Genomic DNA, 57,671 nt, shown 5'->3' with positions numbered 1-57,671 from the left:
AATGAATACACGTATTCAGGTAGAGCACCCAGTAACTGAAATGGTTACAGGTGTTGACCTAATCAAAGAGCAGCTGAAAATTGCTGCGGGTCAACCTTTATCAATCACACAAGATGATGTTGTGATCAAAGGTCACGCTATCGAGTGTCGTATCAACGCTGAAGACCCAGAGTCGTTCATCCCGTCTCCAGGTAAGATCACGCGTTTCCACCCTGCTGGTGGTTTAGGTATTCGTTGGGACAGCCACATTTACGCTGACTACACAGTACCACCACACTACGATTCAATGATCGGTAAATTAATCACTTATGGTGAGAACCGTGACGTTGCAATCGCACGTGCTCGCAATGCGTTAAACGAACTTGTGATTGACGGTATCAAAACAAATACACCGCTACACAAAAAGATCTTAGCAGACGAAAACTTCCAAAATGGTGGAACAAACATCCACTATCTAGAGAAGAAACTCGGTCTGTAATTGACGTATTAGTAAAAAAGCCGGTATTTACCGGCTTTTTTGTTTTCTTTGACCCGACCTAACCATGACTTTTTGCGTTTTTATTAATCAATTGAACAAGATAAGTTATATTTTTCAGTTTTTCCTAGTGACAAGCGACGAAAAAGTTCATATACTGCCAGCGCTTCATAAGATTGTTTACACACAATCACAAAAAATGGCCCTATAGCTCAGTTGGTTAGAGCACCCGACTCATAATCGGTAGGTCCCTGGTTCGAGTCCAGGTGGGGCCACCATTTTTTCCAAGCTGTTCATTTACTATCGCTTCTATGGTTTTCTCAATATCAAGAGCATATAACTCCCTTTAAAATCGCACTTATTAAAAATTTTTTGCCAAGATTGTCTAAGTTTCTTCGTAATATCAACTCCAGATATTCGAACTACCGTGTTGACGATTGAAATATGTTTTGCAAAACTGCTTCCAAAACATGCTTGTTTAATGGCTTGGATATATATTCGTCCATACCAGCTGCTATGCACTTTTCTCGGTCGCCTTGCATCGCATTTGCTGTCATCGCGATGATAGGTATAGAAGAGAGATGATCATCAGCTTTTATCAGCTGACTCGCTTCGTAACCGTCCATTATCGGCATCATGCAATCCATAAACACAATATCAAAATGGGTTCCTGCGCTGTTTAATGCGTCTAGTGCTTCTTGACCATTACCCACAATAACAGTTTCAACGCCCAAACCGTCTAGCACCTTTTTTGCGATCATTTGGTTGACTGGATTATCCTCTACAATCAAGCCCGTTATTCCATCAAACAATGTGATTTTTTGCGTTGCTGTCGCAGGCTCATTTGATCTTTGATTTTGGCTCATCTCTGTCGCTAAGGTACATGTAAAGGTAGTTCCAACCCCCACCTCACTCTCAACTGTAATATTACCATTCATTAACTCAGCTAGTTTACGACTGATCGTTAGCCCCAACCCTGTTCCACCAAACTCTCTCGATGTAGAGCTGTCAGCTTGTTCAAATGCATCAAATAAGTTACTTAACAAGTGCTTATCAACCCCAATGCCAGTATCCGATACCTTTATCTCAAGTTTTGCATCCCGCCCGGTTAGATCAATTAAATTTGTAATCAGGTTAATTTTTCCACTTTTCGTAAACTTGAGCGCATTATTCATCAAATTATTTATAATTTGCAGGATCCGTACTTCATCTCCGATTATTTCAACTTTTTGCTGCAGATTTGATTGAAACTCAAATGCGAGACCTTTTTCGTGAGCAAGCAGTTGATAGGTTTGCTGTACCCCTTTTACTTTTTCGTAGATACAAAAAGACCGAGATTCTATCTCAAGCCTACCAGCCTCAACTTTAGACAAGTCCAAAATGTCGTTAATAATCGTCAGCAACGAATTAGCACTGGAGTGTGCAAGTTCAATATACTCATGTTGTTCAGATGTAAGCTCAGTATCTGAAACCAATTGTAGTAGCCCCATTACACCACTCAGGGGCGTTCTAATTTCGTGGCTCATATTGGCTAAGAATTTTGATTTTAGCCTGGTAGCTTCTTCAGCTTTATCTCTTGCATCTTCAATTGCCCATGAGTCAAACTCTATTTTTTGTGCATACTCTTCCATTTGATTGCGGTCATTGATCTGCTGAGTCATATCTTCGATAGAGATAAATATCCCCTCAACATTGGTGCTATCATCAACTTTTGGCGTAAAGGAGATCCGTAACCAATATTGTTTCCCTGTTATGAAAAACTCTTCGATAATCTCAGCCGCTTTACCATTAAGTGCTCTATCTAGATCAGGTTTTATTAACGAGTACTGTTTTTCATTCATCATTTGAGCGACATTTACGTTTGTAAATTCACTAATATTTTTATTAAAAAGCGACAAGTACTTTTGGTTTACAAAGTGGTATTTTTCTTGTTTATCTATATAGGCCAACAATACAGGCACAGCATTAGTTAGTGACTCGATAAAGTAGCGGCTTTGCTCCAGCTCTTTTGTTCTCTTTTTCACTTCATCTTCAACAGACTGTGCATAATTAACCGTTCTATAATAGCTATTGAGAAAAACAAACAAGATAACAAAGCCAATAATGGCAGAAACCATAGGTGTGAATGTTTTATTCTCATCAATATACTGCTGTGATGGAGATGCTTCAACCACCCAACTTCTTCCCGCAATATTAAGTGGTGGAAACTTTATTTTGTGATCAGATGGGGTAAAATTAGCGGGTGCATAACTTGTAATTAGCGTTGGATTGGCAGTATCGGTTTGATCAAATATTTTGACAGAAGAATGATTTTTGGCAGCATCAGAGAGCGATTTTCTCAATATATCAGTCGATTGATATACCCCCAGTACAAAACCTTTCACATTGGCTAAAGTATGCTTTGCGCCTTTTTTCGCATATACCGGTAAAAAGACTAAAAACCCTTTGTCTTCAGATTCAACTTGTACCAACTTTATACCGGCAGTCGCTAACATTTGGTTTTTACGCGCTGACTTTTCAAGGGTGACTCTTCTAGCTGGACTAGACGATAAATCAAACCCAATAGCAGCTTCGTTTCCCACTACAGGCTCCACTACGCCAACCGGGAAATACCTTTCTTTTTCTTCTACCCTTTCAAACTCGCCGCTTGCGTTGCGCTGTTTGATATGAAACCCCGTATAGATAGTACTCTGTTGCAGTTCGTATTCTGCGCGCTCTGAGTGCAAAATATTGGGGATCCATTCTAGCGCTTGAATAGTCGGATATGTTGCCAATGCAAAGTGAGTCACATTAGAAAATGAACCGGGAGATATTTCTCCAAACTCTGAATAAATTTGCTGTAACTGTCTGAGCACCTCAAAGTTTAACGCAGCTTCTTTTTTTAGCGCTGAAACCACATGTACTGACTCAAAATAATAATCTTTCTCGATACTTTGCTCCTGATTAAAATTCAAGAGCAAAAATACAGTGACATTAAATAGAGTACCAAACAAAGCTAAGAAGATTATTTTTGATTTATTGTTCACAATCATCCTTTATGGGTAACTTTGCTTAAATTAAAAGTAGACTAGCAGTACCATAAAGGCTATTTAGAATCATGATTTTGATAAATTAAATATATGTATATCGCCTCTTAAACCATGACTCATAAATTAAATTGGCGCAATAAAGATAAAAACACCTCTGTTTTACCAGAGGCGCTTTAGTCTCTACTTTAAATACTCCATGGGTTCGCCAGTTTGCAGCGACCTATCAGATAGGGTTTTATCAGGCTGGCGTAGATCAGGTTTGAGTTTATGACCATACTTATCGACACTGTTTAGGTACCCGTCTTTGCTGTGTGTTTCATCCGGCGCATTTGACTCAGCTTTTAACTCACCCGGTTTGTGAGTTTCTTTAAAGCTGCTGTTTGCAGGGGTGAGGCTGCTTTCAGTATTCAAAATAAGGGGCAAGCCATCTTTGCCGCTACCAATGACCACCACCTTGGCATTGTTAGATTTTGCCAGTTCAATGGTGGCCTCTATACCACGCCACTTAAGATATGCCTCAGAGATCCCATCGCTGACCATCTCTTGGAATAGGGCAATACCCTTGGCTTCTTCCTCTTTGCGCAGCGCTTCTTTTTTGGCAACTTCGACGCGCATTTTGTACTCTTCCAAAATGTAGTTTTGATTAACCTTAGAGATAATCGCACCATGAACTTTATCAGGTAAATCAACTCGCTTTATCAGCACATCATCTAGGTTTACAAGATGGTGGCCCGCCATCATTTGTGCCTCTTGGCGCAACATGGATTTCTCTTTAAGCTCTAGCTCATTGAGTACTTGTCCTAGTAACTCTTCTTGTACCTCTTTACGTTGATTGCCATATACCTGCTCTGCATTGTATTGAGACACTATCATACGTACCCCTGAACTGACTTCAGGAAGAATGATTTCATCCACATAATCTGGGCCAACTAACTTGTGTAGATAGGGAATAAAGTCTACCTCTGGGCGGTAACGTACCGTAATGTCCAATGTAATGCGTAACCCTTCATTGGTGATGGCGTATACATTGGTATGTGCGGTTTGATAACGACTGGAATAGATTGTCAGCGTATCCCAAGGGAAGACTAATACCGTTCCTTCATGTAGCGGTGCATCTAAATAAGTACCGCCCGCAAAACGTTTCCATAGCACCCCAACTTCACCCGAGTCGACCTTAATAAAAATAACCGGGATCAATGCAATCACAATAAAAATTGTGACTAACAAAGTTAAGCCAGCGCGAAAGCGCCACGATAAAATCCGTCGTCTGAGTTTAGGTTGGTAGCGCTTCAGTATGCGCATTAAGATGTTAGATAGGATTATCGCCACTATGGCACTGATGATTATCGTCAGTGTTATATCAGAAGGGAGAATGATGTTCATGATGTTACTCCTTTACCCTCAACTTCATGGTGTTCCATTAACTGTCCTTCAACCATTTTTAGGTGTACATCTGCCAGGTGGAAATAGGCATCATCATGGGTTATGGCGATGACCGTATTGCCTCTGGCTTTGAGCTTAGGCAGTACTTGCTCATAGAATTTCCGCCTAAATATGGGATCTTGATCCGCCGCCCATTCATCGAAAATATAAATTGGGCGATTCTCTAAAATAGTACTTAATAACGCTAGCCGCTTTCTCTGCCCCGATGACAGATCAATACTGCTGAACGCTCCGTCTACCACTTTAACCTTGGTGTTCATCTCTAAAAATGCCAACCAATCGTCGATTTCCTCTTGGCTGGTATGATGAATACCGTACAGCTGTTTGAATAAATGGAAATCGGCAAATACTGCGGTAAATAAGCTGCGATACGCCTCTTTAAGATTATCTGTGATTGGTTGTCCATCAACGAGGATCTGCCCGCCTTGCAACTCATACAGTCCCGTAAGCATACGGATAAAAGTCGTTTTACCACTGCCATTACCGCCAGTAATAAAAGTGACTTGGCCACGTTTTAAGGTCAAATCAACCGGCCCAACAAAAAACGGTCTGTCGCCGCCTTTTTGGCCGTGTTGGTAATATGTCCCTTCGAGTTTGAGTTCCTCAAAGTCATGAACATGAGAAAAATGGTCTGTATCGAGATGACGATTGTCCACTTTGGCACGTTTTAAGTCTTCCTCTAGCGTCAGGACATTTTGCGCAGCTTCGGTGGCGGTGGTGTAAATAGGGATCCCACCAACAATACTGGTAATTGGACCAATTAAGAACAGCGATGCAGTGGTTACTTTTATCACCACATCGGTATACACATGAGACAAGCTCGGAACAATAAATACCATGGCCCCAGTTGCAGCAAAAAAAGTTATTTGCGATAACACAAAGTCGGTCGCAAATAACGTTTGTGTGGTCGTTTTGGCTTTTTTGGCCCGCGCTGAGTCCATCACAAATTCATGCTCTAAATCATCAGCGCGGGGAACACTGAGCTTTACTTCTTTAAACCCGTCAAGCAAGTCAGACAAGCGCTGGATCAGCATGTTTTCACTTTCAAAAGACAGCTGCATATTGCGTTGAATTTCATTGGCGCGCAATCGGTGAATACTGGCTCCCATTAAAATTAGGATGGAGATCACCAAAAACGCCACAAAGGAATGCCAGGCAATATAAAGGGAGGTAAAAAACACTAAGCTAATTGACTGCCCGATGATCACAAACAGTTGCGCAGACTGCGAAATGGTTTGTAACTCTTTGCTCAGCGTATTAAAAATACGCTCTTTGCCAATGGTTTCTAGTGTCGACAGTTCGGTATGACGCACGCATTCAAATAACTCAACACGCAGCCGATCAATGGCTTTTTCAACCATTTTAGCGGCTTTAGTCATCAGCCTTTGCTGGGTCAGACCGTAAATTGAAATTGTCAGGATAAACAACACCAAATAATAGAGAATATGATTCTCTTTATGGATATCTGAAATGTTTTCAGACACATTGTTTATCAAGGCAAGGACTAACGCATTAGCAAGGCCAGAGATACAGCCCAACATCACGAAAGTCCTTTTCTTTATTTTTATATTCCGACTGATTAAATCGTATAATACCATTTTGATTTTCTTATCATTGTTGTTATCGGCTCGATGGCCTAAAAGCGAGTTTTATCGCCAAGCGCACATAATTTGGTTTAAAACTAGTCGTCTTCAGCATCCTGCTCTGGCTTGCGGCCCTGTGTCAGCAGCAACATCAATAAACTAACTATTGGCGTCAAAAACAATGAGATAAGAAAAAAGCCCACAGGCCCGGCAAATGTATTGCGTCCCCAATAACCTGATAAAATACATAACACCAAATACAATGCCACTATCATAATGTACTCCTCAAAAGCCCAATGTTGATAAATAAACCAACAGTTAGCCTGTTGGTTTATTATGGTTCAGCCACTGTGATTACACAGTGGCATTGCTCGGTTGTGTGCTGGCATTACCCTTATCTTTACGATATTTTGCAGCAATATCTGCAATATCGCCCTTAATGCTCGCAAGATTAAGGTCAATCAAAGTGCCACCATTTTCAAAATGACGAATGAAAGTGCTGCCTACTGCGTGCGTAGATGCGGCAGACACTACAGGCATAAATGCGATTGCACTCAGCGTGCCAATTACCGGTACCGCTTTTAAGAAGCTGCTTAACCCAGCTCCACCAAGCGTTTGCGGAAATGACCCACCGATCACAGCACTGACCGTGCCACGCAATTTATTGTCACTGTATGACTGACCATACACATTGGCAATTTCGCCAATCATCTTCATTTGAATGCCCGTCAAAGCCACTAAATCAACCGCTGGAATTGGGATTAACCCAGAACCAAACGACCACTTAGAGTACTTGTCGACAATGATCTGCGCCACGGCTGCTCGGTCTTCTGCCTGAACTACAGTGCTTTGCGGCTCCGTAGCAGAAGCATTTGCTTCATTTGCCTTGTCGTCCTTTGCTGTTTTTGTCGCTGTCATAATTCATCCTCTATGATGTAGATTTAAACAGTTGTGAACCCACCAAGTTCATGCGAAGTGTTTAAACATCATTAAACTTTGCATTTACTTGCCCTTATCACTGCAATTTCATGTGAAAAAGCAGAAATTCGCTTCTTTAAGGCCGACAAAAGCACAGAGACACACTACACCCAACACTCTACCGCAGGCAGCCTTATTCTTATTTTGTTACTTCATTTAATTTATCGTGCCATCCAATACACCTTGGCACTGTTCAGTACGATGTCGATCGTTATAAAAAATAATGTTGCGAAGCTCTTCTGCAATACAATCAGACTCATAGCCAGTTTTGTTGTAATTACTAAAGGCCATCACAGTTTGGTCACGCTCTAACAATCGTGAAAAGCTCGTCACCCATGAATATGGGTAGCTTCCAGAGTACTGTAAAAACTTTTCATATTTGTTCAAATTGGTACTAGTTGGGTCATCTGGGCAATCTGGCACTTTGCCGTACTGATTCGGATCGATATACGTCACAAACCAACCGTAGCCAAAGTATTCACATTCGTCTTCGCTTTGGGTATTTTGATAAGGCGCAAACGCCATTTCTTTTTGTGCTTCATTTAAAATCGTATCCCCATACAAGCCTTGGTCCCACTTAGACATATCTTTCACTGTAGAGTACATATCGCCCGCCGAATAGAGCACCAATGGATTGCTGTAAGGGTTTTTAAAGATATTTTCATACGGTGCTGGACCACCTGTTTCTGGTGGACGTCCAGTGGTAAGCGGCAAATACTGGTTTTGGTCAAATACATACCCAGTAGTCATATTCTCGACTATACCAATGGCATTGAACGTGCCACTGTCTTGCATATTGAGCGGGTCTAATATTTGCTCTTTCACGATATTTCTAAAATAAAAGTTTGAGTCGATCTGACCTTGCTTGCCCGCAGCTAATTGCTCGAGAATATTACCGATTATGTAATAGTTACAATTGCTATAGTCAAATTTAGAACCTGGCTCAAAGCTCGGTTTATTATCTTGCTCTTTACATGTACAAAAGCGATTGCTAAACCCCTCAGGTCCATTTAAATTTGTTACGTCATTGTATAAATAGGGCCGCCAACCCCAATTTAAAAACACCTCCGGGTTCGCGCTATAATCATTGATCCCCGACGACATGCTCAATAAATTGTGCAGCGAAACATCCGCGCACTGATTGTCTGGATACCAAGGTAAGTAGTCGCGGATCGTTTTGCTGTGTAGATCCTCACCTGCCAGCGTGCGCAGTAAAATAGCAGCTGCAAACTCCTTAGTATTGGAGCCAATGCGGAATTTAGAATCAGAAGTATTGGCGACATCATATTGAATGTTTTGTGGACCACAATTGGTCTCATACACCACATCTTCGCCTGAGGTTATGTAAATACTGCCAAAAAAGACCATTTTATCGCAGTAGTCACTCACTGTGACTTTAAACTTTTCAATCTGCTCAGCCGTGATTGTATTGTCTTGTGCCACACTATTTTTAAAACAAGAGGTTAGTAGTAAACTCATACAGCATAGGCATACTACCTTGAGTTGTTGCTGATAAAGCCCGTTCATTGTGTGTTTCCCTAGCTTTGTTTAATTACTTTGCCAACTTCTTTACTACTAACAAACCCGTTCTCGACACGAAAATCGTACATATAGCCTGTTACCTAGCCATATGCCGCTTTTGCCATGCCTACCAGCACCTTTCTGGTGCCTGTATACGCTTCTCGACCATGTGTATACAGCATGTTGTCGAGCAGCATAATGTCATTGCGCTGCCACTGATAAGCAAAGGTCAGTGATTGATAGACCTCATTGATAGTTGCTATATCGCTGGCATCAATGTCACTGCCATCACCGAAATAAGCATTACGCGGTAAATTGTCCATTCCGATACTCTCACGCATCGATTCAGGAAGTTGATTATCAATGCTTGAACAATGAAATAAGTGTGCCTGATTGAACCAAACTTTTTCACCCGTTTTTGGATGCGTTGCTACCGCAGGTCTGATTTGCCGTGTCTGCAAATGATTGTCAGATTTCCACTCAAAGATAATGTCGTTTTTCCAACAATATGCTTCAACATCAGCTTTATTTTGCGTTTGAAAGACTTCTTGCCAAGGCAAGTCTATCTCCCCATAATTGCGCACGTACATCACACCGAGCCGTTCAAACTTGTCTCGCAGTGCAACAGGTAGCTGTCGATAGACGGCACGGCTATCTGCAAGGGGCGTATTACCTCCCGTTTTAGCTGGCACCACACAGAAAAACCCCATTCTCATTGGCCAGCAATTAGAGTAAGCATTTTCATTGTGTTGTAATATCACCTGATCAGCATGATATTCTGTGGTGGTATAAATATTGTTTCTCAGTGCTGTTCGCGGTGACGAACGATAAATATATTGGGCCAAAGGCTCTTGAAAAATGGTTTCTAAAATAGTGCTAAATTGATTGGTACTGACGATGTTCAATCCGCGTAGCAATGCCACACCATCCCTGTCTACCCATTCATTGATCTCTTTTATGTGACCTTTAACCCAAGCCAACCCGCTTTGCTTCTGAGCGGACAGATCATGCACAAAACTATTTATTCCTGTCCTTATATCCTCTTTGTCGAGCGCTAGTAACTGATCCATTCTATTCCCATCCTTAACTAGGTAAGATAAAATTACAACATAATATTTACATTTTGCCGTGCAGTATGTAGTGATCTTCTATCTGTTCAACGAGTGCTTTCATATCCGTTGTCTTTTGCAATATCGACAGGTGATCACCTGTGATTTCCAGCGTATCTAAATTCGCCACCACGCGCTGCCAGCCCATGTCCAATTTCACTGCTCGCCCCTCAAATTCAGTGGTGTTTTCGGCTTTGATTACTGTGACTTTTGTATCTATCAGTGGTTTATCAATTGCCACATCTGCCAGTACTTGCGCTTTGTAAACTTGATAAAAATTGCTTAACTGCTGCACTGATATCTGCACATCTTTTTGTGCGAGCCACTCTGACAAAATCGCTAACTTTGCCATTCCAGCCATTTGAATATAGTGCTCAATTTCATTTTGTCGCGGCGAAATACAGAAAAAAGTGCACAAGTCTTGCAACATAAATTTATCAATTTGTTGCGCATCCACAATTGGTTTGGTTTTGCTTGGTCGTGGTGTATCTAAAATAGTCAGGGAATCACAGGTAAAACCGCTACTTTGTGATAATTGAGCCAACTCGTAACCGATAAATGCGCCAAATGAATGTGCAACAATATGCGCACGGGCAAACTCTGTTTGGCTCTGCAGCGCATCTAAATAGTGTTTTGCGGTCAAGTGAATATTGCCAATCAGTTCGGGGTTATCGGCAATAGCGTCAGGTTGCAAACCATACACGGGAATGCGTTTGTCGAGCATATTCACCAATTTGACAAACGACAATAACAAACCGCCAGCACCTGCTATGAGCACTAGCGGCGTGAATCCGATTTCGCCTTGTTGTAAGCACATTAACGTATTCGACATATCGCTTTGCTGCGACTGAGAAGACAACTGTGAGTCTATATAACTCGCCAGTTTTCTCACTGAACTATGCTGCAAAATCGCCGCGATTGGCACATTTAAGTGTAGTTGAGACTGGATTTCAGCAACCAACTGCATGATCAGTAGAGAGTGACCTCCAAGTGCAAAGAAGTCATCATCCAAGCCCACTTTATCCACTTTGAGCAACAAACCAAATTGTGCTGCAATGCGTTTTTCGAGTATGCTTTGTGGTGCTTCTACTGCATCAGTGTGAAGAGACAACGCTTGCGCTCGCACAGTCAAAGCTCGGCGATCTAACTTTCCGCTCGCTGTATGTGGTAATACATCAATAGGCTCGATGATATTAGGCACCATATAACTAGGTAACTTAGTACTAAGCTCCAAAGTAACCTGTGACATGTCCTGGCATGAGGATAGCCCTTCAACAAAAGCAACCAACTGCTCATTATCACTGCCATCTTGACGCACCACGACGGCACAACTTGCGATGCCGTCAATTGTCATAAGTTGGCTTTCAATGTCAGCGAGTTCGATACGATAGCCGCGCACCTTAACTTGACCATCACGACGGCCTAAAAAGACCACTTCGCCTCGCGTATTCACTTTCACCAGATCGCCTGTTTTATAGAGCCTCAGTCCGGATTCTGGGTGACGAATAAACGCTTTAGCAGTCTTTTGTTCATCGCCTAAATACCCTCTCGCGAGTCCGGCCCCACTAATGTAGAGCTCCCCTACCACATAGTCAGGTACCGCTCTGAGCTGAGCATCCAACACATGTAGTTGCAGCCCAGCAACAGGCCGCCCAATCGCGATATCATCGTCTTCCCATTGGGTAACTTCTTGCAACGTGGCAGATATAGTTGCCTCCGTTGGTCCATAGGCGTTTATCAATCGTATGCTTGAACTCTGGTGCTGCTGCCATGCTTTAAGCGCTGCTAGCTGCATTTGCTCACCACCAATGGTGATGAGTCGTAAGCCTGGATTAAATTGTAGTGGGGCTGCACATAATTGATGCCAGTAGGCAGTCGGTAAACTCATTAAACTGATATCAGCCTCATGAGTTAACTGACAAAGCCTTTGGGTGTCGAGTAATTGAGACTGCTCACTCATTACCAAAGTGGCCCCATTGAGCAATGTACAAAAAACCTCTTCGGCAAATACATCAAAGCTAAAGCTGGCAAATTGGAGGTAGTTGTCTTGCGGCGAAATACCGTACTGCGCTGACAATGAGTTGACGTAGTTTAAAATACTACGCTGTTCAACCATTACCCCTTTTGGCACCCCGGTCGTGCCCGAGGTATAAATCACATAGCCCAAGTCTGCGCTTGTCATCTCTCGCTCTACTGGCAGCTCAGAATAACTTGTGAGTAAATTATTTAATTCACCGTACAGGTAAGTTGAGCAAGGTACATTTTCAGCTTGCCAAATCACCTGATCAGCCAAAACCAAAGAGGCATTGCACGACTCGACAATCTGCTGTTTTCGCTGTTGAGGTAGGCCCGAGGTCATCGGCACATAGGCCGCCCCTGCTTTTAATACGCCCAGAATTGCCACTATCAATGAAGGGCTCGGTGCGAGACAAAGGCCTACAATGGGTTGCTCTAGATGATGCCCAAATTGCTCGACAAGCCAATGGGCGAGCTGGTTAGAACGTTTATCCAATTCTTGATAGCTCAGCGTCCTACTCAAGGAATCTTGCTTATCGGCAAAATATGCGATAGCTGTTTCTTCGCCATATGCCGCAGCCGTTTGCGCAAATGCAGCAGGTAGTGTTTGCTCTCGTGCAACTTGATGTAAGGTGTTCGAGTCGGACTCGAATGGACCAGAGTTTAGCTCAAATGTAGCAAAAGCAGTGTTGTCTTGAGGCGTCAGACAATGTGCCAACTCATTCAGCTTGCGCTGCGGGTTTGCACAGACTTGTGTTAGCAAGTGGCTGAGCATCGCAACAAATTGCGCGCCGTGACTCCGTGTAAGTAAGTTACTTTGATAACACAAAGTCAGCGACAACTGCTGCTCACCGCCAACAACTAAGGTCAGCGGGTAGTGTGTTTGATCCCGGTAGTCACTACCAATGATGTCAAAAGGTAGATCCGGCCCTTGCGTCAATGGCGACGTCGGATAATTTTCAAACACATAAAGTACATCAAAAAGGTCTTGGCTATTGTCAATGCGACTCCAGCGGTGCACGTCACTCAAACTGGTATGAGGGTGCTCACTTAAAGCTGTCACGTTCTCTTTAAACTGCTGTAAAAAGGTCGCCACACTCATGTTCATGTCTACCTCTGTGTAGACCACTTGAGTGTTGATGTACGGGCCGACTCTATCAGCCATATTGCTCAATTGAGCTGGACGCCCTGCAATGGTCTGCCCAAACATCACATCCTTTCGACCACAACAAACACTCAGCCAATATGCAAACACTCCTTGGATCATATGATTAGATGTCAGACCCAATTCGGCTGCGCTCTGTCCAATGGCATTACACAGCGACTCATTGAGCACTTCATGCTGTTCGATATACTCTATGGCAGACGTCGCACCAGAATTTAAATGCTCGCTGATTAACATTGGCGTATCAAGCTCCGCTAGATAGCTTTGCCAAAAGCACGTTTCTTTTTGTATGTCGCGCGCCTGTATATAACCAATAAAGTCGGCAAAATTATCCTGCTGAATGGCAGCGCGATACCCAGCGATCCGCGCCCGATAAAAACGTAAAATCTCGCTAAATAAAACCGGTAAAGACCACCCATCCATGATCATATGGTGATAAGTCCAAATAAACCCAACGCGCTGCGCCGACATGGGCACAAGTTGCACCCGCATGCTATGACCACCATCTAAGGCGGGTCCTTGGTCATACGCTTGACGCGCCTTCACCTTCATATACTCAGCCTGTGCGTCTACTGCGACTTCTTCACACGCAACAATTTCAACGGGCAGTTCACTTTCGCGCAATACAACTTGAACTGGCTGACCATCAACCATCGAGAAGCGACTGCGTAAAATACTATGTTGTTTGATAACCTGCCGCCAAGCATACACAAATGCCTCGCAGTCAAACTCACCGGCAAAGGTAAAACAACACTGCTCAAGGTAGGGACTAACAGACTCATCATTAGCTTTGGCCAATTGAGTCTGAAACCACATGCCCTGCTGTAATGGGCTCAATGGATAGATATCTTCCACCGAATCAATTGGGTATTTCGCAATCAACTGATTGAGTTTTCTCTCAGAGCACGCTGGCAATAAACTGAAGTCACTCTGGGTATAATGGCGTACTTGCTGTTGCGTACAGTGTAAAACCACCGTATCAATGGCACGGTGTAGATGCTGAACAAATGCTTCTGCTGCATCTGACGACACTCTTTGTGTATCAAATTCAAATTGAACGGATAAACAAGCATCTTGAATGGCAGAGGTCATTTGCATGGCATAAAAACAGTGATTGTTTGCACTTATCAATGTCCCTGATGACTCTGTGACATCACTGATCACACTGCCTGTTTGGATCACACTGTCAAGCTGACCAAGATAATTGAAAAAGATCAGCCCATTGGTGTCTAGATGCAATGCCTCTCGTACCGCAGGGTCAGGATGAAAATAGCGTAAAGCGCCAAAATCACTGGCCTTATTTTGCGTTGCAGCCAGTGTTTCTTTGACTTGGCATATTATATCGCTGAGTGCATTCGAATTGACATACAAATGCAGCGGATACATAGCTGTCATCCAACCAAGCGTTTGACTACTGTCGATACTGTTTTGCGATATATCACGGCCATGTCCTTCCATCATGACCACATGTGATTGCGCACCGTACAACTGATTAACTGTTAAGTGCAATGCCGACAGCAATAGCACTTGAATATTAGTGCCGTAAGGCTGGTTAGCATGAGTCAACAAGGCTTGAGTCATTGAACTAGACAGCTGCAATTGCCGTTTACCCAAGGCGTATTGTTTTGTTATTGACGTATCTATCTCAAATAACACCTGTGTTCGCGCCGCTTGCACGGTCAACTGCCAATCAGTGCTTTTTGCTGTGTGTTCAGCATGATCTACAAATGCCTTGGCGACCTGTTGAAGGCTAACAGGCGGACACGGCAATGCCGTCGCTTGTCCATTGCTACTCGCTACAATTCCCTGAGATAAATCTTCCAACAAAATACGCCACGACACACCATCGACTAACAAGTGGTGTGCAATGATACACAAGCGGTTTTTGTCGCTGTGAAGCCCACTCTTAACAAATAGAAAGCGAATTAATGGTTCACCATTAAAACATAAGCTCTGCTGATATTGCTCACATAAACGCTGCAATTCACCTTGCCAATGGGAAGCATTACTTAAATCCGACACGTGCAATAAAGAAGTTGCCGATACATGCTCACTAAAATGCATGTTCTGACTACTAGAGTGATTCACAACTAACCTCAAGCTATCATGGCGTGAAATTAAAGCCGTGATAACTGCACTTAATTGGCTTGCTTCAATGCCTTTGTCGAGCCCCAACATCACTGCTTGGTTCCAATGGGTCGGCTCTTCAAACTGCTGCTCAAAAAACCACTGCTGCGCAGGCAGCAAGGTGGCTGTTCCACAACTGGCCACATAGTTTGATTGAACATCATTTAATGTTTGGCTCTGACCAATGTGGGCGCTCAACTGCGCTACACTAGGATAAGTAAATACATCTGAAACAGCCAGCTCAACCCCTTGAACTCGGGCGCGTGTGGCGATCTGAATACTGAGAATAGAATCCCCCCCCATAGCAAAGAAGTCATCTTCCAAACCGAGTGTGGGGCATTTGAGTAGTTCCCGGTAGATACTAAGCAGAATATCGCTATGCGCTGAAGCTGTAGTTTGCATCTGAGAAGCAACTGGCAAAGTGGAAGTGACTACCTTGCCAACTCGGGCGCGCAGTGCACCTTTATCAAGTTTGCCATGGGAAGTCAGTGGCATATTGGCCAGCACTAGGTATTCACTGGGCAGCATGTGTGCTGGCAACACCTGTCTCAACTGAGCGTCTAACTTGGCGGACAGGGCCCGCTCTTGCAATTGGCCTGTTTGCGTCACAAATGCGATAAGTCGAGGTCGAGCACCATCGTCATCACACAGCAGTACCGTCGCCTGCTCTATGCCTGGCAATTTACTGAGCTGCGCCGCGATCTCATCGAGCTCGATACGGTAGCCGCGCAACTTCACTTGGTCATCATTGCGCCCAACATAAGCAACGCGCCCGCAAGCAAGCTGTCGAACTAAATCTCCACTGCGATAAACGCGCAACGTCTCACCACTGGGCGCAGTCCACAGTTCAAACCGCTCATCCGTTAAATCCTGACGATTTAGATAGCCACTCGCTAAACTGGCACCAGCAATATACAGCTCACCAATGGCCCCTGCGGGCTGTTGCTGCCGCTGTTCATTGAGGATCAATAATTGCGTGTTATCAATTGGCAGGCCTATATCCGGTACATCTAAATTAAGGTCAACTATCCCTGATGTCGTTACAACAGCGCTTTCGGTAGGGCCATAATTGTTGACGAGTTTAAAACCATGACGAGTCATATCAACTTGACCCAGCTTATCGCCACCGACCAGCAAATAACGCAAGGTTTTAGGTGAAAACTCGTGATCCGCCATCACCGCTTGTGCCACTGGGGTCGCCAAAAAGCTATGTGTTACGCCATGCTCATCCATCGTTTGAGTCATCAAGCGTGCGTCACTGTAGTGTGCTTTTGCTACGAACAACAAGGTCGCCCCCGATACCAAATAGGGCCACACCTCCCAAGCCGCAGCGTCAAACGCGACACTGGCTGTCTGTGTCGAAACCGATTGTGCGTTCACCAAAAAGGTGCGCTGATGCCACTGACACAGGTTCATCAAACCTCGATGTTTATTCATCACTCCCTTAGGCTGACCTGTTGTGCCCGAGGTGTAAATCACATAGGCAAGTTGCTCTGAATTAGTTGGCAGTGGTCGCGACGCGCATTCTTTAAAGGCGTCTAAATTCAATGTATCTAAATTGATAAGCGCTTGTGTTTCAATGCCAGAGAGCTTCAATAAATCAGAACACTTAGAGTTTGTAAGTACAAACTTACACTGACTATCCTGCGCAATATAACGAAGTCGCTCCAAGGGGTATTCAGGGTCAACAGGCACATAACAACCGTCAGCTCTCATCACCGCCAGCATCGCCTTTACCCATATACTACCTGCTGGCAAGCACACCATAACTCGCTCTTGTGCTTGCAATCCAGCAGACACTAAATACGCTGCCAGCTGCTCTGCAAAACACAGTAATTCACCATAGCTCGTGCTATTGCCTTGCGGGTCAATTAGCGCCACTTTGTCGGCCAATTGAGAGTTTTGATGCGCCCAAAGTGGCGTTAAAATACTGGGGGAATTAATTGCGTGTGTCTCTCCACACAGCATATGCTCACGCCAGCGATTATCCGCCAATAAAGGTATATCAACTATCGGCTGCATAATATCTGTCACAGCCGACTGCACAAAGGTCGTAAAAGCATCTGCTAAGTTTTTTATACTGCAGTAATTGAATAGCTCGGAATCAAATACCCAATTCAATCGGATCCCATCAGACTGTTCGCTACATGTCAGTTCTAATTCAAATTTTGCGTGGGTTTGCGGTTGTTCAAGTGAACAGGCCTCAAGTCCATCCAGCAATAACTGACTGTCTTCTTTGGGATCAAAAGCGAAACTAATTTGAAACAGACTGTGGTGACTTAGATCTTTATGCTGCTCACACAATTCCACAATTTGCTCAAACGGTAACGACTGATGAGTGTGAACTGCCAAAATGTGCGCTTTTTGTTGCAACAGCACATCGTGTAAAGACATTTTCTCAGTAAACTGCGTGCGGATAGGCAGTACATTAATGAAAAAGCCAACAATATGCTTCAACTGTGCATTCTCGCGGCCAGAAAACGGCGAGCCAATGACCACATCTGAAACCTGGCTAATACGTGCTACGCACAAAGAGAATAACGTGTGTAACCACATAAAATGACTGACGCCCAATGACTGACACTGGGCTGTTATCTGTTGGCATAGCGACCTGTCAAAATAACTCTCATACTGAGCCCCCAGCCGCAATGATTGGTTGCTTCTTGCCCCATCGAGTGCCAAGCTATGAACTTTAGGCGCTCCTGCCAAATGCGCTTGCCAAAACTCTCTATGTGACTCACCAGCGAGACCTTGCAAATGCGCTCTTTGCCAAACAGCATAATCCAAATATGTAAGCGCAGCTTCGTTTTCCATGCCGACAATCTGTTTACTCCCTCCTCGTGCCTGTTGATATGCTTGGGCGAGATCTTGAACAAGACGACGTAAAGACTGTGCGTCACAGGCTATGTGGTGCAAATTAATACGCAACTTAAATTGAGTAGGAGCTGTTTTCAATAGCAATACCCTAAGCATCAGATCGTGTTCTAAATCAAAAGCACATTGACCATCATCACGCTGTAATTTAAGCCAAGCCACCTCAATTTGCTGCGGCGATTGACCACTGACATCACGCACAACCAATGGGCTTTTTCTGCATGGCTGAATAACCTGTCTCGGCACACCTGCTTGGTCCACAATCAGTAGGGTTCTTAATATAGGATGTTGCTCTAACACCTGAAGCCAGGCCTGCTCAAAAGCGGGAATATCTAACTCACCTTGCAGTGAGAATGACATAGGCACATGATATAAAGCGTGATTATGTGACCTTCCTTGCAAATTATCTAACGCCCATAAACGTTGCTGTGCAAAAGATAAGGGGCCTGTAGTTTGATGTGTGGGTGATATTAATGTCTCAGTCTCCTGAGACGACAATGGCTTTTCGTTGACCGAATTGGCCAGTGCTTTGACACTCGGATATTGAAAAATATCGCTCAGAGATACATCCAGCGCATACTGAGACTGCAAACAATGGCTCAGCTCAACAGCAAGCAAAGAGTGACCACCTAGGGTGAAAAAGTCATCGTGTAACCCGATGGTTTGCGGGCATTGCAACACTGACTTGAAAGCCGCTGCGACTTGACATTGCACTTTAGTAACTGGCACCTCAAATTCAACTTTGCTGTCTTCCCATTGATGCTGCGCTCGCAATGCTTTTTTATCCACTTTGCCATTGGCTGTCAGTGGAATACGCGGTAACAACGACAAGGTCGTCGGCAGCATAAAATCAGGGAGCGTCTCTTTTAGAAAAGCAGTTAACTGAGACCTCAAATCAGTAAACTCGGCACCTTGATGCTCGGTAATAAATGCCGCGATATAGGCGCCTTGCACAGGATGCTGATTAAGTATTACCACCACCTCATCAACCCATGGGTGCAACCTCAGCTGATTTTCTATTTCCCCCAATTCAATACGATAACCTCTGACTTTTACTTGGTCGTCTATTCGACCAATGTATGTCATTTCGCCATTTGGAGATAAGCGTACCAAATCTCCCGAACGGTAGAGACGCTCACAGTGTCCTGCGGCTAGACTCAACTCTGAAAATCTCGCCTGATTCAGCTCTGGACGTTGCCAATAACCTCGTGCAACCCCTTCCCCACCAACATATAACTCACCCACAGCTCCTTGAGGCAATAGTCGCTGTTTATCATCTAACACATAGCAGGAAGTGGTATAAATAGGTTGGCCGATATTGCTTTGTCCAAGTGTTAGATCATCGTCACTTAATTGTTTAAAAGTCACATGCACAGTGGTTTCGGTGATCCCATACATGTTGATCAACTGGCAACTGGGCAGCAATTTACGCCATGGCCTAATTTTACTTGGCTGTAGTGCTTCACCGCCAAAAATGACGTAGCGCAGTGCAACTGTCTGGCGAGTTTCATCCAGCAATCGCTGCATGCAACTTTGCAATACATAAAACGCACTTGGAGTTTGATTTAAAACACTGACTTGTTCTTTTAACAATAGCTGAGCAAACGCTTGAGTATCTTTAGCCGTTGCCTGATCTACCACCACCAGCTTTGCGCCAAACAGCAGTGCGCCATACATTTCCCACACAGAAAAATCAAAGCAAAAAGAGTGAAACAAGCTCCATACATCTAATTCATTGAAATCAAATAAACTTGGCTCTGTAAACAGCAAGCGAACCACGTGACGGTGCTCTATTTGCACCCCTTTTGGCTTACCTGTGGTGCCAGAGGTATAAATGACATATGCGAGTTGTTCAGGTCTGATCACAGGTGCGTCGTAGCGACAATTTAAATACGCTGATATCGCATCTTCAGCAACCACACATGTCACATCTAAATGAGAAAACTGCACGGCTGTTTGTCTGTCACACAGCAATAACTCGCTGCCTACATCCGCCAAGATATAATCTATTCTCTCTTGAGGGTAACTTGGGTCAATCGGCACATAGGCCCCACCCGCTTTTAGTATGGCAAGTAAAGAGATCACTATCTCATTGCTGCGAATCATACTCACAGGCAGTAGCTGCTGAGACTGAATACCTTGTGCTACCAAAGCACAGGCGAGGGCGTCAACTCGCTGATCAAGTTCACCATAAGTGAGAGCTTGTTTGCCGTCGGTAATTGCAATACGCTCTGAACAACGCCCAACTTGGTAATCAAAAAGTGACACAATACTGTGCTGTTGTGGCCAACTCACCTCATGACATTGCGTCTGAGACAGTAACTGTTGCATGTGTTGAGCGTCTAGCAGTGGCAGCGATCCGACAGCCATAGCTGGATTCTGTACAATGGCCTCTAACATCACAGCAAAACTGTTCGCCCAATTTTGAATCGTCTCAAAGTGGAACAAATCGCTGTCATACTTCCAATTTAAGCTCAACACTTGGCCATCTAACTGGGCATGTAGTTCCAAATCGCACTTCACGGCCACAGGTTGCGCATTGCCGTCTTTGGACTCACTGACTTCAAGACCGTTCAACTCTAGCTGACTGGGTTGAGATTGGGTCAATGAAAACAAAATTTGTACTAGCGGATGGTGGCTCAAATCTCGGCTTTGGCCGAGTTGTTCTACCAATTTGTCAAAGGGCAGAGCCCGATATTCAAGCGACGCCAAGTTTCGCGCTTTTTGCTCGGCAAACCACTGCTCACATGACAGTTTACTGTCAATTTTAGCGTGCATCACCAAAGTATTAACGAACATCCCTATAAGGTGCTCTAGTTCAGGGTGATCTCGACCTAGCACAGGCGTACCAACAACAACGCTTGACTGCTGATTTATACGAGCAACAAATAGCATAAAGCTGCTTATCAACCACATAAACAACGAACTTTGCTGTGCCGCTGACACGGCGATAATTCGCTGACTCAATAACTCGGGCAAATGCTGAATATATCTCGCTCCATGATCAGTTTGTATCGCTTGCCTTGGTTTATCGCTCGGTAAAGATTGTAGCGGCTCTAGTCCTGCTAACTGCGATTTAAAGTAGTTGATATGCGGTATAAAGTAATCGTCATTTAAATGTGATTGTTGCCATGCAGCATAGTCTAAGTATTGCCGCTCAAGGATCGGTAGCTCAGGCGATGTATTGCTAACATTCGCATTGTAGATAGCTGCAATTTCTGCGACTAAATTAGTCATAGAAGCACCATCGGACACAATATGATGCATATTGAAAAAAAGTTTGTGCTGCTGCACATCAGACACAACCAAAACTCGGATCAAACAGTCTTTATCGAGCTTAAAAGGCCGCTTACAAAACGCCTCGATGTGCTGATTTTTGTGGCTCTCTTTGTCTGGGGCAGCGAGGAGGTCCAAATCCACATATTCGAACGGTACACTTTCTGTATCTTGGATAACAATATAAGGTTTGCCACTGGATTCAGGCCCTGCTACAAAGCGACAACGTAAGCTTTCATGTCGCTGTATTACTAACTCAATGGCGTTTTTCATCGCTTCTATATTGATGTTACCAGTTAAACAAAAAGAGGCGGGCATATAATACTGTCGACCGCCTTGCAGCTGCTCAATAAACCACAACCCCTCTTGTGCAAAACTGAGTGGCAAGCGTCCACTGCGGTCTGCCCGCGGGATCAGTTCAGGCGCAGTGGCGGTGTCTCTTTGTGCCTGCTTTTGAAAATATGCGACTAAATTGGCTTTATTGGCAACCACCTTGGCTTTCAACTGTTCGGGAAACCCCTGTTTTTGACGAAACGCTAACTTGCCATCTTTTTCGTACAAGGTAACGCCAGCATCCAACGCTTGTGTGATTAATTCTTCTATCTCTTGTAACTGAGTGTTTATCACAGGAACATCTCCTCTGACGAATCACTTTCGTTATCAGTACGCTGAGTTTGCTCATAAGCAGTATGGATCCTAACCCACTTGGTCAAAGCGGCAATGGTTGGGCGTTCAAATAAGACCTGCATCGGCACAGTAATATTCAATTGCTCTTGCATCAAGCCGACACATTGTGCGGCCAATAGTGAATGACCGCCAAGGGTGAAGAAGTTATCGGTAATGCCAAATGTTTCAACGTCCAACACTTGAGCAAAAATGGTATGTAATGCACTTTCCAGCTCAGTGCTTGGCGCAATAATGCTTTGCGTTTCACGGCATTGCTGCGCCCACGCATACAACCGCGCAACATCAAGCTTGCCGTTGCTTGTCAAAGGTAAATGGGGCACTTGAATATATCGATGGGGCAACATATAAGCAGGTAACTGTAAAGCGAGCTCTTCGCTATAGGCCATGCTGCAAACTTCATCCATTAATTGTGGTTGTTGCGCCATATCATTTGGTGTGTTTTCGAGAACCAAATAGGCTTCTAAGTTATCCCTTTTATCATTAAGTAGTACCCGTGCTTCTCGCACCCCAGTTTGCTGTTTTAAGTGGTGGGCAATCTCGCTCAATTCAATTCGATAACCGCGCAGCTTTACTTGTTCATCTGCGCGTTCACAAAAGACCAGCTGTAAACTCCGAGACGCAGCTTCCCACTGCCACTTCGCCTTGTCTCCTGTGCGATAGAAGCGCTCCTCTCGACTTGACGTCGCGAGCGTTAAGTTGACAAATTTATCTTGATTAAGTTGTGACTGACCCAAATACCCCGTCGTCACCCCTTTCCCTGATACATATAATTCTCCTAACACACCGACGGGCACTGGCTGATGGAATTCATCAAGTATCACGCAGTGACTGTATGGCATGCCTTGTCCAATTGGCACATCATGCAGTAAGGCTGCTCTCAACTGCGCAATAGTTTTACTGTTGCATCGATAAATACTCGTGCCAACGGTCGCCTCTGTTGGACCGTATTCGTTTACCCATTGCACCTCTGGCAGAAAAGTATCTAGCTCGCTCAACAAACTACACGGGAGCACCTCTCCACCCACAATCACGTGGTGCTGGGCATTAAATTGGCGCTTAAGAGACAGCCGGTTGGCCACTTCCAACGCACCTTGAAGATGCGCAGGGGTTACTTTGAACAGACAAGACTCGTGATCAAAAAGGCGCTTAGCCAGTTCAACCAGCATAGTATCATTGTCTTCTAGCAGCTCGACCCCTAACCCAGCTAACAGTCCACCCCACAGAGATGTCACAGTCGCATCAAAAGCAACTGGGGTACTGACGACAGCGCGATTTAATGCGCCATTGGTATACTCACGAATAGCGAAAGATAAATAGTAATGTAGGTTCTGATGACTGATCTGCACACCTTTAGGCTGCCCTGTCGTACCCGAGGTATAAATTACGTAGGCCAATGCATCAACATGAGGAATAGGTAACCGCTCTTGACTGACCGTTTCAGGCCAACTTGCACTGTCACTCACTGAGAACAAAGTTAAAGGAGACTGCGCAACAGAGTCCGATAAATTGGCCAATTCACGCAGTAAACAATCACTGGTGATAAGCCCTGTCGCTCCACTGTCTTGCATAATATATTGCATCCGTGCAGCGGGGAGTTTTGGGTCCACCGGCACATATGCGCAACCAGCTCTAAGCACAGCCAACAGCGTCAATGTCATATCCACATTAGGTGGTAAACAAACAGCTAATTTATCGCCCGCCGTGATGCCACTCTCTAGCAGGTGATGTGCAAAACATCCAGCTCGTTTCCATAGCGCACCATAGTTGAGAGACTGACCATGTGCGTCGGTTACTGCAATGCGGTCTTTGTGCATGTACGCCACATTTTCAAAGCGCTCATGTACACACACGGGCACATCATGCCCACACGCCGCCTCAGGCTTTTTCGTCAGCTTACGTTTTTGTTCTTCCGTTAAAATATCCAAATGACTGACAAGTTGATCTGAGCTCGACAGCGCCGCATTCACCAATACGGTATATGCCTCTGCCATTGACTGAATGGTATGCGCTGTAAATAACGCGCTACTGTAGCGCCACTCAATTTCAATCTCTCCGCTTTGCTCCGTGGCGTTCACCTCCAAGTCAAACTTCATATTAGGCGTATCATCGCACTCTTCTTCAATATGTAGGTCCGGAAGAGCCACATCCACAACATCGTTATTTTGCAGTGCAAATAAAATCTGAAACAGTGGCTGATGGCTTAAACTGCGCTGTGGTTTTAGCGCCTCAACAACTTGTTCAAAAGGCAATGATTGGTGAGCGAAGGCATCAAGGATCACCGTTTTTTGCTGCGCTAGCCATTGATTAAACGTCATCGTGTGATCTGCCTGTGCGCGAATAACAACAGTGTTGACAAAAAAGCCGATTAAATCATTGAGCTGGCGCTGAACGCGGCCAGCCACAGGCGAGCCAATTGCCACATCATTTACGCCGCTGTAGCGCATTATCAAGAGTGCAAAGACACTATGTAACCACATAAACAAGGTCACCGACTCATTTTGACAGTGTGCTTTAATTGCTTGAGTTGTTGCAGCATCAAGTCTCAACGTTAACCGCTTACCAGCCAATTGCTGAACCTTTGGACGAGCAAAATCTAACGGCAACTGATGCAAGGTCGGGCTATCTGTCAATTGAGATTGCCAGTAATTGATTGCTTTTTGCTGTTTTTGTGGTGTGTAAAACCCTCTTTGCCAGTGAGCAAAATCGGCATATTGCACAGCCAGTGGCTGGGTCAGTTTGTGCGGCAATTCAAACTTATTTTCACCACTGTGGTGACGATAAAATGCGATAATCTCATTCACTAATATCGCCATAGACCAACCATCACTGGCAATATGATGCATATTAAAGTGCACCCAATATTCCCTTTGAGCCCGTTTCACCACAACCACACGAATCATAACGTCCTGGCTTAAATCAAAGGGCTTTTGGCATAATGTCGCTTTGATCTGAGCTTCTCGCAGTTGCTGCTCTGAAGGGGTTAGTGCTGAGATATCTTCAACGACCAACGGTACTTCTACATGCTCTCTAACTAGCTGCTCTGGTGACTCTCCACTGGCGCCGGGCAATACAATAGTCCTTAGCACTTCATGGCGCTGAATTACGCGCTTCAGAGCTGTGCCAAACGCCGCTAGGTTTAAATCCCCTGAAAAAGTAAAACTGGCGGGCATCTGATATTGCGTACTGCCATTTTGTAATTGATCGATCAGCCACAATCGCTGCTGAGAAAAAGACAAAGGCAGTGTTATTGAGCGTGAAACAACAGGTATGTCATCGTCCACTGTGAGCCTTTCAAATTTCGGTAATGCCTCTGCAAGTGCTGCTATGCTCGGGGTTTTAAATAATTGAGGTAAGGTAATATCCAGCTGCATTTGTTGTCGAATTTGGCTTATTAATTTGATGGCCAATAACGAGTGGCCGCCAAGTTCAAAAAAGCTATCTTCTATCCCTATTTGGGTCGCTGGTAAAATTTGCTGATAGAGCGTAAATAGCGTTTGCTGTAACGCCGTTAACTGTACATGCTGTCTACTTGATGCCGTATCAACGTTCTTTTTTTGTTGCAACTCAGATTCAAGTGCAGCCATTAATGCCGCTTTATCCACTTTGCCATTTCGCGTTAATGGCATCACGGTAACTACATGAAATACAGCGGGTAACATATACGCAGGGAGGTGCTCCGAAAGCTGATGTCGCAATTGTCGCTCAGACATACTTGGCGCCTGTTGCCACATAATATGTGCCACTAACGTTTGCGTAGTGTCATCTACTGTCAGCACACAATCGGCTACCCCCTCTACATCCAAAATAATATCCGCAATAGCGTCTAAGTCGATGCGGTACCCTCGCAATTTAATTTGTTCATCAGCGCGCCCAAGGTAGCGCAGATAAGCTGGCTCCCCACATTCATCTAATTGCCATTTCACTCGATCTCCAGAGCGGTATACGGGCTGAGAATGGGCCCCTAAAATACCGCGCCTAGAAAACTTGCTTGCTGTTAATTCTGGCTGATTTAAATAGCCTGTGCTCACCATATTGCCGGCGATCAACAATTCTCCTGGCATATTGCGCGCAACAGGTTGATCAAACTCATCAACCACCAGCATAGTCACGCCATCAATTGGTAAACCTATTGGCACATCAGGGGCTTCAGACAATACTTCAGCAGGCATATTTGGCGGGATCTCAAACACACTCACTCCCACGGTAGTTTCTGTCGGTCCATACTCATTCACAATATGAATGTTAGGCAGCTTCCCTTTCAGCTTAACTACCACGTCCGAGCTCAGCGCCTCGCCACCCACTATTAATCGATGGGCCGTTTCACAAATTGCCGCCTCACTCGTCAGTGTTAATACAGCACGTAAATGAGCGGGGGTTAACTTAAATAAGGTGGCCCTAGGTGACCACAGCTTGTCTATTAGCGCCGTGATTAATGTTGCTCCTTGCGACAAAATACTTAATTCGCCCCCGCTGATAAGCGTTGGCACGATGGCTGTGACCGTTGCGTCAAAAGCCATTGGTGTGCTCATAACACATGTAAGCGGCGCCATTATTGCGTAGTTACTTATGGCATGGTGTAGGTAGCCATGCAGATTGCCATGACTAATAGGCACGCCTTTAGGTTGCCCTGTCGATCCTGAGGTATAGATGATGTAACAACATTGCGCCGCAATTGGTTCTGCACACGGAGGCAAATCAGCTTGGTTTGGTGCGCTACTTGGATAGGCTGAGAGCAATGACTCTTGCTCTAGTGCATCGTCCAGCAATAAAAAGTCACTACCTGCTTCAATGAGCCTTTCTGCATCCTCGCTTAGTGCTAAAGTCAACATCACATCAGCATCTGAAAAAATATGCTGCAAGGTTTGGGGGGGTGTTTCATGATGCAATGGCACATAAATATGATTGGCTTTAAGCACCCCTAACATGGCGATGGGCACCAAAGGCCCAGCTGGTAGCGCTAATGCAATACGAGTTTGTGGCTCAAACGCCATCTCCAATAGACAGTGCGCCAACTGATTCGCTATTTGCTCAACTTTGGCGTAACTCCAGTTTTGCTCCGCAAAACTTATAGCTGTTTTATTTGGCTGTTGAGCTGCTATGTTGGAAAACTGAGCTGCCCACGAAGAAACCGTTGGGTCTACCAGTTCGATAGGCGCGGTCGCGCGAATAAACTTTTGTTGCGCATCATCATGCCATAATGCTAATTGCGACAATGCAATACTTGGCTGCTCAATACATTGGCGTAATACGCAAAGATATTGCTGGTGAAAAGCTTCAATACTGGCGCTATCCCACAGCGCAGTGTCATAAAGCCACTCAATACTGCATTGTTGCTGCCCATCTATAATACTCACTTCCAAATCTAGTTTGGCGCTGCGTGGACCTTGTGGCAGCAATTGGACGTCTAGCCCTTGCAGTTGCAAAGCTTCATTCACTTCGTTGTTGACTCGAAAAACGACTTGAGCCAGTGGATGGATCGAAAGACTTCGAGGCACATCTAACGTCTCAACCAATACATCAAAGGGCACCATTTGGTGCGCTTGCGCTTCTAAAAACTGCTCTTTACTCGCCGCCAATGCTGCGTCAAATTGCGTCTCTGGCGTGAATTTATCCCTCAATACCAGAGTATTGATAAAGTTACCTAACAGTGGCTCAAAAGCTTTTAATTCTCTCCCTGATACTGGAGTTGCTAAAATAATATCCCGCTGCTGTTGTGCTCTGCTCATCCACAGGCTAAACGCCGTTTTGAGTACCTGAAACAATGTGCTGTCGGTTTGCTGACAAAATGAGCGTACCTCCTCTCGCATTTGCCGTGGTATCTCAAAGCAAGCGAGCTCGCCCCCTTGAATCACCTGGTTTTGTCTAGCTCTATCGGTTGGCAGTGAATGTAATTGAGGCAGCTCTTTTAGTTCACCGCGCCAGTAGTTTAAACTTTGTTGCCATAGCTCAGTTTGAGATAACCGCTGCTGCCAATCAATATAGTCAATATAGCTGTATTCAGGCAGCCGTTCATTTTGCCCAGCCCCGGTTTGATATGCTTGACTCAGCGCCTCTGCCAGTACCGCTATTGACCATCCGTCGGAGACGATGTGATGCATGGTGATCAGCAACACATGCTCATTACTATTTAATCGCAGCAACGCAGCTCGAAGCATTAAATCACTATCTAACTCAAAACTTTGCTGCGCATCTGCTCGAATAAATTGGTCGATATTCGCTTGTTGTTGTTCTGCCACAGAAGTCGACATGTCCCGATATTGTAGTGAGAATTCGCGCGCTATATTGTCTTTTTGATAGGCAGTTCCCCGTTCATCCTGATGAAACGTAAAACGTAACATCGCATGGGCTTTTATTACTGACCTAAATGCACGCTCAAGGCGCTGGTGGTCTAATTCACCCGAAATTTTATAAGCGCCTTGCAGATTATATTGCTGGCTGTGACCTTGCATTCGGTCAATAAACCAAATCCGCTGCTGTGCAAAAGAAAGCGGGGATTGAGCTTGGTTAGCTACGTGATGTAGTGGTGTGGTATCAATTGAAGATTCTTGAGCTTCAACACACATGGCTAACTCAGCCACACTTGGATTAGCAAAAACCTGCTTCAAACTGAGCGACACAGCACACTGCGCTTTGATCTCATTGAGTAAGCGCATAGCAAGCAGTGAATGGCCGCCAATTGCAAAAAAGCTATGGTCGATACCAATACCAGTGCATCCAGTGAGTGACGCAAAAATACTGATTAGCTTATGGTGTAACGCGCTCTCTGGCTGACGCGTCGGAGCAGCCACCACGAGCTGTCGGTGTTGAAGTTGTTTACGGTCTATTTTGCCACTGCTAAGTTTTGGTAAAGTGGCTTGGCGAATTAAATACGCAGGGATCATATACCCCGGTAAGCATGCCTTGAGCTGCTGACGAATTCGCTGCTCGCACTGAGCCAAATCTGTATCCGAAGCATTCGCTACAAAATATCCTACTAAGGTATTTTGTTGGGCTACTTCACGGTAAATTATGGCAGCCAAATGCACATCATCCAGAGACTGCAACTTGCTTTCAATCTCAGCAATATCTACCCTAAAGCCATTTATTTTAGGCTGCTTGTCGAACCGCCCAATAAACTCAAGCTGGCCGTCAAAGTTGAGCTTAACGCAGTCGCCAGTCCGATAATAACGTCTCTGATGCTCCGCATCACAGGGTAAAGACACGAATGCCTTAGCGGTTTCTTGTGGATCATTGATGTACTCATTTGCAAGACTATCCCCAGCAATGTACAACTCGCCGGGCACGCCTTGCGGCACTGGCTGCTGCTGTGGATCCAAAACAGCAAACTGTACATGTTTAAATGGCCTACCAATCGGGATACATAGTGCTTCACTGTGTTCTAATACCTCATAGGTACAAACACCAATACAAGCTTCCGTCGGCCCATAATGATTGAAAATCTTCGCCTCTTTATTCAGAGATTGTAGCTGTTGTGTCAATGCCTCAGTGAGTGACTCCCCGCCTAACACCCACTGAGATATTGCAGGTTTTGAAGCCTGCAACCAAGGAAGCAGTGCATTAGCCAAAGAGGGGGTTAATTTAACCAAATTCACGTCATGTGCGACACAAGTTTGTACCAGCAGCTCGGGCTCAACGCTATCACACAGCACCACACAGCCCGCACCAGATAAAACGGGGAAGACGCCTGTCAGGCCTAAGTCCGTCGCAAGCCCAGTCACAACTGCCGAACAGGTGCTCTGATCGAAATGAATACGTTCAGATACGCCTGAGACATAGTTAATCAGTGCATGATGCGAAATCACCACCCCCTTAGGGTTACCTGTGCTGCCTGAGGTAAACATCACATAAGCTAGATCCGAACTTAACGGCATAGCTGGTAGGCCCTGAGTGGTACTCAATTTATGCAGGGCAATCGGATCTAAAACATCTATCCCCTTATTTTTAAGAACTTGCATATCTGGCAAGTGCTCACTGGCACACAATAACAACTGACTGTCCGCTTGAGCCATGATCTCCGCAACCCGCGCAGCAGGAGTCGCATCATCAATGGGCAAGTAGGCAACCCTTGCACGCATCGCACCTAACATCCAAACAAAACTTTGAATACTCCTGTTTACCAACAAGGTGATTGGGGTAGAAGTTTGCTGATTTAATCCATGTAACCTCGCTGCGACGTATTCTAACTGCGAGATCAATGCGGCATATGTCATCGAAATAGGCTGATGTTCAAATGCTAGACTAGGCTGGATCAATGCAATGTGTTCACTGTATTCCTGTGCATTTTGATAAAGTGCGTCTAATACTGTGCCTAAGCTTTGCTCTTCACCATCGGCGCTTGGCGCCAAAGCTAAACTTGCTGCGGAGTGCAGAATAGCTTGACTGCTCACTTGCAGTGAGGAGTCATATGCAGCATCGACTAGTGCAAGATAGTCTTCCCTCAACTGTTCAATAAAACGCGGATCAAATAAGTGTTTGGCATAATCAAAACTAAGCTGTACACCTTCTGCACAGTCATTCAAATTTAAAGTGAGATCAAACTTTGCGGTGTGATTATCAAGTGCAAACAGTTCGCTGCTTACGGCGTCGTTACCAACGGTTTGACCAGTAATACCATTGTAGTTAAAGAGAATTTGAAACAATGCCGAATGTGCCGTTGATTTGGTGATATCTAACGCGTCGATGATCTCTTCAACGGCAACACTTTGATACCGCAATCCCTCTTTGACTAATTCGTGGGTCGCGGTTAAAACTTGTTGCAAAGATAAATGCTCTGTCAGGGTTAAACGCAATGGTAACGTATTGATGAAGCATCCTACCACACCCTCAAACTCAGGCTGGGTACGGTTCAAAACAGGGACTCCAAGGGTGATGTCCTTTGCTTGTCCATAGCGGTGTAGCAGTACGTAAAATATTCCCAAAAAACCCGCAAATTGCGTCACGCCCAATTGCTTGCATAGCGCACTAAAGCGCGCAGCTTTTGGTTGTGGTATCAGCGCCTCAGCATGTGCACCGAGATACTCTTTGTGGACCCTTCTGGGCTGACTGGTCGGTAATTCGAATACTTCAAGGCCAGTCAGTTTTTGCTGCCAATAATTGAGCTGTTGCTGGTACTCATCACTTTGCTGATACTTGTTTTCCCAGTGAACAAAATCCAAATACTGCAATGTCATGGGCTCGCTTGCCAAGCCCGCCAATTCGTCAACGAGAGATTGGGTAAAGAGACGAATAGACCAACCATCTGCAACAATGTGATGCATACACACATATAGCCAGTGGCCCTGCCCTTGATCCACCAGTAAGCGTGCCCGAACCAGCAAATCATGTTCCAAGTCAAATTGATATGAAAGCTCATCTTGTATCAAGGATGACGCTGACGCAAAGTCGTCTGCCTCAGGTGCACCCTGTTGCTGAAGTATCAGCTTGGCTTCCGGGTTAACCAGCTGTACAACCTCATCGCCTTGCTGTTTAAATTGGCTTCGCAGTACATCATGGCGCTGCAATACCGCATTTATAGCCTGTTCAATCTGCTCTGCACCGTAGGCTTTTGATAACCGCAAGAGCCCAGCCATATTGTAGGCACATAAATGTGCTTCATATTGCTCGATAAACCAAATCCTTTGTTGAGATCGGGATAGTTTGCCTAGCTTTTGGTGATGCCGTTGCATATAAGTAATAAGTGCTTGCTTGTGCTCCTTTATCAGCGCTAACTTTTGTGCCGGAATGTCATTATGCCGGCTTCTGAGCTTTAAACGCCCATCTTGTACATATAAAAAAATCCCTTGGCCATCCAACTCGGCCAACAAAGTTTTAATCGCTGAATTTTCCATTTTTATAAGTCCATCTCTGTCATGGATTGATCATCAAAAGCCGCGCTAATATCACGCCCACTAACTATGTCACTTATAACTTCCACCTGAGTTGCATCTGGGCCAGTCTGTGCTGAGCTTTGAAGGTCAGTAAGGCGCTGAGCCAGCAATGAGATGCTGCTAAAATCAAATATGTCTGCCACAGTACAGCGTACCGAATAGTTTCGATTTACCCGCGAAACGAGCTGCATAGCCAATACAGAGTTACCACCGCAATCAAAAAAGCTACTATCCACACTCAACTTTTCGACAGGAAGCAATGCCACAAAAAACTCATGAAGAGACTTTTCAAGCGCTGTTTCAGGTGCGCGATAGCGTACTTCTTGTTCAGTCGAAAGTTGCGGTAATAACAGGGCTTGAGTATCTATCTTTCCATTTGGTGTTCGAGGCCATTGACTCAACCAGCTAACATACTCAGGCACCATATAACTGGGTAATTTCATCATCAAATGTTGTCTAATTGCACTGTATTCCCACTGCACATCTTGACGTGTGCCCGATAAACAAAATGCACATAGATGCGCACTGCCTTGCTCTGTGGTTTTTACCAGCACACGTACATCATCTTGACCCAGCAATTTACGCAGCTGATACTCAATTTCTGCCAATTCAATACGATGTCCATGCAGCTTCACCTGGCTATCGAGCCGCCCTTGAAGCTCTATCCGACCGTCTGGTAAACGCCTCGCTCGATCACCCGTTTTGTAACAACGCAACACTTGACCATACACGGAGTGAGAGACAAAACTCTGTGCAGTAAGCGCCTTGCGATTAAGGTAACCCAGTGCTAAACCTGCACCTGTTATCCATAGCTCGCCCCAAACCCCAGTGGGCAACGGCACGCTATCATCACTGCTCTGCTCAGGCATCACCAACAGTCCAGTATTGGCGATCCCGTCACCTATCGTAATGTCATTCTCATCGGTTATACATGCCACACTAGACCAGATGGTAGTTTCGGTAGGACCATACATATTCCAAACGTTTGCGTCCTGAGCTAATAAGCTGCCTGCCAAGCTTTTGTCCAAAGGCTCTCCGCCACAGAGCACCGTCAGATTCGATACACAACTTGGTGCAGCTTTTATAAGCAGTTGCCAAAGTGTCGGTGTCGCTTGCATGTAAGAGATCTGCTCTCGTTCAATCAATTCAGCGATAGCAAGCGGATCACTACATACCGCTTCACTGGCGACAACCACCGAAGCGCCTGAAATTAGCGGTAGAAATAGCTCCAAGGCAGCAATATCAAATGCCGTTGTAGTAATTGCTAGGACGCGATCGTGCTGCGCTATGCCTGGTTTGTTTTGCATTGAAACCAAAAAGTTACTCAATGCACCATGCGTTATTTCCACCCCTTTAGGCCGACCACTTGAACCCGAGGTGTATATGACATATGCGCGCTGTTCAGACTCGACACTGCGACTTGGCGGTGTACTTTGGCATGAATCAATAGACTCAGTTTCAAAATCAATGTCAATACAGTGAGTATGTGCGTCAGTCATGGTCTTTATTTCTGCACACGGTGCGTCACACAGCAACAAATTGGCTTGCGAATCAGCCAAAACTTCTTTCACTCTAGCTTGCGGATAACTCACATCAATGGGTAAGTAAGCAGCGCCTGTCTTTAATACCGCCAACAATGTCACCACCAGCTTCGCACTTCGAGACATCGCCACCGCAACCAAACTACCTTTGCCAATACCCTGTTGAATTAAATAGTTGGCCAACTGATTAGATTGTGTTGCCAAGCCTTGGTAGCTGAGCTGACAGATATCATCCTGTACCGCTACTCGCTGCGGGGTTTGTGAGACTTGCTCGGACAACAGCTCGATGAGCGAGGCATCATCTGAAAACGAGTGTGACTTTGCCAACTGGCGACTGTTCAAAGCATGGTGTACTTCACATTTATGTAATGCCAATACATCACTGCTGAGTGTTTGGTCGATCGTTATCAACTCTGTCATTGCCAGCCAAGTACGGGCATAACTGCTGATCATCTCCTCATCGAATCGATCACTTTGATAATCGAGTTCAAGCCACCACTGCTCACCTATATTTAAGATATTGCATGACAGGTCAAATTGACCAAAGTGCGTCTCGTTGGCGATGGGGGTAAGATCTAGCCCTGCAAACTTGGGCAGGGTTTGCACGCGGTCAAAGTTAAAAACTGTATTGGGTAGCGTCCAAGCTTGCTCACACAATTGTGAATAGGGGTAATGTTGGTGCTCCAATGCGTCCAATAATTGCGCTTGTACTTGCGAGAGCAGCGCACCAAATGTCAAACTCAAGTCAATGTCTATCTGAAGTGGCAGCATGTTTGTGCAATAGCCCACAAGCTGTTCATCCAACACATCAGCATCAAATTCCGGTGACAATAACTGACGATCTGAAACTGGAATATTCACAGCTATACGATTTTGCTGAGACAACCTTTGCAACCAGACCATATAACAAGCTAGCAAGGTTGCAAATAACCCACACCCTTGAGACTTAGCAAGGCCTTGCAGGTTTTGTATAGCGTGCTCTGACAGGGCATATCTCAGCGACTTTGTTTGCAAGTTAGACTGCGCTTTAGCTGCGCGCTTAAGTGGCAACGCGAGCTGCTCACTACCAGCTAACTGCGCATGCCAATACACTTCATCTTTTTGCTGAGTTGCAGAATTTTCATAACTAGCTAACGCCTGTACATATGCACCATAATCAGGCGCATCCGCTGATAGGACGCCTTCCCCATCACTGTAATACTGTGCAACACTTGCCAAGATTATTTGCAAAGAGATGCCGTCACAGACGATATGGTGCGCAATAACACTTAGATAATGCTGCTGATCACCATCGCTGAGCAAACAAACACGACATAAAGCATCACGCTCAATCGCAAAGTGCCGGTAGCGTAATTCTGTCAACTGTCGCTGGGCATTTTGCAAAGTTAACGGATGCTCAGTGCGGCATAATTCCAGTTCGGGCGTTGCGCGTGCAACATGCATCAACTCATTAATATCAACACCAAAACTAAGCTGCGGAAATGCCTGCATCACATGTTGCACGGCACGTTTGAGCCTTTCAATATCAAGTGTTCCCGACAATCCAATACTGGCCTGAAGGTGGTATGCCAGTGCACCATTGTCGCTACGCAGCGCCAAAGCTAATAACTGCTTTTGGCCCTGAGTTAATGCAACCGGATCTGTTGTTCGATTTACTCTGTCTAACTCGTCAGATTCGACAACTACACTGTGTTGCTGGCCGAAGTAACCAGCACCTTTTAACGCCAGAGCGCTGCCTTTTACCGCATCAATAACAAATTCAATATCTTCATCACTGTGCGATGCACTGATAAAGCAATTTCGTCCTTCCCAAATAAACACACCTCGGTTAAGTAGCTCGTAGAAAAAGACATCGAGGTTTTGACTAAACTGAAAACGAAACAGTGAAGAGAATGATGTGATAGAGATAGGAATATCATGTTGTGCAAAAAATACGTTTAAAGTGTCACGCAAGTAGCTGGTTTTGTGCTCAAGCGCAGCTTGAAGCGCAGTACCCTGACGTTTGATCTCTTTGAGTACCGCCACTGCACTGGCCATACTCAGCGGGTGCTTGCAAAAGGTCCCAGCAAAAAATGTGGTATCAGCCTCAGGGAATGAATTATCACCATATTGCCACATTCCCCCATCAATACCATCTAGGTACTCGGCACTTCCTGCCACCACACCAATTGGCAGTCCACCACCAACAATTTTGCCATAGGTTGCTATGTCTGCCTGCACCCCCAACAACCTTTGCACGCCGCCTGGATGTGCTCTAAACCCAGTTATCATCTCATCAAAAATCAATGCAATACCAAGCGACTGTGTAAGCGCCCTAAGTTGCTTCAAAAACTCAAAGGGTTGCAGATCTGGGTGTCGACTTTGCACAGGCTCAACCAGTACTGCCGCAATGTTATGACCATTGGCTTTAATTTGCTCCAGTGCTGACTCATCACCGTATTTGAGCACCAAATTGTCATCAATTGCGCCCTGACGCACACCTGAGCACATGGGCTCCACCCCATCACTTCCAGGGGCTGCAGCAGCCAGAGTGCCGTCAAAATGGCCGTGATACGCGCCTTCAAACTGTACAACAAGGTGGCGCTTGGTTTTGTTTCGGGCCAGCCTCAGTGCCGTCATCACGGCTTCGGTGCCCGAATTACAAAAAGACACACGTTCGAGCCCTGTCAGCTCACTTATTAGTGAAGCAGCTTCACACGCCAACGGACTGGCAAGCCCCAATTGAATGCCACTATTTAACTGCTGTGAAAGTGCCTCAGTAATAAAAGCAGGTTTGTGACCAAACAAGTTCACACCAAAGTCCATGGTGATGTCGATATATTCGTTATCATCAATATCCCAAATACGAGATCCTTCACAGCGCTGCGCATAAATGGGGTACAGCATTTCTTTGCTGGATAATCTAAACCCAGCAGAGGCTCTACAATCCGCAAGCTGTGCACGGTGCTGAGCAATCAACTGCTTAGACGTTGCGGTCTTTTCGCAATATTGTGCGCTCAATGTCTCACTGTGTTGGCGCATCGCTTTGGTGCCTGCGCTATGATGCAATTGTTTACTTTGAAAACCAGGCAGTATTGCCGACGTTGCCTTTACTTTTGAACTGCTCTTTGGTGGCTCACTGTTTAGTTTATCAACTTCAGTGTTGCTAGCTTCAGCTCCCACTTGGAGTCTGGTGTTCTGAGGATGTTGACTGAGCCAAGACAGCTGCTGCGCAGTTACTTCAGATACACTTTGCTGAGCGGTTTCACAACTCACGCTCGCTGCAGCTTGCAATTGAGCTTGGCAAATACTCACGATCACATTACTTTCAACGTGTGTCGTAGTAGTCGCGACACTGTCACTGGGTTGCACAGATACACTCGGCTCGCTCTGTTCATCAACTGAAACTTGGGTTAAATAATCACTGTGCTGTGCAATGTAATTCACTAAGTTAGTGACATTACTTAACTCTTCATAAAACTGCCTGACACTAAACTCTAAGTCGAATTGTTTTTCAAAGATGCGCACCGCCCGCATAATCATTAACGAGTCCACCCCCATTTCTAAGAGTGCTAAGTGAGGATCTATCTGCACGGTCGACATACCTAACTCTTTTGCCAACGTCGACAATACAAACTCTTCAATCGCTTGTGTTCTTTGCAGATCATTGCTCGCTACTTGCGTCTGCACTGGATTGTGTCGCACGACCGTATCAGTCGCCCCAACCCAATGAGTATGTTGATCGAATGGATAAAGCGGAAGAGGTTCTCGGAAAGAGTCATGTTGAGATTGCGAGGGATAAAGCTTCGCCCACTCAACTTCCATTCCAAGCTCATAAAATGTTGCGATACTATTTCCAAGGCGAGCGCGATCACACCCTTTATCATGCAGCACATGTAGATAAGCGCCCTCGGGTTGTGGAAGGTTTTCTTGTGCCAAAGCACTCAAAATTGGTTTAGGGCCAAGCTCCACAACACACATTGACGCCAGCTCACCCAGCTCGCTCAAACACGCATCAAAACACACCGGCTCAACAATTTGCTCGCACCAATATTCAGGTTGAGTCAGCCTTGTACCTTCTGCTTTTCCGGTAACTGACGAAATAAACTTCACAGTAGGTTTATGTAATGTGATGGTGTCCAGCACTTTTGCAAACTCATCCAACATAGGGCGCATTAAAGGCGAATGAAACGCAGCCCCAGTGTTAAGCTCTTTCACGCGTATTTCTAAACGTGCTAACTCTTCTGAAATTTGCGCAATGGCATTATCACTGCCGGAAAACACCACACCTGCTTCACCATGATATCCGGAAATAGCAGCATCTTGGCAATATGCAGCAATCAATGCATGAGCACGCTCTTTAGTACATCTGGCCGCAATCATTTTACCGCCCGCGTCCAACTCATGCATCAGCTGTGCGCGGGTTGCTATTAGCTTAGTTGTATCAGCCAAAGACATCACACCCGCAATACATGCAGCCGCATATTCTCCGACACTGTGACTAATAAGTACGTCTGGCACGGTACCTAAACTGAGTAACGTCTTCGCCATCGCATATTCAACCGCAAAAATAGCGACCTGAGTCCAGCGAATTTGATTTAATAGTTGACCGTGTTGATCTTGATACAAAACCTCTGTTAAACGTTCATCAAAATATGGCGACAACAAAGTTTCACATTCGTCAATGGCTGCTTTAAATACCGCTTGTGACGCGTACAGTGATTTACCCATATCCGGATATTGTGAACCTTGTCCTGTAAACAAAAATACCTTTGTTACCGATTGATACTGAGCTGTATTTCTCTGCTCAATATCTGACTCGGCGCACAACGTGAGTTGCTGCACTAAAGCCTCACGATCAGTGCCATAAAAAGCCTTTTTTACACCTTTTAAAACAGGCGCTGTCGCTGCCTGATAAACTAAGCGATCAAATTGCTCACTCGTTAGGGTTTGCAACCGCTCAGCATATTGATGCGCCCACCGTGATAATGCGTGTGGTGATTTTGCTGATAGCGGCAACACATAAAAGTTGGCTTGCTCTGTTGGGCGGTTCGGCTTCGTCCTTTGTGGCGATGGTGCCAATATGACATGCGCATTCGTCCCCCCAAAACCGAATGAGCTCACAGCTGCTAGCGCCAATTTGTTTTTATAAACAGGCCAATTCGTAGCTTCTTTGGGGACCGTGATGGCACATTTGTCCCAAGCTATATGGCTATTTAATTTCTCACTATAGCGCTGAGCCGGTATTTTTTGATGCGTCATACACAGCATAGTTTTGATTAAACCCGCTAACCCTGCGGCCGACTCCAAATGACCAATATTGGCTTTAACTGAGCCTACAATAAGTTTATTTTGACGCTGTTGACCGTATACTCGTTGCAACGCCGAGACTTCTATGGGGTCCCCAAGTTCAGTACCGGTTCCATGTGCTTCTACATAATGGATGTCTTGCGCCTCTACACCCGCATGCGCTAGCGCCGCCTTTATGACTTGCTGTTGAGCACGTCCATTCGGGGCTGTAATTCCGTTACTGCGACCATCTTGATTAACTGCACTACCCTTGATCACGCCATAGATAGGATCTTTGTCAGCTATGGCCTGCGAGAGTGGTTTGATTAATATTGAACCTACCCCCTCACTGCGTACATAGCCATTGGCGCTATCAGAAAAAGTCTTACATCTGCCGTCGCTAGCCAACATTTGTGCGTTATCACATGCTTGCGATACATCGTCGTTCAAGATTAAATTCACCCCAGCAACCAACGCTTGCTTTATATCTCCCGCACGAATGGCTTGCACTGCGTGATGCAAGGCAACCAGAGAAGAAGAGCAGGCGGTATCAATTGCCAAGCTCGGGCCAGTAAAATTGTAATAGTAAGATAAACGATTGGCCGCAATGCTGAGTGCCGTTCCAGTACCTAGGTACGCGCTGCTTTTTTCTGCTTGTTGAGATTCAGAAAAATAATCACTTTGTGAGATCCCTACGTACACACCGATCCGTTGTTCTGCTAACTCGGACGGCATATAGCCTGCAGATTGAATGGCATGATATGTGTTTTCTAGTAGCAGCCGCTGTTGCGGATCTATGTGCTGCGCCTCACTTGGCGAAATACCAAATACGGCATGATCAAACTCAGAGATACCTTCTACATATCCCCCAAAGCGATTGGCATTGACCTGTGGGCATAGCTGCTGACGGGCATCGCTGGGCGTCGTGATGGCGTCGTGTTCATCCATCAATATTTGCCACAATGAGTCTAGATCACTGGCCTCTGGGTAGCGACAAGCCATACCAATGATCGCAATGTCAGTTTCCTGCTGTGGCGCTTGCTCCACAGCTTGTGTTTGAGAGTCAGTGATTTCTGAATTTGGCTGTAGTTCGGCCTCAAATTTTTGCGCTGGATGCCCTTCACCGCTGCTATCTAGTAGAGATTTTACTTCATCAAATTGGCACAAGTAGCCTGCTAATTGTGCAATATTCGGGTACTCGTACAAGATGGTTGATTCCAATTCAATACCATGCAGCTCCATCAATTCACCAGAAATACGCACCGCTTTCATTGAATCAACACCCAATGACAAAAATGATGCATCGATATCTAACTGGGTACTTTCAATGCCAACTTCCATTGCAATGATATTTTGCAGCAACTTGCAAACTGCAGTAGACAATGCCGCATCTGGGTGGATTGTCACAGGGGCTTCAGATACTTGAGACTGTTGCTCTTTCTCAGGTCTAAAGGCTGCCAATGCTTCAAAGCGAGCTTGCTCATAGTGCGCTTTATTTTCTTGGCGCTGAACCTTGCCGCTCGAAGTTTTACACAGCCGACCTGGCTTAATTAACACAACATCATAGGGAGCAATACCGTGGTTCTCGACAACCGCGCTGATAATTTTCTCTATCACGAGTGCTTTGTTCACTTTACGTATTGCCGTGCGCTTTATTTGCTGCACGATCACCAAGCGCTCTTCGCTCTGTGCATGGATTGAAAAGGCAGCGCCACCATTACTTTCTAACGCGTCATCCGAATCACTCACTGTTAGCTCTATATCTTGCGGATAATAGTTTTTGCCACGGAAAATCAGGACATCTTTACATCTACCCGTGACAAACAGCGATTGCTGATGCAAAAAGCCGAGATCGCCGGTACGCAAGTACGGCCCATCCCCTTCTTCAGCAATCTGTGCATGAAAAACTTCTTTTGTGAGTTCTGGTTTATTCCAATAACCTTTTGCAACACTGGCACCTTTAACCCAGATCTCACCGACTTCTCCATCTTGGCAGCGCAGGAGTGTATCCGGCGAAACAATAGCGATTTCATGATCACACCAAGCATGTCCACTCGAAACAGCCTGATATTCAGGAATAGCAGACTTGTCCCGATTATCAATGATGTGTTCCTGTATTTTAGCCAGCCCTTCAAGCATTTTTTCGTTATTTAGACTGAGTACTTTTGGTGATTCAAGCAACGCACCACCACTGGCAAACAAGGTTGTTTCGGCCATCCCATAACATGGGGAAAGACTCCCTTTGCGTAATCCACAACGTTTAAACTTGTTATAAAAGCGCTCTAATGTCTTCGCTCGTACAGGTTCTGCACCATTGAGCGCTGACTGCCAATGTGATAAATCAAGAGTTTCTAATTCCTCTTCCTTAATCGTGTCCACACAGAGGTCATAGGCAAAATTTGGAGCGCTTGATGTCACACCTTTGAATTCACTTAATAATTTAAGCCAGCGTAACGGCTTTTGCAGGAAGTAGGTGGGATTCATTAAACAAGCTGGCGCACCGATATAAATGGGTTGCAATATGCCAAAAATCAGTCCCATATCATGGAAGTGAGGCAACCAGCTGACTATGGGCGTTTCGCTACTATGGCCAAACGCAATTTTCATCATCTCTTCGTTGTCGGTGATATTATCATGGCTCACCATTACCCCTTTGGGTGAACCTGTTGATCCTGACGTGTACTGCAAAAAAGCCAGATCCTGACCTCTCACTGCAATAGGCTGCCAATTGCTTGGATCAGCTTCTATAGCATCAGTCGTATATAGCGATAAACCTGTAAGGCTTGATTCTGACTCAAAAAGCGGCCGTGCAATCTCATTGACTTTTTTGCTAGTTAGCACACCTTTTGCTCCAGCATCTTCAATGATACTGCGCAGCCGAGTTATATTTTGATTTTTTTTCGGAGGGTAAACAGGTACAGCAACAATACCAGCATATAAACAGGCGAAAAACGCTTCAATAAATGCAAACCCAGAATTATACAGAAGTAACGCGCGATCACCTCGCTCGAACTGCTTGTCCAATTGCGATGCTATTTGTCTAGCGCGATTATCAAGTTGTTTATAAGTCAAAGTTTGACTGGGAAGGTCGTCAGAGAAGAAATATTGATACGCAGTGTCATCACCACGTGTGTTTGCCAATGTAACTAACGTAGTCACTAAGTCTGTTTTCATGCCATGCCCACAAAAAAGAGTGATTAAGTGATCTCTCAGTTAGGAGCTAGGCGCAAATTTAGGCTTTTATATTTATGCAATGAAGGCCGCTGCAGCAATCCTAGCTCTAACCACAAAAATTGAAAAAAACTAATCAATTTAAAATTCACAACGAACCGAGAGAGGTGCTACACAGATTAAATATAATCTATGTAAACGCTCTAAGGCGCGTAAATATTTGAAGGTTAATTAACCACTAAACACTGCAAGTTAAGTTAATAGACTACACCTTTTACTACCACTCAAATATCATAAACTAATGATTTATATTGAGTACTTATAAAAGAAAATGCTACTCATGCAGGCAAGACAACCAGACAACGAAACTCATTACCTAAAATTCAGAATATTCTTTATTAATTTATTACTATCATAAAGATGCTATCACACAAAATAAAAAAATAAATCAAAATTACTAAAAATTAACAAATGAACAAGATATAACCCTGCGTAAACCCTATACTTTATCGAGCATTAAGCATTCGCACAGCTAATATGATACGCCCTTTTATACGAATAACAGCCGTATCTCTCGGTGTGAAAAAGTACGTTTTTTAATTCTTTAACTCAATGTGAATGAGCAGACTACCAGAGATGTATTAAAGCTATTTGACGGCTAAGTGCGGATAAAGAAACTAGCTTTGTTACTAACTACGTTCCTACCACGGTGCAACGACGCCAATCTATCAGCTATTTAAACAAAGATCGGCCATTGATATCTTTCGAATTAAACTATACTGAATCTAGGATTGCGACAAACTGGCATGATCAGGTTGTGTTTGCAGCTTATGGTTGTAGCCAGTGAGTTTGATAAATAACCCGAGCAGCCATCATTAACGGATTAATTATTGAGTCACAGGCTGTTTGTTGCCAACAAGGTGCGCGGTATTGAAGGACTAGAAATGGATAAAGCATACTCAATCAACCTAAAGGTTTGGTTAACTCTCCTTTCGACTATCTCAGCCGCAGTGTTTGCTTCTGTGCTCATCGTATTCAGCTATCAAATTAAAAAAGATTTTATAATTGAGCAAACTGTACACGCTTCAACACAAATCACCGCAAACATAGCGAATACAGCAACCAGTACTACCTCGTCAGGATTTTTCACAACTGGTGACCCCCGTGTATTAGTAAACTCACTGCGCTCAGTTGCCGTTATTGACAAACAGCTTATTGTGCGTGATAGCACTGACAAACGCCAAATTGGCTTAAGCGCTAACACACTGTTTCCTCAACTTGCGCAAGTAGTCCACCAGCAAAAGACCAAAGCCCCCCGATATTTCTTCGACTCGCAAACAAACATGCTAGTTACTTACCAAGCGCTCTCAGCACCACAGCAAAACACAGGTAATGCGGATTCTGATCACCTTTATTTTATCTACAGTCAATTTGATCTCACAGAGACATTTTCACTACTGCTTACCCATTACAATCACAATGCATGGTTTATTATTTTCGCGATTGTTTTTATTTCGGTCTTGGCTTTGCTTGTCACCTATTATTTTATTCATCGGCCTATATCTGAGCTCACCCAGATCAGCAACAAACTGAGTGATTTTGAGTTCATTGCCGAACATCAAATTAAGGGAGATGGCGAACTAAAACATCTAGCTAATAACCTTGCGCGTGCTGCACATACATTAGATATCGGTTTTAAACGGCAAAAACTCGCGGAACAAAATGCGCTTGATAGGCACAGCGTATTGCAGGGTATATTTTCAGCACTGCCTGATATCTTTTTTATCATCGATAAACAAAGCAAAATCTTAGAGTGTCATTATGGTCGGGACGATAATCTGCCTGTACCAGAAAAACAATTTGTAGGGCAGCAACTAGTTGATATTTTACCATCGCATGCTGCCAAGCATTTTGCCAAAGCAATCTCAACCATTGAGCAGAGTAGCCAACTTACACAAATCGAGTATAAACTGGACAATACGGGCAGTACAAAGCACTTTGAAGCGCGGCTGAACGCAATTCCTCAATCGGACAAACTCGTCATTGCAGTACGTGATATCACAGACAAAAAACGCCAAGAAGAAGTGATACTTAAACATGCTTTTTACGATACTCTGACCAACTTACCTAATCGCTTTTTAGCGCTTGATAGACTCCAGCAGATGATCCATGAAGCCAAACGAAACCAGCAACTTATTGCAGTCGGCTTCATTGACTTAGACGATTTTAAAAAGGTCAATGACTCAATGGGTCATGAAGTTGGAGACAAAGTACTTGTTCATTCAGCTTCCGTGTTAAAGGGCGCACTGCGTAAACATGATACGGTTGCACGCCTTGGTGGAGATGAGTTCATTATTTTACTGGGAGACATCCAGACACATCATGACATAACCGCTATTGCGACTAAATTGGTTCAGCTTTTCCGTTCACCATTTGAGATTGACGAACGCGCCTTTACCATTTCCTTAAGTTTAGGTGTCGCTGTTTTTCCAGATGATGCAGACTCCCCAAATGAGCTTTTAAGAAAGGCTGACTCTGCTATGTACAGTGCCAAACACATGGGCCGAAATACCTTTTCATTCTTCACTGAAAGTATGAGTCAAGATCTAAACCGCCGTCTCAAACTCGAAGATAGTATGCGCAGCGCTTTGGCCAATCAAGAATTTGAAGTCTATTTTCAACCTCAATATGATTTATCCAGCCGTTTTGTTGTCGGTGCTGAAGCGTTATTGCGTTGGTACAATGCTGAGCTTGGGTGGGTTTCGCCAGCTGAGTTTATCCCATTGGCTGAACAGACAGGTTATATCATTGAACTAGGTGAATTTGTGCTGGATCAGGCAATGCAACAAATTTGTGAGTTGCGGGATTTCCATCCTCAACCATACCGTATTGCTGTTAATCTCTCACCTAGGCAGTTTAAAGATCCCAACCTTGTAAACTCTATTAGTCGTATGATTAATAAGTACCAGATTGATACACAATTGCTCGAATTAGAAATTACCGAAGGCGTCCTGCTGACAGGGGACGCCTTGGTTAAAGATGCTTTATTCGAGTTTCACCAACTAGGCGTCCTCGTTTCAATGGATGACTTTGGTACTGGGTACTCCTCTTTAAACTATCTACGCTTGTACCCTTTTGATGTTGTCAAAATCGATCAAAGCTTTATTTTCGATATGCACACCAGTGAGCAAGTCAGACAATTAGTTCATACCATTATCACTATGGCCCATAATTTAGGTATAAAAGTTATCGCCGAAGGTATCGAAACCCAACTACAATTAGATGTTTTAGCAGCCCTTGGATGTGATTTAGGCCAAGGCTACTTTTTGGGTAAACCCATGGCAAAAATTGATTTTGAAGCGTGGTTAGCGCAATATGCACACCAACCTTTGAATATTGAGAATAAATCCTTGTCGATACAAGACTATTAAAATGAATATGTTAGTATTGAGAAGTAGTGTAAGGATTTAGAATATGAATATAGAACTACTAGTTTCCAAAGCAAAGCAGGTCTGTGACAATCGCGGGGCGCGTTTTACACCTATTAGAGAAAAGGTATTTCGCCTGCTTGCAACTAAGCAAGGTGGTGTTGGCGCTTATGACTTGTTAGAAGAACTGAAATTAACAGAGAGCAGTGCCAAACCCGCAACGGTTTACCGTGCGCTAGACTTTTTGGCTGAGCTAGGTTTCATCCATAAAATCGAAAGCACCAACTCATTTATGTTGTGTCACCATTTTGATCATATCCACCCTGTACAGCTGCTGATATGTGATAGCTGTGGGCATGTTCAAGAGTTGCACTCAACTGCCATTTCTCATGAGTTAAACAATTTATCAGCAGAAAAAGGCTTTAAAGTAAAAGCACAAACTATCGAAGCACATGGGCTTTGTGAAAAGTGCCAACAGTAGTGCAGCCGTAAAAAAAGCCACTACACTTAAACTAATGTCTGCAATAATGAATAAAACAAGGGACCTATAATATGAATGTTGAGTTCATCAACCCTTTTTTATCTTCACTAATAAATGTATTAGCGACAATGGCGCAAACGGAGCTAACGCCCGGCAAGCCTAAGATAAAAAAAGATGAAGTCGCCCGTGGAGATGTATCTGGGCTAATCGGTATGGTTGGCCCACAAACCAAAGGCTCTTTTTCAATTACCTTTGATGAAAGCCTTGCCCTCGCGATTATGGAGCGAATGCTAGGTGAAAGACCTGAAAAGATAAATGAAGAAGTCACTGACATGGTTGGAGAAATCACCAATATGGTCACCGGTGGGGCAAAAAATCTACTTGGTGAAAAGGGGTATGACTTCGACATGGCTACACCTTTAGTTGTATCTGGACCTGGTCATACCATTACGCATAAGTGTGAAGGTGCTAAAATAATTATGCCATTCACATCTGAGGATGGTAATGCAAATATTGAGGTCAGCTTCGACAAACTATGAGTTGGCACCAATCTGTGATCATGCTGAAGCCTCGCCCTCGAGGCTTTCACCTCATTGACGATGAGCTTTTGGCCCATCTACCTCAGCTGAGCTATTACAAAGTCGGCTTGCTTCACTTATTTATTCAACATACGTCGGCTAGCCTGACGATCAATGAAAATGCCGATCCAACCGTACGCATGGACATGGAGAGTCATTTCAATCACTTTGTGCCACAAAATCAGCATTATTATCGTCATGACTATGAAGGAGACGATGACATGCCAGCTCACATAAAGTCGAGTACATTGGGGTGTGAAGTCACCATCCCTATTTATCAAGGACAGTTAAAGCTTGGTACTTGGCAAGGCATATATTTGGGTGAGCATAGAGATCAAGGTGGTCCTCGAAACATCGTAGCGACATTGCAAGGACAGCTATTAGAGTGAGAAATACTCACTCATCATTGCAGTACTCATAGCTTACGCGTGGCGTGACATTGCACAGCAATTCATAAGGAATGGTATCAGCACAGCTCGCAACCTCTTCGACAGGCAAAGTTGGTCCCCACATTTCAACTTCATCTCCGACTTGAATATGCGCAGCGTTTTCACCAACATCAACACTGATCATGTCCATCGATACACTACCCACTATGCCATATCGCTTGCCTTTAATGACTACAGGCGTGCCTTGTCTAGCATGTCGCGGGTAACCATCACCGTAACCCATAGCAACAACAGCCAAAGTGGTTGCTTTTTGGCATTGCCATCGCCCTCCATAGCCAACGCGATCACCTACAGTCACTTGTTTGATAGCTATCACCCGTGTTTTTAGTCGCATCACAGGCTTTAGTTGGTGATCCACTCCAACCTGATCCAACATTGGAGATACGCCATAAAGCATCAATCCTGATCTAACCCAATCAAAATGTGCATCAGGCCAACCAATTACGCCAGCTGAATTCGCTAAACACAACGCTTCACGTCGCTCTGACACCAATGACGCAAACAAATCTATTTGGACTTGGGTAAAGTCATTACTGACGTCATCTGCGCATGGAAAATGGGTCATTAAATTTACCGCAGGCTTTACGTTTGGACATTGTTTTAAACGCTGATAAAAATCATCAAATTGTTCGGGCTCAATGCCCAGCCTATGCATGCCAGTATCAACTTTCAGCCATACAGATATTGGCATCTCTAAGTTGCTCTGCTCAATTGCAAGTAACTGGCTTTCATCATGAACGACTGTTTCAAAGTTATTGGCGAGCAAAATAGGCAAGTCGCTGGGATCGAAAAAACCTTCCAACAAAATGATGGGTTTTGTCAGTCCCCCTGCACGCAATGCCAAAGCCTCGTCGATACGCGCAACTGCAAATGCATCAGCATCCGATAAACATTGCGCAATTTTGACCAAACCGTGACCATATGCATTGGCTTTTAGCACCGCCATTACTTTTGAGCTAGGTGCAATCTCTTTTACTCTAGCTAAGTTATAACGCAGTGCTGGTATATTAATTTCTGCTGTGGCTAACCGCATTCACAGGGACCCTTATCTATTTGGGCTTAGTACTCATCATCTAGTGCTGGCCCAGCATAATTATCAAAACGAGAGTATTGGCCTTGGAAGGTTAACCTAACCTTACCAATTGGACCGTTACGCTGTTTACCTATGATAATTTCAGCGGTGCCTTTGTCAGGGCTGTCATCGTTATAAACTTCATCACGATAAATAAACATAATCAAGTCAGCATCCTGCTCAATCGAGCCCGATTCCCTTAGATCCGAGTTGACGGGACGTTTGTCGGCACGTTGCTCTAGCGTACGGTTAAGCTGGGACAGCGCAATAACTGGACACTCAAGTTCTTTAGCAAGCGCTTTTAACGAGCGGGATATCTCGGCTATCTCCAAAGTACGGTTGTCTGACAAACTAGGAACACGCATTAACTGCAAATAGTCGACCATGATCATGCTGATCCCACCGTGGTCACGGGCAATTCGACGTGCTCGCGAACGCACATCGGTCGGCGTCAAACCTGACGCATCATCGATATACATTTGCCCCTTTTCCATTAGTAACCCCATGGTTGAAGACAGTCGCGCCCAATCATCGTCGTCTAACTGACCTGTTCTCACCTTAGTCTGGTTAATACGGCCAAGTGATGCCAACATCCTCATCATGATCTGCTCTGACGGCATCTCTAGAGAGTAAATTAGAACTGGCTTGTCCTGCGTCATTGCCGCGTGTTCTGCCAAGTTCATCGCAAATGTTGTTTTACCCATAGATGGACGTGCCGCAACAATGATCAAATCAGAAGGCTGTAAACCCGCGGTCATTTGATCGAGATCTGAGTAACCAGAGCTAACCCCTGTTACACCATCTTGCGGTGACTGATAGAGCTCTTCTATCTTATCTATGGTCTTCTCTAAAATACTATGAATATTTTGCGGACCTTCAGTACTTTTGCTGCGCTGCTCGGCAATCTTGAAAACTTTACTTTCAGCCAAATCCAGCAAATCGTGGCTTGTACGTCCCTCAGGGTTAAAGCCTGCTTCGGCGATTTCGTTTGCAACCGAGATCATCTCTCGTACAACAGCGCGCTCGCGCACAATACTGGCATATGCATCTATGTTAGCTGCACTTGGGGTGTTTTTAGCAATCTCCGCCAGATATGCAAACCCACCAATGGAGTCTAATTGATTATTCTTTTCTAGGTTTTCAGAAATGGTAATAAGATCAATTGGCTGACCAAGCTCGACGAGTTTAGTCATGGCTTCAAAGATCAGTTTATGCGTACGAGTGTAAAAGTCTTGTGCAACAACTAGTTCGGCAACCCGGTCAAACGCTTGGTTATCAAGCATCAAGCCTCCCAGTACAGATTGCTCTGCTTCAATGGAGTGCGGTGGAACTTTTAGTGTATCGACTTGTTGATCAGGTTTGGCCATATTACGACAAAAACAAATGAGTGGATTTGTTATTGTAACCTTAAATCTTGCAAAACTGAATGCTGATAAGCTTAGACGTGCAGTGTAAAACGCAAAAACTAAGCCCAATCGAAATTGGGCTTAGTTAGTTTAGTGTACTTTTTTCAATTCTATGCGGCCGCTCACCGTATCTATTTCGATGTCCGCATCGCCTGAGCCAACTGTGAATTGCAACTCTCTCGAAGGGCCATACTTTGCTTTTTGAACCTTATCACCACTTAGCTCATTAGTGATTTTGCCACCAGCATGTGCATCAATGTCAAACTTAGCAGAAATATCTCGAGGAAAGTAAAGGTCTGCGTCCCCGCTTACAGATTCAAGATTTACACGTGCATTAGGTAATAGCTCTTTTACCCGCACTTCAATTTCTCCGTTGACGGTGTTAAGTCTCAACTCTTGCAATTTTGCAATGTCAAACTCAACCTCACCATTCACATTTTCTAACCGGATCTCAGTTGCCTGCGTGTTACTCTCAATAGAGCCATTCACCGCATTGAACCTAATTTTACCCTTGGAGCCCACATCTTCAATATCACCATTGACGGTTTCATAGCGAATGCGCCCGTTTAACTCCTTGCCATCGATATCCCCATTGACAGTCTCAAGACGTACTTTCCCAGCAATTTGAGTAGCTTTAATGTCACCATTAACTGTCTTTATGTACGCACCAGCTAACAATTTGGAAGCTTCAACATCAACTTGTACACCTTCAAATACCAGCTCACTTTGCTTTGGCATATAAATTTTTAGTTCAGAACCCTCATGCTTACGTCCCCAGCCTCGTGAGTTGGACGGCATTTTGACGATAAATCTAGTTTTGCTGCCTTTGGTATCTAATTTATAGCCCTTTGCATTGTCATCAAGCTCTCCGACGACTTTGAATGCTGCTTTGTCCCAAGTGAGTATCTCTACGTTACCACGTTGGTTTTCTATAAAAACTTTACCATCCGTTGGGATTTCGATTTCTTTATCAATTTTTTCACCAGCCAAGGTTACCAGAGGGAACATGGCTAAACTCAACATCAATGCTTTCATCCTACTTCTCCTAAATTTCCTGCCAACGAGGTTGATGTACTCGTTCAATTAAATCTAATTGTTGTTGATAAACCTGAGCCAACATTTGCAGCAACGCTGCATTTTGTGGGTCGTTTTGAAGAGCCAGCTTAATGGCTTGTTCTGCTTCTTCTAATTCTTGCAATTGCACTTGCCAATCATTTGTTAGTGCAGGCTGGTTGCCATATTGCACCAACAAAATCTGTTTTTGTTGTTCGAAATACTGGCTCATTTGCATCATATTATTTTGCTCTGGCGTACTGAGCGTAAAATACATTACACACATACCAATACAAGTTGCGGCAGCAATCGCAGAGACTTGTCGCCAAACGCCCGCGGGGTTATTTTGCGGTTCGCTGTCACTCATTGGCTGTTCATTAATTGCCTTTTCTATCCCTTGCCACAATGCTCGCTGAGGCTCGGGCTGTTGCACTTGTTCCTGTGTTTTGGCTACTTGTTGAGACAAGAACTCGTCAAAGTTTGGCTTAATCATTTTCATACCACTCCTGTAACAACTTTTTTGCTCTGTGATACTGAGATTTGCTCGACCCCACTGCCATATCTAACATGGCTGCAATCTCTTCATGTCGATACCCCTCGACAGCATGCAATACAAAAACAAGTCGTGCTCTTTCGGGTAATCGAAGCACTAGCTTGTCTAGTCCATTGAGATCCCCACACAGTGCAATACTTGCTTCATCCATCCCGCTATTTTCAAAACTGACTACTTTTTGCAACCAGTTTTTGTACTTGCGCAGATAACTTATTGCGATATTTGACGTCACGCTGTGCAGCCAAGTTGTAAATTTAGATTGGCCATTAAACTGTGCTATTTTGTGCCACAGCTGTACAAATACTTCTTGGCAGGCATCTTCCGCATGCGCTTGATCTGCCAATAACCGTAAACACAGCGCATAGACCCGCCGATGGCATTGTTCGTACAGAGCGGCAAAGGCAACCTGATCACCTTGCTGAGTACGTTTAACCAAATCATCTAATTCATCAAACGGGAGTTTGGCATCAACTAACATATTTAAATTCCTTTACCGCGAGGTAATGATGATGACACATTTACTTCAAAAGAGCAGTCTGTCACATACCGTTCAATATCCTATGGAAATTTTTTGAAGAGTGCCAATCATGTATCATCTTCACAGCGCCTTTCATACAGAGTAAGACGCGCTGTGGGGCAAAAAAGGTTTAAATCAGGTGTGATAATTTTCTAAAAAGTGGCAATCGACGTTTGCCGTACCAATGAAGATGAGGGTCATTAAGTAAGCTAGCCTATCGGGTGCTCCCCGAATTGCTTGGTTCTGCTGGCTCCTCACTAAACGCTTCTGGGTGCTTATATCGCCAGCCTTGGAAGGTCAATTTAGCAGGTTGCTTCACCGTACCACCATTGCCCAATTTAAGCTTTTTTAACGCCTCATCAAAATGGATACCACTTCCACCATTTGCTTCAATTGTGGCACCGCGCACAGTACCAAAAAACTGTCCGCTGCCATTCATGGAAATAGAGGTCAATGGTGCATAAATGACGGCATACAAAGAAGATGTGCCACTAACAATTACACCGTGTTTATTTGCATTGCCATTGTCATTTGGGTCTGGTTTGTAAGATGAAAAAATATTGAATGTCCCAAGGCCACTGTCTGTAATGCCTGGCTTTTCTGTTACCACCTGAGCACTGGCTCCAAGCTTTACTTTACCTGTGACAAAAATTGTCAAACTCACATCTTTTTCAATATTAAGCCGACTATCACCAGTCATGGTAAAATCACCATCGATAAGCCAAATAACATCGCCACCTTTAATGGTAGGGTTATCCACTTTCTTAATATTGACCACCGCATTGCCACCAATGGTCAGATTCTTCATGCCAAACACGTATTCACTGTTCGGTTTTAGCCTATTGTGCACCTGTTTATTAGTATCAAATAAGTAGATATCCGTTTCACTTGATGGCGCTTCTTTAATGACTTCTGTACCGTTGTATTTTTTCTGTTCCAGTTTGCTCTTTTCAGGCCGAAACGTATATGTTTGATTTGACTTCACTTCAACATTTTCATATCCGTTATTTGCCACGATGATGTTGGGCATATTACCGGGTAGCGCAAGCGGATCACATTCATCAACCGTTGTATCGTCATGATTAGGAGAGTCAGGGTCGTATACACGCACGGCGGAAACATTGGGATTCACATTAAACTTGGCGGCAGAATAATTGATCCCCCCCTGTGAGTGTTCATCGGCTAATTCAAAATCGCCCGTGCCACCATATTGAATATCAAAAGGGTCATTCTTTGTATTCAAAATATCAGCGCCCCACAACATCTTCACGTTGCCATTTGCGCGCACAACACCTTGAATGTCACCGCCGCGGTGAATGACAAACCCTTGCGTCAAAACATCCCCCTCAACACGCATACCACTGCCATGAGAGATATCTATTCCGGTATTTGATTGCACGTTACCAATAACTGGAGATGAGCCTTTGAGATACAATACCCCCGACGCTTTTACATCCCCTTTAATTGGCGAGTGACCAGATAACACCACGTCTGAATCACCAATAACCGTATTCACATCACCGTTGTTACCCTGCGTATCTTCATAGCTTCCCGCCTCAGAGTCATAGCTGTCAACCACCCCGCTACCTGATAAATTTACCCCTTTACAGCCTGTCACAGGGTTGTTGAAGGTTGGTTCAAGCACCGCATCGGTAAATTTAAAAATGCCCACCATATTGTTGGCGGCGTTTTCTCCATACCTTTGACCCAAACTAGCAACTTCAATGATGCCTGCTTGCGGAGAGCTTATTTGCGTTGAGAACTGGCCCTTACTATATTCACCACCCGAATGACCTGAATTTACAGCAAGTAAGGTTTCCATCGTTGCCCCTTCATTCCTACTAACATAGTCATTGAGGCCATCTGCACTGGCGAAAACGCCTTTCTCTGCCTGTAGACGCGCGTTTAAATCTTTTTGAAAGTTACCACTTAGGCGCTCTTGTACCAGTGTGTCCTTCATTGAAGTAAACACCACAACACTTGCCATGGTGCTCAGCAGCATCACTTTAATGAGTGTAAAGCCAGATTGTCGTGAAAAACGTTTCATCAGTTATTCACCCTCTCTTGAGGTACTTTCCAAACCGCCTTGTCTAACACCAAACGGTTTGCAGCGATATCAATTTGAAGCCCTTCTTTAAATTGCGGTGGTACATCTTTGGGCGTCACGGTAATACTGGTTAAGATCCCTGATTGAGCAAAACCCAGAGCTTGAACGCCCCTTAAAAGCTGAACTGGGCCATTACCTATGTCACAAGTCAAGTAGCCATTCGACAACGTATATAGCTCTGAGTAGTTTGCAGTAGGTACACTGCCATCACATGCCAACTGCAATGCGTTTTGATGCACCCGCAACGCCGCTCCGCCGTTTTCAAGTTCTGGCATAGCGTGTGTCTGCTTAATACTGCGGGTCATCACTTGACTCATATAGCGAATAACTTCTTGTGCATGTGACAATTCTTTACTCGCCACAACGGTGCTTTTAATTGCGGTATAGGACATCGCAACACCGGATAGTAAAAACAACCCGGCGGCCATAGCTACGAGTAACTCGATCAACGTGTATCCTCGCAATTTAAGGGATGCAATCTGAGCTTGGCACATGGACATAACTTGCTACTAATGTTATTTGATTTAACGCGCTATTGTCTTCAATTCGCTTGTCTTCCCAACTCACAGTAAATCTCACATCTCGACGCTCGGAAGCTGGCGTATTAATATTGTCGTTATATTTATCCGGAGACAGTTTGAGTACAAACCGGTTGTCTTCAGGTTGTAAATCAGCGATGCGTGGATTATTGATAAGCAAGAGGTTTTGATTGATATGCTCGTAATAACACAGATCACTCCACATTCTTTCAATCGCATTCTGACCTTTTACCAAGGCAACGGTATAATTAAAGCTGTTATTGGCAAATTGTAGTGACTTTAATTGAGCACCAGCTAACCCCAGCAAGGCGACGCCGGCGATCACAATGGATACCATCACTTCAATTAATGAAAACCCTTTTTCTAAGCGCAATTCTCTGCAGCCTCACCTATCCAGCTTTGACCACTTTTCAATATACAGAGTCGATAATCTAACGTGCTATTGTCATTGTCACTCACTAAAATATTGCTCACTTGGTTTAATTCACCCGTCGATCTTACCTCACGATCAACCAGTCCTACATAAATAGATTCGTGTTCAATTGTAAACGTACGTAACGTTGCTTCTTTGCCATCAACCATGGTATTGACCAACCATTGCGAGTTTTGCTTAACTAGCTTAACCGTTTGTTCTCTTTTTACCGCTTCGCTTCGAGCAAACTGGTATGCGCTATTTAAAAGGTGGACATTAGAATCAACACGATCTTGTTTAATGTAGGTGATGACAGACGGCATTGCCAAACTTGCAAGCACAGCAACCAGTGCCACACACACCAATAACTCAATTAAGGTGACGCCACGCTGTTTCGAATTACCAACAATCATCAAATTGCCCCTCTGAATACTCTTTACCCTGCTCATCTAATGTCAACATGCCACATACATCAGAAATCTGAGTCGTGCCCGTCTTTGGTGTCGCGCTAATTTTGAATTTTAAGCTTCTATAATTGCCAACAATCCCCGGAGGCTTACCAAGTGCGGTATATTTTAATGTGTAATATTGCAGCTCTTTTTCAAATTTATATTCATCTGGATAGCCCCCATTTCTGGAGTAGATACGTTCCAATGCGACTGCTTCTTGATACATAATTTGCTGTATATCCGTGCGGTACCCCTTGCGTAGATAGTCCAAATAACTCGGTAAGGCAACACTCGCTAACACCGCGACCAGCGCAACAGCGATAAGCAATTCTATTAACGTAAAGCCACGTAAGCGACGACGATTAAACATTATTCTCCAAACTCAAATGATAACGCTGTCATAATTTGCCAATACCACTGTATGTTATTTGGACAGCAAAAAAAAGTATCTAATAAAAAAGAGTTAACTAAATTATCACAAATCAACTTTATATAAAATGGGTACGATATTACATGACATTACCATTTGTACCTATCTTTTCAATATACAAAAGTTTATTTACGTCATTTGTGATTTAGATTAATTATCCAATTGTTGTCTGAATCTTCCGTGAGCAATCATGATATTCACTGATTTTATGCACTGAAATTGTGTCGTTGTTATTTTTCAGGGGAGGGAATAAAACCGCACACAGGGTGTGCGGTTTATGCTTAATAAATTAAGCTTCTGCGATAACGATAACTTTGATAGTTGCCGTTACGTCAGAGTGTACTTGAATAGCTACGTCGAATTCACCAGTCTCACGGATAGTACCTAGAGGTAGGCGAACTTCAGCTTTAGCTACTTCAACACCAACTGCAGAAATCGCTTCAGCGATGTCACGAGTACCGATAGAGCCAAATAGCTTACCTTCGTCACCCGCTTTAGAAACTAGTGTTACTTCAGCTAGTGCTTCAAGTTTTTCAGCACGAGCTTGAGAAGCTGTTAGTTCTTCTGCGATTTTTGCTTCTAGCTCAGCGCGGCGAGCTTCGAAAGTTTCGATGTTAGCTTTGTTTGCAGGAACTGCTTTACCCTTAGGGAATAAGAAGTTACGTGCGAAGCCAGATTTAACAGAAACCTGGTCACCTAGGTTACCTAGGTTAGCGATCTTGTCTAGTAGAATAACTTGCATGTCTCTACACCTTTTAAAAACTATTAATCAGCTGCTTACTTGTGTAAGTCAGTGTACGGAAGAAGGGCTAGGTAGCGAGCACGCTTGATAGCTGCTGCTAGCTGACGCTGGTACTTAGCGCTTGTACCTGTGATACGGCTAGGTACGATTTTGCCACTTTCAGTTACATAGTTTTTAAGAGTAGCTAGATCTTTGTAATCGATTTGTTGTACGCCTTCTGCTTTGAAACGGCAGAACTTACGACGTCTGAAATAACGTGCCATGAGTAATTTCCTCAATTAATTCTTTCAATATGTTGTGCATGTAGTACAAGTTGACTCAAGCCATTTCGGCTTTCGTGGCGATTTAAAAATCCTCTTACTTGTAACCCTTGCCCAACGTATAAATGCTCTAGTTGACTTCGGAATTTATCACCACTGGCAACAACTTGAATACGAACATAACTGTTACGGTTAAGGTCGGCTTCAATTTGCATTGATTTATGCTCTAAAACAAAAATACAGTGCGTAATGCCAGCAGGACTTTGACTATATTTTGGTGTTTTGCAAACAATCCCAGATAAAACAAACTGGTTTGTATATGGGTCTGCTTGATTTTGCACCATTACCTCTAGAGGTGAGTCAAATCCGAATCAATAACGATTAAGCAGATGCTGCTTCTTTTTTCTCTTCTTTAGCAAGAGGAGAAGCTTCTGTTACAGCGTTTTTAGTACGCATAACTAGGTTACGTAGCACTGCATCGTTGTAGCGGAAAGAAGTTTCAAGTTCGTTGATTACTTCAGTAGGCGCTTCAACGTTCAAAAGAACATAGTGTGCTTTGTGAAGCTTTTCGATTGGGTAAGCCAGTTGACGACGACCCCAGTCTTCTAAACGGTGGATAGTACCGCCAGCTTCAGTGATAGAACCAGTATAACGCTCGATCATACCTGGAACTTGCTCACTTTGGTCTGGGTGAACCATGAATACGATTTCGTAATGACGCATGGATATTCCTTACGGTTAGTATAGCCTCGTCCCGTTTCGGCCGGCCGGGTTAAGGCAAGGAACGACTAATATGGCCGAAAGAGCGCGTATTTTACGCATAGTGCTAAAAATAAGCAATCTTTTTATGCAAGAATTCGGAATTAATAGAGAAAAAAATTATAAGAATTTGAAAAAAGAGAAAATAGTTAGAAAGGAGTTGGAGCGGCACACGAGGTTCGAACTCGTGACCTCGACCTTGGCAAGGTCGCGCTCTACCAGCTGAGCTAGTGCCGCTTCATAGTTTGCTCTAAATTGTCCGCTGGAGCGCGACGGGTCGCGTCTAACGTTTTAGCAGCTGAGCTAA

General features: G+C 44.4%; 29 protein-coding genes and 2 tRNA genes (1 of these 31 running past the window's edge). 6 read left to right on the top strand and 25 right to left on the bottom strand.

The genetic code is table 11. The features are described 5' to 3' along the window. Together accC and J8M00_RS24410 are read left to right on the top strand one after the other, a co-directional pair. A protein-coding gene (gene accC / locus J8M00_RS24415; RefSeq protein WP_023400706.1) for an acetyl-CoA carboxylase biotin carboxylase subunit crosses the window boundary here: on the top strand, positions 1-478 show its end. It extends 863 nt beyond the left edge of the window; the window shows 478 of its 1,341 coding nt (coding positions 864-1,341); its start codon lies off the left edge, out of view; it ends in the stop codon at positions 476-478. Between the two features lie 198 nt (positions 479-676). Continuing rightward, positions 677-753, top strand: a tRNA-Ile gene (locus tag J8M00_RS24410). 144 nt (positions 754-897) lie between these two features. Here the strand turns inward: J8M00_RS24410 and J8M00_RS24405 are convergent. The 10 genes from J8M00_RS24405 to J8M00_RS24360 form a co-directional block, all read right to left on the bottom strand. Further along, a complete protein-coding gene (locus tag J8M00_RS24405) occupies positions 898-3,501 on the bottom strand; it encodes a CHASE domain-containing protein (protein ID WP_211013016.1) in 2,604 nt (867 codons plus the stop codon). Positions 3,502-3,684: 183 nt separating this feature from the next. Further along, on the bottom strand, positions 3,685-4,887 hold the full coding sequence (locus J8M00_RS24400) for a prohibitin family protein (RefSeq protein WP_211013015.1): 1,203 nt from the start codon (positions 4,885-4,887) through the stop codon (positions 3,685-3,687). Then, positions 4,884-6,488: a cyclic peptide export ABC transporter gene (locus J8M00_RS24395; protein ID WP_023400711.1), complete on the bottom strand. Its 1,605-nt coding sequence runs from the start codon at positions 6,486-6,488 to the stop codon at positions 4,884-4,886. Before J8M00_RS24395 ends, J8M00_RS24400 begins: the two co-directional genes overlap by 4 nt. A 140-nt stretch (positions 6,489-6,628) precedes the next feature. Further along, entirely contained in the window at positions 6,629-6,805 is a 177-nt protein-coding gene (locus J8M00_RS24390) for a hypothetical protein (RefSeq protein ID WP_023400712.1), read from the bottom strand. 79 nt (positions 6,806-6,884) lie between these two features. Further along, complete coding sequence (locus J8M00_RS24385) at positions 6,885-7,448, bottom strand: YcjF family protein (RefSeq protein WP_211013014.1); 564 nt, start codon at positions 7,446-7,448, stop codon at positions 6,885-6,887. 216 nt (positions 7,449-7,664) lie between these two features. Beyond that, entirely contained in the window at positions 7,665-8,987 is a 1,323-nt protein-coding gene (locus J8M00_RS24380; RefSeq protein WP_247687548.1) for a serine hydrolase domain-containing protein, read from the bottom strand. A 143-nt stretch (positions 8,988-9,130) separates the two neighbouring features. Beyond that, a complete protein-coding gene (locus J8M00_RS24375) occupies positions 9,131-10,099 on the bottom strand; it encodes a TauD/TfdA family dioxygenase (RefSeq protein WP_211013012.1) in 969 nt (322 codons plus the stop codon). Between the two features lie 46 nt (positions 10,100-10,145). Next, complete coding sequence (locus J8M00_RS24370) at positions 10,146-22,223, bottom strand: non-ribosomal peptide synthetase (protein ID WP_211013011.1); 12,078 nt, start codon at positions 22,221-22,223, stop codon at positions 10,146-10,148. Continuing rightward, a complete protein-coding gene (locus J8M00_RS24365; RefSeq protein ID WP_211013010.1) occupies positions 22,220-32,110 on the bottom strand; it encodes a non-ribosomal peptide synthetase in 9,891 nt (3,296 codons plus the stop codon). Before J8M00_RS24365 ends, J8M00_RS24370 begins: the two co-directional genes overlap by 4 nt. Positions 32,111-32,112: 2 nt before the next feature. Next, positions 32,113-42,132, bottom strand: a complete 10,020-nt coding sequence (locus tag J8M00_RS24360; protein WP_211013009.1) for a non-ribosomal peptide synthetase/type I polyketide synthase — start codon at positions 42,130-42,132, stop codon at positions 32,113-32,115. A gap of 941 nt (positions 42,133-43,073) precedes the next feature. Here J8M00_RS24360 and J8M00_RS24355 point away from each other — a divergent pair. The 4 genes from J8M00_RS24355 to J8M00_RS24340 all read left to right on the top strand — a co-directional run bounded on the left by J8M00_RS24355 (position 43,074) and on the right by J8M00_RS24340 (position 47,005). Further along, entirely contained in the window at positions 43,074-45,560 is a 2,487-nt protein-coding gene (locus J8M00_RS24355) for an EAL domain-containing protein (RefSeq protein ID WP_211013008.1), read from the top strand. A gap of 43 nt (positions 45,561-45,603) precedes the next feature. Further along, positions 45,604-46,038, top strand: coding sequence for a zinc uptake transcriptional repressor Zur (gene zur, locus J8M00_RS24350; protein ID WP_023400720.1), 435 nt, complete (start codon positions 45,604-45,606; stop codon positions 46,036-46,038). Positions 46,039-46,109: 71 nt separating this feature from the next. Further along, a complete protein-coding gene (locus J8M00_RS24345; protein ID WP_023400721.1) occupies positions 46,110-46,577 on the top strand; it encodes a chemotaxis protein CheX in 468 nt (155 codons plus the stop codon). Beyond that, entirely contained in the window at positions 46,574-47,005 is a 432-nt protein-coding gene (locus J8M00_RS24340) for a secondary thiamine-phosphate synthase enzyme YjbQ (RefSeq protein ID WP_211013007.1), read from the top strand. The genes J8M00_RS24345 and J8M00_RS24340 overlap by 4 nt, the downstream gene beginning before the upstream one ends. 7 nt (positions 47,006-47,012) lie before the next feature. Here the strand turns inward: J8M00_RS24340 and alr are convergent, their stop codons facing one another. From alr to J8M00_RS24265, 15 genes are all read right to left on the bottom strand, one after another. Continuing rightward, on the bottom strand, positions 47,013-48,098 hold the full coding sequence (gene alr, locus J8M00_RS24335) for an alanine racemase (RefSeq protein WP_211013006.1): 1,086 nt from the start codon (positions 48,096-48,098) through the stop codon (positions 47,013-47,015). Between the two features lie 26 nt (positions 48,099-48,124). After that, entirely contained in the window at positions 48,125-49,504 is a 1,380-nt protein-coding gene (gene dnaB, locus J8M00_RS24330) for a replicative DNA helicase (RefSeq protein WP_023400724.1), read from the bottom strand. A gap of 129 nt (positions 49,505-49,633) precedes the next feature. Further along, entirely contained in the window at positions 49,634-50,578 is a 945-nt protein-coding gene (locus tag J8M00_RS24325; protein ID WP_211013005.1) for a DUF4097 family beta strand repeat-containing protein, read from the bottom strand. A 10-nt stretch (positions 50,579-50,588) separates the two neighbouring features. Continuing rightward, on the bottom strand, positions 50,589-51,089 hold the full coding sequence (locus J8M00_RS24320) for a hypothetical protein (RefSeq protein ID WP_211013071.1): 501 nt from the start codon (positions 51,087-51,089) through the stop codon (positions 50,589-50,591). Beyond that, entirely contained in the window at positions 51,082-51,627 is a 546-nt protein-coding gene (locus J8M00_RS24315; RefSeq protein ID WP_211013004.1) for an RNA polymerase sigma factor, read from the bottom strand. The genes J8M00_RS24320 and J8M00_RS24315 overlap by 8 nt, the downstream gene beginning before the upstream one ends. 253 nt (positions 51,628-51,880) lie before the next feature. Next, positions 51,881-53,713: a DUF7305 domain-containing protein gene (locus J8M00_RS24310; protein WP_211013003.1), complete on the bottom strand. Its 1,833-nt coding sequence runs from the start codon at positions 53,711-53,713 to the stop codon at positions 51,881-51,883. Then, positions 53,713-54,222: a PilW family protein gene (locus J8M00_RS24305; RefSeq protein ID WP_211013002.1), complete on the bottom strand. Its 510-nt coding sequence runs from the start codon at positions 54,220-54,222 to the stop codon at positions 53,713-53,715. The genes J8M00_RS24310 and J8M00_RS24305 overlap by 1 nt, the downstream gene beginning before the upstream one ends. A gap of 16 nt (positions 54,223-54,238) precedes the next feature. Continuing rightward, positions 54,239-54,685 (bottom strand): type IV pilus modification PilV family protein, encoded by a 447-nt coding sequence (locus J8M00_RS24300; RefSeq protein ID WP_211013001.1) that lies wholly within the window; start codon positions 54,683-54,685, stop codon positions 54,239-54,241. Then, positions 54,676-55,137 (bottom strand): GspH/FimT family pseudopilin, encoded by a 462-nt coding sequence (locus J8M00_RS24295; protein WP_211013000.1) that lies wholly within the window; start codon positions 55,135-55,137, stop codon positions 54,676-54,678. Before J8M00_RS24295 ends, J8M00_RS24300 begins: the two co-directional genes overlap by 10 nt. Continuing rightward, positions 55,124-55,543, bottom strand: a complete 420-nt coding sequence (locus tag J8M00_RS24290; protein ID WP_211012999.1) for a type IV pilin protein — start codon at positions 55,541-55,543, stop codon at positions 55,124-55,126. The genes J8M00_RS24295 and J8M00_RS24290 overlap by 14 nt, the downstream gene beginning before the upstream one ends. 349 nt (positions 55,544-55,892) lie before the next feature. Beyond that, positions 55,893-56,345: a 50S ribosomal protein L9 gene (rplI, locus tag J8M00_RS24285; RefSeq protein WP_023400733.1), complete on the bottom strand. Its 453-nt coding sequence runs from the start codon at positions 56,343-56,345 to the stop codon at positions 55,893-55,895. A gap of 35 nt (positions 56,346-56,380) precedes the next feature. Next, a complete protein-coding gene (rpsR, locus tag J8M00_RS24280) occupies positions 56,381-56,608 on the bottom strand; it encodes a 30S ribosomal protein S18 (RefSeq protein ID WP_005493466.1) in 228 nt (75 codons plus the stop codon). 11 nt (positions 56,609-56,619) lie between these two features. Beyond that, entirely contained in the window at positions 56,620-56,949 is a 330-nt protein-coding gene (gene priB, locus J8M00_RS24275) for a primosomal replication protein N (RefSeq protein ID WP_211012998.1), read from the bottom strand. 37 nt (positions 56,950-56,986) lie between these two features. Next, positions 56,987-57,328, bottom strand: coding sequence for a 30S ribosomal protein S6 (gene rpsF / locus J8M00_RS24270; protein WP_023400735.1), 342 nt, complete (start codon positions 57,326-57,328; stop codon positions 56,987-56,989). A gap of 197 nt (positions 57,329-57,525) precedes the next feature. Beyond that, positions 57,526-57,601 (bottom strand) — tRNA-Gly (locus J8M00_RS24265). Positions 57,602-57,671: the final 70 nt, after the last annotated feature.

The organism is Pseudoalteromonas luteoviolacea (assembly GCF_018100925.1).
In the GTDB taxonomy this organism is placed as follows: Bacteria; Pseudomonadota; Gammaproteobacteria; order Enterobacterales; family Alteromonadaceae; genus Pseudoalteromonas; species Pseudoalteromonas obscura.
This window is presented reverse-complemented; position numbering and strand designations above follow the sequence as displayed.

Bases quoted from the DNA above. Each gene is read 5' to 3' on its own strand.
- J8M00_RS24400 (WP_211013015.1), bottom strand. From the start codon at position 4,887: ATGAACATCATTCTCCCTTCTGATATAACACTGACGATAATCATCAGT.
- J8M00_RS24395 (WP_023400711.1), bottom strand. From the start codon at position 6,488: ATGTTGGGCTGTATCTCTGGCCTTGCTAATGCGTTAGTCCTTGCCTTG.
- J8M00_RS24390 (WP_023400712.1), bottom strand. From the start codon at position 6,805: ATGATAGTGGCATTGTATTTGGTGTTATGTATTTTATCAGGTTATTGG.
- J8M00_RS24385 (WP_211013014.1), bottom strand. From the start codon at position 7,448: ATGACAGCGACAAAAACAGCAAAGGACGACAAGGCAAATGAAGCAAAT.
- J8M00_RS24380 (WP_247687548.1), bottom strand. From the start codon at position 8,987: ATGAGTTTACTACTAACCTCTTGTTTTAAAAATAGTGTGGCACAAGAC.
- J8M00_RS24375 (WP_211013012.1), bottom strand. From the start codon at position 10,099: ATGGATCAGTTACTAGCGCTCGACAAAGAGGATATAAGGACAGGAATA.
- J8M00_RS24365 (WP_211013010.1), bottom strand. From the start codon at position 32,110: ATGGAAAATTCAGCGATTAAAACTTTGTTGGCCGAGTTGGATGGCCAA.
- J8M00_RS24360 (WP_211013009.1), bottom strand. From the start codon at position 42,132: ATGAAAACAGACTTAGTGACTACGTTAGTTACATTGGCAAACACACGT.
- J8M00_RS24355 (WP_211013008.1), top strand. From the start codon at position 43,074: ATGGATAAAGCATACTCAATCAACCTAAAGGTTTGGTTAACTCTCCTT.
- zur (WP_023400720.1), top strand. From the start codon at position 45,604: ATGAATATAGAACTACTAGTTTCCAAAGCAAAGCAGGTCTGTGACAAT.
- J8M00_RS24345 (WP_023400721.1), top strand. From the start codon at position 46,110: ATGAATGTTGAGTTCATCAACCCTTTTTTATCTTCACTAATAAATGTA.
- J8M00_RS24340 (WP_211013007.1), top strand. From the start codon at position 46,574: ATGAGTTGGCACCAATCTGTGATCATGCTGAAGCCTCGCCCTCGAGGC.
- alr (WP_211013006.1), bottom strand. From the start codon at position 48,098: ATGCGGTTAGCCACAGCAGAAATTAATATACCAGCACTGCGTTATAAC.
- dnaB (WP_023400724.1), bottom strand. From the start codon at position 49,504: ATGGCCAAACCTGATCAACAAGTCGATACACTAAAAGTTCCACCGCAC.
- J8M00_RS24325 (WP_211013005.1), bottom strand. From the start codon at position 50,578: ATGAAAGCATTGATGTTGAGTTTAGCCATGTTCCCTCTGGTAACCTTG.
- J8M00_RS24320 (WP_211013071.1), bottom strand. From the start codon at position 51,089: ATGATTAAGCCAAACTTTGACGAGTTCTTGTCTCAACAAGTAGCCAAA.
- J8M00_RS24315 (WP_211013004.1), bottom strand. From the start codon at position 51,627: ATGTTAGTTGATGCCAAACTCCCGTTTGATGAATTAGATGATTTGGTT.
- J8M00_RS24310 (WP_211013003.1), bottom strand. From the start codon at position 53,713: ATGAAACGTTTTTCACGACAATCTGGCTTTACACTCATTAAAGTGATG.
- J8M00_RS24295 (WP_211013000.1), bottom strand. From the start codon at position 55,137: ATGATTGTTGGTAATTCGAAACAGCGTGGCGTCACCTTAATTGAGTTA.
- J8M00_RS24290 (WP_211012999.1), bottom strand. From the start codon at position 55,543: ATGTTTAATCGTCGTCGCTTACGTGGCTTTACGTTAATAGAATTGCTT.
- rplI (WP_023400733.1), bottom strand. From the start codon at position 56,345: ATGCAAGTTATTCTACTAGACAAGATCGCTAACCTAGGTAACCTAGGT.
- rpsR (WP_005493466.1), bottom strand. From the start codon at position 56,608: ATGGCACGTTATTTCAGACGTCGTAAGTTCTGCCGTTTCAAAGCAGAA.
- priB (WP_211012998.1), bottom strand. From the start codon at position 56,949: ATGGTGCAAAATCAAGCAGACCCATATACAAACCAGTTTGTTTTATCT.
- rpsF (WP_023400735.1), bottom strand. From the start codon at position 57,328: ATGCGTCATTACGAAATCGTATTCATGGTTCACCCAGACCAAAGTGAG.